Genomic DNA, 57,671 nt, shown 5'->3' with positions numbered 1-57,671 from the left:
TGGCCACCGGCAGGTAGAACACCGAGGATTGCGCGCCGATAACGTTGCACGAGGGCAGTTGGTTCGCGCCCTGGCTGTATTCCTCGACGAAGCTGACGGTCTGGCTCTTGAAGCCGCTCCAGGTGGCCGGGATGTTGATCGTGGCGACGGTGATGCTTTCGCCGGTCATCAGGTCGGTGACGACGCCGGTCACCTTGGTCGAGGCGCGGATCACGTCGACCTTGTACTTGTGGCCGGGCTTCCAGTTCCACTTGATTTGGCACTGCACGCCGCTGCCTTCGTGGGAAAAGTGGCCGCAGCTGGCGCGGCTCGATGCGTCCCAGCCGCTGGCGAGCCAGATCGAGAAGTTGAGCCAGCGCTGACCGCTGCGGTTTTGCAGGCCGATGTAGCCGCCGTCGCCGCCGTGGAACCAGAACTGGTTGGCCCAGTAATAGTTCGAACGCGAGCCGCCGTCGTGGTTGACCTGATCGTAGAAGGTGAGCTGGTTATAGCCGGCGGTGGTTGCCGGCCAATGCGCATCAGTGCTGACGATCCCGCCCACGACCACGGCCTGCGCGGTCGGCCCGATCAACATGCATGCTGCTGCGATCAGCCCGGTCAGAGCTAGCTTTTTCATTGCGGTTCCTCTTGCGGATGGGGCCGCCCGCGAATGCGGGTCGGTGCACGGCCTGGGTGCAGCGCGAACCTAGCGGTCCGCACGGCACAGTGGAACGGCCGATATCGTTGTCATCCGGGAGTGCGGCGGTAGCCGATCACGGTATCGATCATTGCCTCGCGATCCGCGCTTGGCCGGGTCATGAAGCTGCCGCGAGATATCCGCGGTGACCACGGAGATCGACGCCGTCGTCCTGTTTGCGCGGCGATGCATCAACCAAAGGCGCCTTCGTTGAAAGACAACGGTGTCTTCCGCGCCGATGCCCCATCGAGGCGATCGCAGCGCGTTGCGACTGGGCGGCTGTCGCCGTGATGCATCGGGCGCGAGCTCGCGCGGTGGGTTTCGGCCCGCGATGCTTTAAGACTTCTTAGTCCGTTTCGCAGCGCCGTCTCGCCTGGACAGTCGCAGCGGGATCGTGCGAGGCCGGCGCGAACGCGGCCGGCACGCGCGCCCGGAGGCAAGCACTGCCTTCGCATCGGCCGATTCGGTACAGCGCCTTGCTCCCCAAGCACGCCGCGAGCGGGTATCTTCACCGCCCTCCCGCGTCCCCAATGCTCCAATCGAGCCCCTATGGCCAAGAAACAGCTCCGTCGCGACCCCGGTTTCGACGCCTTCGTCCGTGTCCGCGGCGCGCGCGAGCACAACCTCAAGGACATCGACGTCGACATCCCGCGCGATGCGCTGGTGGTGTTTTCCGGCGTGTCGGGTTCGGGCAAGTCCTCGCTCGCTTTCGGCACCCTCTATGCCGAGGCGCAGCGGCGTTACCTGGAATCGCTGTCGCCGTACGCGCGGCGCCTGATCGATCAGGTCGGCGTGCCCGACGTCGATGCGATCGAAGGCCTGCCGCCGGCGGTGGCCTTGCAGCAGCAACGCGGCAGCCCGAACGTGCGTTCGACGGTGGGCAGCGTGACCACCTTGTCGAGTCTGCTGCGCATGCTGTATTCGCGCGCCGGCAGCTATCCGGCCCAGCAGCCGATGCTGTACGCCGAGGACTTCTCGCCGAACACGCCGCAGGGCGCGTGCCCGAATTGCCACGGCCTGGGCTATGTCTATGAAGTGACCGAGCAGTCGATGGTGCCGGACCCGTCGCTGAGCATCCGCGAGCGCGCGATCGCATCGTGGCCACCGGCCTGGCACGGACAGAACCTGCGCGACATCCTGGTCACCCTGGGCTACGACATCGACAAGCCCTGGCGCGATCTGCCGAAGAAGGATCGCGAGTGGATCCTGTTCACCGAGGAACAGCCCTCGGTGCCGGTGTATGCCGGCTTCAGCGTCGCCGAGACCCGCGCCGCGCTGCGCCGCAAGGCCGAGGCCAGCTACATGGGCACCTACATGGGCGCGCGCAAGTACGTGCTGCATACCTTTGCCAGCACGCAGAGCGCGCTGATGAAGAAGCGCGTGTCGCGCTACATGATCGGCGCGCAGTGTCCGCTCTGCGACGGCCGGCGCCTGAAGCGAGAGGCTTTGTCGGTGAGCTTCGCCGGGCTCGACATCGGCAGCCTGTCGCAGCTGTCGCTGGACCGGATCGCCGAGGTGCTGACGCCCGCGGCGGAAGGTCGCTTCGATGCCCCGGCCAGCGCCGCCACGCGCAGCCGCGCGGCCGGCCGCAGCGCCGAAGCCAAGCGCATCGCCGCCGGCGGGCTGGCCCATGCCGGCAGTTCCGACGTGCGCCGTACGCCCAACCTGTCCGAGGAAAAACGCATCGCCGCGCAGCGCATCGCCGACGACCTGGTCGAACGCATTGGCACTTTGCAGGCCCTGGGGCTCGGTTATCTGGCGATGGACCGGGCCACACCGAGCCTGTCGCCGGGCGAATTACAGCGCCTGCGCCTGGCCACCCAGATCCGTTCCAATCTGTTCGGCGTGGTCTACGTGCTCGACGAGCCTTCGGCCGGCCTGCATCCGGCCGACAGCGAGGCCTTGCACCGAGCGCTCGACCAGCTCAAGGCCGCCGGCAACACCGTGTTCGTGGTCGAGCACGACCTGGAGACCTTGCGCCGCGCCGATTGGCTGGTCGACGTGGGTCCCGACGCCGGGCAACACGGCGGACGCATCCTCTACAGCGGCCCGCCCGAAGGGCTGCGCGAGATCGAAGCTTCGCGCACCCGGCCGTATCTGTTCGATCTCGTTGCCGCCGAGCCGCGGCCGCCGCGCAAACCGTCGGCCTGGCTGGAACTGCGCGGCCTGCATCGAAACAACCTGCACGGCCTCGACGCGCGCTTTCCCTTGGGCGCGTTCACCGCGGTCACCGGCGTGTCGGGTTCGGGCAAATCGAGCCTGGTCAGCCAGGCCTTGGTCGAACTGGTCGGCGAGCACCTGGGGCACGAGCCGGTGCCCGAAGAGAGCGACAACGACATGCCGCAGCCCGGCCCGCTCGCGCGCGTATCCGGACGGTTGCACGCCGGCGCCGACGCGATCAAACGCCTGGTCAACGTCGACCAGAAACCGATCGGCCGCACGCCCCGCTCGAACCTGGCCACCTACACCGGCTTGTTCGATCACGTACGCAAGCTGTTCGCCGCCACTGCGATGGCGAAGACGCGCCGCTACAACGCCGGGCGTTTTTCCTTCAACGTCGCCCAGGGCCGTTGCGACACCTGCGAGGGCGAGGGCTTCGTGCAGGTCGAACTGTTGTTCATGCCGACCGTATACGCGCCGTGCCCGACCTGCCACGGCAGCCGCTACAACGCCAAGACCCTCGAAGTCGTCTGGAACGGACGCAACATCGCCGAGGTGCTGGCGATGACGGTCGACGAAGCGCTTGCGTTCTTCGACGGCGAAGCGGCGATCCGCCGCTCGCTGAGCCTGCTGCGCGACATCGGCCTGGGCTATCTGCGTCTTGGGCAGCCGGCCACCGAACTGTCCGGCGGCGAAGCGCAGCGCATCAAGTTGGCGACCGAGCTGCAGCGCAGCCAACACGGCGACACCTTGTACGTACTCGACGAGCCGACCACGGGCCTGCATGCGGCCGACGTCGACAAGCTGATGGCGCAGTTGCACGGCCTGGTCGAGGCAGGCAACACCGTGGTCGTGGTCGAACACGAGATGCGCGTGGTTGCCGACGCCGATTGGGTCATCGACATCGGTCCGGGCGCGGGCGAGCAGGGTGGACAGATCGTCGCCAGCGGCACGCCGCAACAGGTCGCGCGCTCGAAGACCAGCCGCACTGCGCCGTATCTGCGCGAGGTGTTGGCTTGATTATCGGCAAGTAAGCTTGATCGGCACGCGTTCGGTACGTGTAGGAGCGACGTGAGTCGCGACCACGTACCTGGCCGGCGCGCGGTCACTTGCACGGAGCTCCAGGGTAGGAGCGGCGCGAGCCGCGACCGCGTCGTCTCCCGCTGCAGCGTTTCTTACCGCAAAGCCGTAAAGCAACATCTACAGCTTCCGTCCGTTGACGCGGCAGGGGTACTTCCTTTTGCTAAGCCCAACAGTCCGTCTGGATTCCCTTCGGTCAAAGCTAACCAAAGAAAGGGGCTCTCCTTGCAAGGGCGCAGGTCACGAATGCGATGGTGTCGCTGGGATTTTTCGATAGGACATCCTTGTCCTATCGAGTCATTCCTTTTTAAGGGCTGGGCGCACGTCCCGTGCGGCGCCCTCCGGGTCTACGCTTGCATCGCAAGTTCGTCACTGCGCCAAGCTCATCACGGCAACGGCAACGGCAACGGCAACGTCGTTGCTGCTCTTGGGTAGGAGCGGCGCGAGCCGCGACCGCGGATCTACGGCTGCCGACGCGGGTAATCGTTGCGGCGTGGTCGCGGCTTGTGACCGAAGGGAATCCAGACGGACTCTTGTTGCTTATGACAAAAGAAAGTAACCCGCCGTTTTAGCGGCGGAAGCTTCTAGCGTTTGATCTGACCTTGCTTCTCAAGAAGCCATAAGCAAGTGCAAAGCTTCCGTCCGCTCACGCGGCCGGGTTACTTTCTTTTGCTAAGCCCAAAAGAAAGATAACCAAAGAAAAGGGCTCTCCTTGCAAGGGCACAGGCTACGAGTGCGATGCCCGCGCCGGGATTTTCCGATAAGACGTCCCTGTCTTATCGGAAAACGCCGCACGTCCTGTGCGGCGCCCTTCGGGTCTCCACTTGACCGGTAAAGCGGCAAAGCAGTTCAACATCTCGGCAACGGCAACGGCAACGGCAACGGCAACGGCAACGGCAAAGCAGGAGTTACCGTTGCCTTAAAGGTTTTGCTGTTGTCGTTGTTCTGCGTCGCCTCGCATTCGCGAAGGTAATCGAAGACCCGAGGGGCGGCGCGCAGGGATGCGCGCCGTTTTTCATCGGGACAGGGATGTCCCGTATGAAAAGTCCCCGCGGAGGCAACGATCGTGCGGGCCTGTGATTCAAAGGAAAGCATTTTTCTTTGGTTAGCTTTCTTTTGTTGCTTATGACAAAAGAAAGTAACCCGCCGCTTTAGTGGCGGAAGCTCTTGGCGTTTGATCTGGATCTTGATCTTGCTCGAGCGATACGCCGCGAGACCGAAACGACGCGGTCGCGGCTTGCGCCGCTCCTACCCCAGCGACGGCATGCCGCTTCGGTGGACGACTTCGGCATTGTTGCCCTGAGCGTTCCTTGGTCGCGGCTCGCGCCGCTCCTACCCAGAAGCCGCCGCGGCCCGGTGCCCCCCTTCTTGGACACTAGACGACCGGTCTAATTGAGGCTATCGTGCCGCCCATGAACGCTAGCTCCGCCGCCACCGACGTCCGCCGACACATCCTCGAGGTGGCCCACCCGCTGTTCCTGCGCAAGGGCTTCACCGCGGTCGGGCTGTCGGAGGTGTTGGCCGCGGCGCAGGTGCCGAAAGGCTCGTTCTATCACTACTTCGGTTCCAAGGAAGCCTTCGGCGAAGCGGTGCTCGAGGTGTATTTCGCCGAATACCTGGGGCGGATGGACGCGCTGTTGTCGCAGCCCGGTACCGGGGCGCAGCGGACGATGGCCTTCTTCGAGGACTGGCTCGATTCGCAGACCGGCGAGGAAAACCAAAGCCGCTGCCCGGTGGTCAAGCTCGGCGCCGAGGTCTGCGATTTGTCGGAAAGCATGCGCGCGGCGCTGGCGCGCGGCACGCGCGGGGTCGTCGATCGTCTGGCCCAGTGCATCGAAGCAGGGCGCGTGGACGGCTCGCTCGCCGGTCTCGCCGATGCATCGGATTCGCAGGCGACCGCGGTCGCGCTCTACCAGAGCTGGCTCGGCGCCAGTCTGCTGGCCAAGATCGCCCGCGACCGCAGCGGCCTGGACATGGTCATGGCCGGTACGCGCGAGCGGCTGGGCCTGGCCCAAGACGCCTGAGCCGAGGCGGGAGCGTGCCTGCGTTCCCGCCTTTGTTTTGCCTGTTCTATAGACGACCGGTCTATTTGTTGAGTGACCTGTCGTCAGCACCTCGCTTACGAACCATCCAACCCCCACCCCAGCGCTAAAGGAATGCACTCATGTCGCAACGCGATACCGTCAACCGCCGCATCGTCCTGGCCAACCGCCCGCGCGGCTTGCCGACGGCCCAGGATGTCCGCTTCGAAGAAACCGCCGTACCGACGCCCGACGAAGGCCAGGTGCTGCTGCGCACCCTGTACCTGTCGCTCGATCCCTACATGCGCAATCTGATGGACGAAGCCGGGACCAGTTACGCGCCGCCGGTGGCGCTGGGCGCGCCGATGGTCGGCGGCACGGTCAGCCGCGTCGCCGCCTCGCGGCACCCGCAGTTCCGCGTCGGCGAGGTGGTGCTCGGCAATGCCGGCTGGCAGGACTACGCCCTGTCCGATGGCAAGGATCTGCAGGCGCTCGGCGACATGCCGCAGCCCTCGTTGGCGCTTGGCGGCCTCGGCATGCCGGCGTTCACCGCCTACGTCGGCCTGCTTGATATCGGCCAGCCGCAAGCCGGCGAAACCGTGGTCGTGGCCGCGGCGACCGGTGCGGTCGGCTCGGTGGTCGGGCAGATCGCCAAGCTCAAGGGCGCGCGCGTGGTCGGCATCGCCGGCGGCGCCGACAAATGCCGCCATGCGGTCGAGGAACTCGGCTTCGACGTGTGCCTGGACCGCCACGACCCCCGACTGGCCGAACAACTTGCCGCGGCCTGCCCGGACGGCATCGACGTCTATTTTGAGAACGTCGGCGGCGCCGTGTTCGACGCGGTGTTGCCGCTGCTCAACATCGGCGCACGCGTGCCGGTCTGCGGCGTGATTGCGCACTACAACGGCGCTGAGCATGCGTCGGGCCCGGACCGTTTGGCGCAGACGATGACTGCGCTGCTGCAGAAGCGCATCCGCATGCAGGGCTTCATCATCCTCGACCATTACGGCGATCGCTTCGAAACGTTCAGCCGCGACATGAGCCAGTGGGTCGCCGAAGGCCGGGTCAAGTTGCTCGAGGATGTCGTCGACGGCCTGGAGAATGCGCCGACGGCTTTCATCGGCCTGCTCGAAGGGCAGAACCTCGGCAAGCGCGTGGTGCGAGTCGCCGCGGCCTGAGGCAAGGTTCGGCCCGAACGCCCGGCGCGCATGCGAGCGGCCTCCTCGCGGCTTGCATGCGTGCGACGGATTCAATCCGCGTCGGTGCCGGGCCGTTGCGCGATCGCGTACACCGCTTGCACCACCTTGGCCATGCGTGCGTAGTCGAGCTTGTCGTAGGTGTCGCTGGCTTGATGGTAGGTCGTGCTGCGAAGGAAGGCGGTGTCGCTGACCATGAAGGCCGGATAGCCTTCATGCCAGTAGCTCAGGTGGTCGGAGAAATCGATGCCCTGCAATAGCGGCGGGGCATTGATCGAGTGCACCGGCAGGTCGGTCGCCCCGGCCATGATCGCCTTGAGCCGGCGCAGGCGGCCGAAGTCGCCCAGCCTGCCGACCAGGATCACGAAGTCGCCGCGGTCCGGGTACAAACGGTCCATGCCGCGCAGCGGATAACGCTGGCTACCGGGGCGGTCGCTGAAGCGGCCGATCATCTCCAGCGACAGCATGAACTCCACTTCGCGTCCGCCCGCCTTGAGCGAACGCGCATGCCAGGCGCTGCCCATGTGCTCGCTGCGGAAATGCGGCGGCTCTTCCAAGGTGTAGGCGACCAGTTCGACCGCATGCGCGGGCGGGTTGCGGCCGAGCAGACGCGCCAGCTCCAGCAAGCCGGCGACGCCGCTGGCGTTGTCGTCGGCGCCCGGCGTATGCGTGCGCGGCGAATAGCCGCGCGGATCGTCGGTGTCGATGCCGACATCGGCGAAGGAATCGTAGTGCGCGCCGATCACCCGCACCGGCCCGCTGTCGGGGCCGAAGCGCACGATGAGGTTGCGGTAGGTGCGTTCTTCGACCTTCACGTCCTGGTGGTGCACGCGGCCGCCGCTCTTGGCGAATTCCTCGCGGATGAAGTCGGCGGAGCGCTCCAGGCTGTCGGGCTGGTCGTAGCTGCGCGGGTACAGGTCGACCGACAGGTGCTTGACGTCTGCCTTCAAGCGCGCGCTATCGACGGCCACAGGTTGCGAAGGCAAGGGGCTGACGAACGGTTGCACCACGGCGACCACGACGGCGGCGGCGATCGCTGCGAGGGCCGCAAGCAGCAGGAGAAAACGGCGAAACAGCATGGGAGAGACGGCCTTGTCTGCGGATCGGCCAGGACGAGGCCGGATGGGCAGATATACCAGCGAACGCGGTCGCCTTGCGACTGCGTCCGATGTGCCGCGGACTCCGTGGGCCGGTTCCCGGTGCCGGTCGACGTTTCCAACGGCAGGCATGGTCGCGATTCTCGGCCTTGCAGGTGGCGGCAACCGCGAATGCAGCGGTCGCGAGCCTTACAGTTTCTTCAGGCCTTGGTTGTCGAACCCGTCCGGGCTCTCTTTCATCGTCGACTCGGTGATGCTGGAAGCGCCGCGTCCGGCCAGCGTGTTCGCCACACCCAGGGCCAGATCGATCGCGACGGCGGTCTGGCCCAGCAACTTACGCGCGCCCGTGGTGGGTTCGAGGAAGTCGTAGCCGGCCATGACCGCTCTGATCGCCACTTCCTGGTTGGCCATGAAGGCCGCGATCGGAACCGCATTCGTCGCCGGCGCTGCGCCCGTGGTATTGGCGAGGGAGCGGTTGTACGCGCGGGCAAGCTCTTCTGCGGCCGCTGCCCTCTCGCTCTCGGGCAGTGTCCAATAGTTGATCACGACACGTGGAGTCGGGGCCGAGGTCGAGCCGGCACTGGAACCGGTACTGGAGGTGGAGGCGGTAGTCGGCACGAAGTTGGTGAGGCTGACCGGCGCCGGAGGCGTGTAGTTGGTGGACTGAACGATGAAGTCCCGGTCGGCTTTCACCGCGGCCATCAACGATCCCGTGTCGAAGCGGATCAGCCGCTCCCTGGTCCAGCCGGCGAGCACAAGATAACTGTGGGTGTTGCCGAGCGATTCGTCGAGCTGCCGCAGCAAGAGCGCCGGATGGGCCGGAACATCGCTGCCGCCGATACTGCCGCTGGTGCTGTCGCTGTCGCTGTCGCTGTCGCTATCGCTGCTGTCGTCATTTCTCAGCGATGCCCGGTCTGTGCTCATGTCTTCGTTGTAGTTCAAGACTCTGCGAAACTGCTCCAGGATCTGCGATTGGCGCTCCGTACCCATGCCGATCTGCTTCACCAAATCCCGCACCATCTCGTACCAATGCACGCGATGCAGCATGTCCATCGCCGCCCAATCGTCGGATCGCATCGGGGCTTTGAGGAGATGGCGGATGATGCCGTCCAGGGTCACCGCATCGATGCCGTCCTGGGGATCGACTTTCGAAAGCGCGAACAGATCGCTGATGGTTTTGGCTTTGGCGTCGGCCTGTTCGGCCTCTTTGGGCGGCTTGTTTCCCATGAGGGGCTCCCGTGGGCGCAATGGCGGAATGCACAAAGAAACGCCGTCGGCAGGCAGTCGTGAAACCCGAACGGCGAAGGGCGCTCGCGCCGCCGTGCGCGTTGACATGAGCCCCTGCGGGTGGAGGGCGGCGGCCCCGGCCTGGCATTCGGGGCCGCCGCGCCGGCTCAGCCCGGGAACTCCGCGAGCGGCTGCCACACATCCGGCTTCACCCCGATGCGCAGATCGATCAGGTTCACGCCGACCGGCGACATCACCAGCAACTCCTTGGGCCGCGCGAACCAGATCACCGCGATCTTGGTCGCCATGTCGAGGTCGTTGCTGTTGAGGTATAGCTTCATCTTCGGCACGTTGTCCTTGCCGAGCACCGTCCACGGCTGCTGGACCAGGCCATCGGTATTGATGCGATAGAAGAACTGGTAGGTGTCGTAGGCGGTTTCTTCGTCCAGCCCCGTGCTGAAGAACCAACCGTTCTCGCGGTTCTTGTCGATGCACCAGCGCTCGGCTTCGATGGCCAGGGTGCCGGTGTTCACCAACTGCCTGAGGTTGGCGCGGCTGGTCTGGATGTTGTCCGATCTCCATGGCCTGAAGCCGCCGGATCGTTTGACATCGCCCGGGGTGCGCCCGGGTTTGCCCCCGATGGGGCCGTCTTCGCCGCGATAGGCATAAGTCATTGCATGTCTCCGTTTCGATGGGTGAGGGCGAACGCGCGCTGTGTACGCAGCCGCTGTCGGCCACGGGCGCGGCGCCGGCCGTACCCGCATCGGAAACGAACGTTGTCGGAGGAGCCAGTGTGAAAGGCCGCTAGGCAGGCGCATACGCCGCGGCCGCGGGCGCGTGTCCGCTCATGCGCCGTGACAGAAGCCGCCGTACGCACTCGCATACGCCCGCCTGTCGCACCTCGATGGCCCCGGCCTTGCGCCGGGGCCATCGCGCCGACTCAATTTCCGTTGTAGTCCTCGAGGGGCAGCCACGCGTCCGGATTCCTGCCGATGCGCAGATCGATCCGGTTCACGCCGACCGGCGACATGACCAGCAACTGCATGGGGCTGGCCATCCAGATCACTGCGATCTTGGTCGCCGTGTCGAGGTCGTCGCTGTCGAGGTACAGGTGCATCTCCGGTGCGCCGATATCGCCCAGCACCGTCCATGCCTTCTGGGTCAGGCCGCTGATGTCGAAGCGGTAGAAATAGGGAGAGGCACGGTAGTCGGTCGGTTCATCCAGCTGCGAGCTGAAGAACCAGCCGTCCTTGCGGTCTTTTTCGCCGCACCAGCGCGCTGCTTCCAGAGCCAGGGTGCCGTTGTTCACCAACCTGCGCAGGTTGGCGCGGCTGATGGCGAGGCTATCCGAGTTCCACGGCTTGAAACCGCTGGCCAGCTTTATCTCGGATGGGATCACGCCGGTGGCGCTCTCACTGGGGTTTTCCGGGCAGAAATAGGCGTGGGTCATTGCGGTCTCCGTTTCGGTGGGGGGCGATCGAGCGGTTCCTTGCGCAGCGGCGACCGTGCCCGCATCGGAACCAAGGTTCTGCACAGGAGCTCGCGCTAAGTCGTCGCCGGCAGCGCTACCCGCGTGTTCGACTTGGCGCCGAGCCGGCTTGCGATGCGCTTGCCGAGGCGAATGCCGGGCTCTTCGACGTAGCGATAGGTGAGCAGGGCGCTCGCACACAGCAGCAGGGCACAGCCGAGGTAGACGATGCAGAACGCCGGACCGCCGCTGGCGGCATAAGTGCCGACGCCCCGGATCGCGAACACCGCGACCAGGATCAGCCCCTGCGAGAGGTAGATGCCGTAGCTGAGGTTGCTCAGCCGGCGCGAGGCCGGCCACGCCAACAGGCCGAACAAACGGTTGCCCGAGCAGACGATGAAGAAGAACGTGCCGGCGAGCGGGCACAGCAGGAACAACTGCGCCAACCCGATGCGCGGCGCGCCCGCGATCATGATGGCGAACAGCGCCGCCAGGCAAAGCAACGCGACCACGCCCCACAGCGGCCGCCGCCATTGCACGCGCGTGCCGATGCCGGCATGCAGCAGCGAGGCGACGAACATGCCGGCGCCGAGCATCAACACCAGCTCGGCCAACACCGCCAGAAAAAGTATCGGCCGCGGCTTGATGCCGGGCGCGAAGCCGCCGTGCCAGCTCGACGCGGCGATGGTCAGCAGGCACAAGGCGACCAGGCCGGCGCTGAAGGCCAGATGCCGGCCGCGGCGCACGAACCAGGCCGAGACCGGCAGGGAGAAATAGAACAGCCACTCGAAGAACAAGGTCCAGGTGACGCCGGCCAGGATGGTGCCGGTGTCGGCATACCCGTTGAGGGTCGGCGGTGGCGGCACGATGCCGAGCGCCAACCAGCCCAGGGCCGAGGCGATCGCCTGCGACGGCGGCACCCGTAGCTCAAAGCCGGTGCGGTAGGCGACGATGGCGATCATCGTCAGCACCGCGACGAGATACATCGGCCCCAGACGGAACACACGGCCGACATACAGGGCTTTCCAGCCGGGGCGGCCGCCGGCCGTGAGCAGTTTGTTCCAGAACAGGAAGCCGGTGATCATGAAGAACAGGCAGATCCCGAGCAGGCCGGCGCTGTTGTAGAACGTCGACGGCGACGGTTTCCACACGCCGGTGCGCAGGTATTCGTGATGGACGATGACGTGGCTGGCGAACACGCTGAGGGCGAGAAACCCGCGCAGGCCGTCGAGGGTGTCGCTGCGTTGCTGCGTTTGCGGCGGGGCGCGGTCGGCGGCGCGGAACCAGGGCAGGGCGGCGAAGGCCAAGGCCAGCGCCAGCATCGCGAAGTACGGCCATACCTGATGGATATCGACCATGCGGCTTCCGATGCGGGGCGGGGTGGATTGGCCGAGACTAGCGGCGCCGCCGGCGCGCTTCCGTTGGTTGGATCACGCTTCCTCATGCGCTGCGCGGCGGATGTCGAGACTCGGAACGGGGTTGCCGTTCGAGCGGACCTAGGTCGCATGCGCCGTGCTCGTGCGCAGGCATCGGCCCAGCGCGTACTCTCTCGTCGGCACCCTGGCATTCAAGCCGGGCCGCGATGCGCCGGCGCTGCCGTCGCCGGCGGCCCGCTGCAGACCCTTTTCGCATGACGGACGATTCGATGACCGCTTTGGACACACGTGGGGCGCCTTGGCTGCGCTGGCTGTTGCTGGCGCCTGCGATCGCCTTGTCCGCCGCGTGGGGCGGGCTGGCCTTGTGGTATCGATTGCCGCTGGCGGTGGCGTTCAAGAGCGCGATGGTGGCGGCCTTCGTGGTCAGCGCGCTCGCGGCGTTGTTCGCCTTGCGCCGCCTGCGCAAACCGGCGTTATGGGTCTATCTGTTGGCCTTCGCCGGCGTGCTGCTGTGGTGGAGCACGCTGCGCCCGTCGCAGAACCGGGCGTGGGCCGACGACGTGGCCCGCCACCTGCACGCGCAGGTCGACGGCGACCGGGTCCGGTTCGACAACGTGCGCAATTTCGATTGGCGCAGCGACGACGACTACACGCCGCGCTGGGAACGCCGCGAATACGACCTCGGTCGTCTGCAGTCGGCGGATCTGGTGTTGTCGTACTGGATGGGGCCGGCGATCGCCCACACCCTGGTGTCGTTCGGGTTCGACGACGGCCGCAAGTTGGTGTTCTCGGTCGAGATCCGCAAGGAGCGCGGCGAGCAGTTCTCGACCCTCGGCGGTTTCTTCCGCGAGTTCGAGACCACCCTGGTCGCGGCCGACGAGCGCGACATCCTGCGGGTGCGCAGCAACGTGCGCAACGAAGACGTCTATCTGTACCGGCTGCGCCTGCCGAAGGAGGCGCTGCGTTCGTTGTTTCTCGGCTATGTCGCCGAAGCCGGCGAGCTCGAACGGCAGCCGAGTTTCTACAACACCCTGACCAGCAACTGCACCACCATCGTGTTCGACCTGATGCGCCAGATTGCGCCGGGCCTGCCGCTCGATTACCGATTGCTGCTGTCGGGCTATCTGGCCGAGTACGCTTACGACCAAGACGGGTTGGTACCGGGTTACGACTACCGCACCCTGCACGATCGCGGGCGCGTGACCGACCGCGCGCGCGCAGCGGGCGACTCGTCGGCGTTCTCGGAACTCATTCGCGAAGGCGTGCCGGGCGTGGCGGCCGATCAGGTCCGCGCTCGCTGAGGCCTCCGCGCGCGGATCGAGGCGTTGCGGCCAAGGCTTACTCGACGCGCGACAAGCCGAAACCCTGCAGGTACTCGTCGGTGACCTTGGGCATGCCGGGGCCGCTCCACACGAACGAGAAGATCGCATCCTCGTGGATGGTGTCGGTGATCTTCGGTGCGGTGACGCCGGGCACGCCGTCCAAGGCGGCCACGCCCAGGTCGGACATGGGCACAGGCGACAGCTTCGGATTGCCGTTACGCCTCAATCGGATCGACAGGCGCATGGCCTTCCCCTTGGTGGTGGACGTTGGGTGCGATACAGCTTAGGCGGTGGGCCGTGACTGCCCCGTCAGGTCCCGGGGGCTGCGGGCATAGCTCGCATGCAGCGGGATGCGGCAATGCAGGTCGACCCATGAGCGCATGAGTCCGAAGTCGGCCAGATAACGGTCGTTGAGATCCGGCTCGGCGCGCAGGCGCCATGCGAAAGACACGCACACGCAGGTCGAGGTTTGCCAACCGATTTCGGGTGCCGCCGAGCCGGGCAATGCATTGACGGCTTGCAGGGCGAGTTCGTGCAGCGGCGTGGCGAGGAATCGCGGATCCAGCGTCCGCCTCAGTGCCGCGACCCAGCGCGATCCCATAGGCCGATCGGTCGCTGCGCGATAGGCGCCGAAGCCATGCGCGTGCTTGTCGTCGGGCTGGATGCGGCCGTCGGGCTCGTTCGTGCTGCTCATGGCGCGCATGACCGGCGGATACTGCGTGAGATTGCCGTTGCCTGGCCGTCCGATCGGTAGCTGCATGGTCGTCCCCTGGGCGGAAGTGTGCTTTCCAAGGCCAGCATGGGCGCGCCGGGTGACTGCCACCTAACCCCTGCGACGGCGGTTCAGTTTGAGCGCTCGCACCTGCGCCGCATCGCGGTCGGTTCGGGCCGATCACCGCCGTTCGAGCCATGCCGCGCGCCGCTCATTCGGCGGTGGACTCCAGCATCGTCAACAGTTCCGACAAGGCATCGTCGAGTGAGCGCAGGCTGGCCGGCGCCAGGCTCGCCATGATGCGGCGCTCGTTCTCGATGTGCGCCTCGACGGCCCGGTCGATCAGCGCCAGGCCAGCCGGCGTCAGTTGCACCAACAGGCTGCGCGCATCGCTCGGGTTGGCCCGGCGTTCGATCCAACCGGCCGCTTCCAGCCTTTGCAGGCGGTGGGTCATGGTGCCGGAGGTGATCATCAGCGCCGAGAACAGCGCGGTGGGCGCCAGGCAGTGGGGCGCGCCGGAACGCCGCAGCGTGGCCAGCACGTCGAACTCCCAACTGGTCATGTCGAAGGTCGAGAAGGTCTTGTCCAGCCGGCGCTGCAACAGGGCCGCGCAGCGCTTGACCCGGCCGATGGCGCCCATCGGGCTGGCGTCGAGATCGGGACGCTCGCGGCGCCATTGGTCGAGGATCGCGTCGACCGAGTCGGGCTGTCGTTTGCTCGTGGCCACGAGGGCTCCCTGATTTGTCTTGACTTCAAGATAAACTGCCTTCAGGCTAGGATCTTATCTTGAATTGAAGATAGTTTCATGAGCGCAGCCTCGCACCGCCCGGTCTGGATCGACATGCTCCTGACCGCCCTGGCCCCCGCCATCTGGGGTTCGACCTACATCGTCGCGTCCGAGCTGTTGCCGCCGGACCGGCCTTTCACCGCCGCCCTGATCCGCACCTTGCCGGCCGGCCTGTTGCTGGTCGCCTTCATGCGGCATTGGCCGGCGCGCGGCGAATGGCTCCGTCTGCTGGTCTTGTCGGGCTTGAACATCGCCGTCTTCCAGGCGCTGCTGTTCGTTGCCGCCTACCGCTTGCCCGGCGGTCTCGCCGCGGTGGTCGGCGCGATCCAGCCCTTGTTGGTGATTGCCCTGACCTGGGCGGTCGACCAGCGCCGGCCGCTGCAGTTCACCGTCTGGGCCTGCGTGCTCGGCGTGGTCGGTATGGGCGTGCTGCTGCTGTCGCCGGACACGGTCTGGGAGCCGGTCGGCATCGCCGCGGCCCTGGCCGGTGCCGCCTGCATGGCGACCGGCAACTACCTGACCCGGCGCTGGCGCAGCGACCTGCCGGTGTTCGCCCTGACCGGTTGGCAGTTGCTGCTCGGCGGCCTGATGTTGGCGCCGGTCGCCCTCGCCATCGATGCGCCGCTGCCGCGCCTGAGTCTGTTGCAGGTATCGGCCTATGCCTATTTGTCGATCGCCGGTGCGTTGCTGTCGTACGCCCTGTGGTTCCGCGGCCTGGCGCGTTTGCCGCAGGTAGCGGTGTCCTCGCTCGGCCTGTTGAGCCCACTGACCGCGGTGATCCTCGGCTGGGCCCTGCTGGGGCAAGCCCTTACCGGCGTCTCTCTGCTCGGCCTGCTGGTCGTGCTCGGCAGCGTCCTGGCCGTGCAATGGCGCAGCAGCCGGCCGGCCTGAACCAGCGGCCTGCGTTCTCGCTGCGCCCCTCCAGTCCTCTCATCAGAAGTGCCATGAACCATCCGATCAGACAACTCATCGAATCGCGCGTGTCGGCCAACCGTTACGACCCCGACCGACGGATTTCCGACGAAGACATCGCCGCCCTGGTCGATCAGGCCACGCGCGCGCCGTCGGCGTACAACTTCCAGAACTGGAAATTCATCGCCGTGCGCACGCCCGAGGCGAAAGCGCGCCTGAAAGCGCTGTCCTACGGCCAGCAGAAGATCGCCGACGCCTCGGTCGCCTTCATCGTCTGCGGCACGCTCGCGGCGCACGAACACCTGCAGCGGGCGCTACAGCCCTCGGTCGAGGCCGGGATCATGGCGCAGTCGATGGCCGATGGTTGGGTGGCCCAGGCGGCGCGTGCGCACGCCGACGATCCGTCCTTGCAACGCGACGAAGCGATTCGTTCGGCGTCGCTGGCGGCGATGACCTTGATCCTCGCCGCCGAAGGCATGGGCTGGGCCACCGGCGCGATGGGCGGGATCGATTTCGCGGGCGTCGCGCGCGAGTTCGCGCTCGAGGCCGACGAAGTGCCGGTGCTGGTCGTCACCGTCGGCCATCCGCTGCCGGGCAACTGGCCGCAAAAACCGCGCAAGCCGGTGCACGAAGTCATCGCCTACGTTTGAACGTGCCGGTGCCGGCTCGGGCCGGCGCCGGCATCAGCCCGGGCGGACCCGGGTCGAGAGGAATTCGGCGAGCGCGCGGCCGATCGCGTGCGGTGCGTCTTCCTGCAGGTAGTGAATGCCCGGCACGGTCACTTCGGTCTGGTTCTTCCAACTGCGGCAGAACTCGCGCGCGCGTCCGGTCAACAAGGCCCCGGGCTCGGCGTTGACGAACAACTTCGGCAGCGTGCTCGACGCCAGCCAATCGGCGTACGCGTCCACCGCCTGGGCGACGTCGGCCGGCTCGCCGTCGATCGGCAGCTCGCGTGCGAACGCCAAAGTCGGCAGGCGCGATTCGCGGGTCGCGAACGGCGCGCGATAGGCCTGCAATTCCTCTTCGCTGAGTTGGCGCAGGATGCTCTTGGGCAGTACGGTCTCGACGAAGAAGTTCTCGTCGAGCACGAGTTGTTCGCCCTGTTGCGAACGCATCGCCCGGAACAAGGTGTCGCGGCCGGGCGGGAAATCCGCCCAGGTCCGCGACTGCACCAGCGATTCCATATAGGCGATCGCGGCGACGCGCTGCGGGAACCGGCGCGCGTAATGGAAGCCGAGCGCCGAGCCCCAGTCGTGCAGGACCAGGGTGATGCCGTCGGGCAGGTCCTTGGCTTCGAACCAGGCGTCGAGATAGCGCACGTGGTCGGCGAAACGATAACCGCCGCCGGGTATCGGGCCGGACTGGCCCATGCCGGCCAAGTCCGGTGCGAGACAGCGGCCGAGGTGGCGTACCTGCGGAATGATGTTGCGCCACAGATAGGACGAGGTCGGATTGCCGTGCAGGAACACGATCGGCGCGCCCTCGCCGACATCGACATAGCTGATCTCGGTATCGAGCACGTGGATGCGCCGGCGCGGCAGGGTGTCGATGGGCAGGACGGGGTATTCGCTGGCGTTCATCGCAGACCTTTCGATTGGACTGGGCAGATTTTTTCCGCGCCGCCCGCGTGCCGGTAGGGCCAGATCCAGGCAAAACCGAGGGGCCAGCGGGGCGGCGGCGAGGGCTTGCGCACGCAGGCTGCCCTGACCCGCGCGCAGAAGCGTGGACTGTCGCCGATCGGGCACCGCCGACGCATTCCCGGTACGCGCCGGGCGGGTACTATCCGAGGCGCAGGGGGCGATATCTGAGGATGACCGCGATGACATCATCGGGGCAGAGCTTGCCGCGCGTGGCCTTGGTGGAAGACGACGCGCTGCTGCGCGAGCGGGTGTTGGTGCCGGGCCTGGCGAACTTCGGTTTCGCGGTGACCGGCATGGACACGGCAGCCGCGCTGCACCTGCATCTGGCCGCGGCGACGTTCGACATCGTCGTGCTGGATGTGGGCCTGCCCGATGCCGACGGCTTCGCAGTCGCGCGCGAGGTGCGCGAGGCGTTTCCCGGAATCGGCATCGTCATGCTGACCGGACGCGGCGACACCTTGGATCGCGTGCGCGGATTGAGCCAGGGCGCCGACGCTTATCTGACCAAGCCGGCCGAGGTCGAAGTGCTGGCGGCGACTTTGCACAGTCTGGCACGTCGCTTGCGCGGTGCAGCACCGGTGCGCCGCCGCTGGCAGCTCGACGCCGATGGCTGGTGCCTGCTGTCGCCGTCCGGTAGCGCGGTGGCACTGACCCGTACCGAGCGCCGCGTCGTCGAGCGGCTCACCGCTGCATCCGGACAGTTGGTGACGCGCGAGCAACTGGTCGCGGCGCTGACCGACAATGTCTACGACTTCGACATGCACCGCCTCGATTCGCTGGTCTATCGCTTGCGCCGCAAGGTCGCCGACGCCTGCGGCGAACCTTTGCCGCTCAACGCCGTGCACGGCGAAGGCTACGTACTCGGCGGCGCGCACTGAACGATCGGTCCGACCTAGTCGTCAGGCCATGCCCTCGGCGTTATCGACCGCCTCGTGGGCCAACGGCAGGCGAATGGTGAATGCGGTGCCTGCGCCGGGCGCGCTGTCGACGCGGATATCGCCCCCCAGGGCCTTGACCAGGTCGTGCACCACCGACAGGCCCAGGCCGGTGCCATGGGCAGCCAGCTTGGTGCTGAAGAACGGTTCGAACACGCGTTCGCGCACGTGCTCGTCCATGCCCAGGCCGTTGTCGGCCAGGAGGATTTCGATCTCGCCGCCTTGCGCCGTCGCGGCGATCGCGAAGCGGCCGCCGTCGGGCATCGCATCGCGCGCGTTCGCGGCGATATTGAGCACCATCAGCTCGAACTCGCTGCGATCCAGACGCACCGGCAATGCGGCGGCGACGGCCGGCAGTTCCAGACGGACCGCGGCAGGCAGCAGCTGCCGCAGCATCGGCTGCAGGTCGCGCAGCGCGCGCGCCGCATCGAAGGTCTCGATCCGCAGCACGTCGTTGCGGCTGAAGATGAGCAGCTTGCGGGTCACCGCGCAGCCGCGCTCGGCCGCTTCCTCGACGCCCTCGAGGGCGGCGGCCAAGGCCGCGCTGCGTTCGCGCGGGTCCGACAGGTCGAGCGCGGCATCGCGCTGCGCGGCGAAGCCCTGGATCAGCCCGAGGATGTTGTTGAAATCATGGGCGATGCCGCTGGCCAGGCGTCCGCTGGCCTCCATCTTCTGGGCATGGATGAGCTGGGTCTGGGCGCGTTCGCGCCGGGCCATCTCCAATTGCAGTTCGCGGCCGCGCGCGTTCGATTCGTCCAGGCTTTCGCGCAATGCAGTGACGGCGCGGTCGAGGATCGCGGTGATGATCAGGTAGCTCGCCACCAGCGAGGGCGCGTTGCGCAGGGCATTGCCGATCCATTGCGGGCCCTTGGCGGTGTTGTGGGCATCGGTGGCGAAACCGATGGCGAAGATCGCCAGCAACAACGCGAACACCGTCCACAGCGCGCGCCGGCCCAGCACTACGCCGGCGATGACCAGGGTCAGGATCATCGCGGTCTGGTCGATCAATTGCGCCTGCGTGCCGAGCTTGTGGAAGGCCAGCGCCAGCGAGGTCAACAGCGCGCCGAGGAACAGCATCATCGCCGTGCGGTAACGATCGCGGCGGATCAGCCGCACGCACAACAACGCCAGCGCGGCGGTGGTCAGGTCGAGCAGCAGGACGATGGCCCAGCCCGCGGGAATCGGCCGCGACGACAGATGCCAGGCCCAGTTGGCCGGCAGGGCGATGCCGTAGAACAACAGCAGCAACTGCATCGCCGGCGCGTTGCGGCGATCGACGGCATCGGCGATGGGGGCGCTGCGCAACCAGTGCGCGAAGGGTTTCCACATGGGCAGGCGGCTCGTCGTGTCGGACGCAGAGGGATGACGCAGCGGCACGGTCGCACGTCGTCCATGGCGCTGGCGATCCGAACGGCCGCTGCCGTCGGTGAGAACTCAGTGATTATTCGGTGAGATCGCGAGCGTGACAACGCGGAAGCCGGCGTCTTAGGTTCGCACTCAGCCGATGTCGTCATCCACGTACGCGGCGAATCATCCAGGCGACCGGCCAGGGCGGGGCCGGCCATTCATCCAACGGCATTCGATGCGACGGCATCGACCGGTCTTCCGGTCGTTCTGGGCCGACGGGCGTCGCATGCCTCCGAAACGACACAGTGGGCGGGAGAGCGATCGATGAACAAGATTTTCAGCCGCGTATGGAGTCACGCCAAGCAGGCGATGGTGGTGACCTCGGAATTGGCCTCGAGCGGCGGCAAGCGCGATGGCCGTCGCCGCCTGGCCGATGCCAGCGCCGGCGTTGCGGCGATGAGCCTGTTGCTGGCACTGGGCGCTCCACCTGCGTGGGCCGACGACGTCGTCGGTACGACGACGAGCGCCGCGCCGACGGCCGAATCGATCGCCGCCGACGAGACTTGCGCACGCGCGCAGGCCGACGATGCGGCGGATATCGATTGCGCCGCGGCCGTACAGGCCGTCGCCGCGGCGACGCCGATCGTCGATACGCCCTACTTCAAGATCAACGGCCCCGAAGACCTGCCGTGGACGCCGGAAGTGGAAGGTCCGGTCGATGCCATCGCCGACGGCTACAGCGCGATCGCGATGGGCTCCGGCGCCAAGGCCGAAGGCGACTACGCCAGCGCCATCGGCGACAGCAGTTGGGCGGCGAACAATGCCGCCACCGCGGTCGGCGCGCAGAGCGCCGGTGTCGGTATCGGCGCCAGCGCCTTCGGCCAGGGCGCGATGGCCTACGGCGATGCCAGCACCGCCGTGGGCCAGAGTGCGTTCGCCGGCGGTTTCGGCAACACCGCGCTCGGCGCCGGCGCCGAGGCCACCGCCGAACAAGCCGCCACCGCGCTGGGCGCCTTGAGCACCGCGGCCGGCATGGGTTCGGTTGCGATCGGCGGTTATGCCCAGGCCTATGGCAGCGGCAGCCTGGTCGGCGGTTTCAATGCCGGCGCCAACGGCGAAGCCGGTGTGGCCCTGGGCGCGAATTCGCGCGCGGTGGCCGGCGATTTCGGCGTGGCCATCGGCGGCTATGCCAACGCGGTCGGCGGCGGCAGCGTCGGCATCGGCGGCAACAGCCTGGCTTATGGCGCGCGCGCGGTCGCGCTCGGACATAACGCCGCGGCGAGCGGCGAAGGCACCATCGCCATCGGCGGCAGCGAATGGGTCGATCTCGATGGCGACGGTGCACCCGACGTCGGCGAGGCGACCTATGCCGAAGGCCAGAACGCGATCGCGATCGGCAACGTCGCCGGCGCCAGCGGCATCGGCGCGCAAGCGATCGGCGATCACGCCAGCGCCTTGAACCACAACGCCACCGCCAGCGGCGCGCAGAGCCTGGCTGCGGGCGAGGCGAGCACCGCGACCGGCGCTTACAGCGTCGCCAGCGGCGTCGAGAGCAGTGCCTACGGCTATCAGAGCCAGGCCGCGGGCGATCATGCCACCGCGGCCGGCGGTTCCAGCCTGGCCTTGGGTCAGGGCGCTTCCGCGTTCGGTACCGCCGCCAACGCGATCGGCGACTACAGCATCGCCAGCGGGTATGGCAGCGTCGCCGACGGCGCGAATTCGGTCGCCCACGGCAACGGCGCGCAAGCCCAGGGCGGCGGTGCCATTGCTCTGGGCAGCGCCAGCGTCGCGATGCACGGCAACGGCATCGCCATCGGCAACCAGAGCCTCGCCCAGGGCTTGGGCGCGACCGCGATCGGCGGTCTGGCCGAGGCCAGCGGTTTGTTCGCCACCGCTCACGGCATGTTCGCCTGGGCCAACGGACGCGAGAGTTCGGCCTTCGGCGCGGCGGCGACCGCCAACGGTTGGAAGGCGAGCGCGCTGGGCGTGGGGGCGTGGGCCGAGGGGCTGTTCGCCACCGCGCTCGGCGCCGATGCGCAGGCCAAGGACGTATCGGTCGCGGTCGGCCAGGGCACGCTCGCCGACATCGCCTCCACCGCCGTCGGCGTGCAGGCGCGCGCCGGCGAAGGCGGCGTTTCGGTCGGCAACAACACCTTGACCTCGCTCAACAGCGTCGCCCTCGGCCGCGAAAGCTGGGCCACCGGCACCGAAGCGACTTCGGTCGGCTACAACAGCTACGGCAATGGCGACGGCGCCGCGGCCCTGGGCTCGAACGCGTGGGCGATGGCGGGCAACAGCACCGCGGTCGGCTCCTACACGTCGGCAACGGCCGACAACAGCGTCGCTCTCGGCCATGGCTCCAGTACCGGCGACCGTGCCAACACGGTGTCGGTCGGCGCCGCGCAAGCCTGGACCGATCAATACGGCAACACCTTCGCCGCGATCGACCGGCAGATCGCCAACGTCGCCGCCGGTACCGAGGCGACCGACGCGGTCAACAAGGCCCAGCTCGATGCCGTCGCCGACAGCGTCGGCGATGCCAACGATTACCTCGCTGCCGATGGCGCCGGCGACGGCAGCGATGCCGCCATCGCCGATGCCGAACATGCCAGCGCGGTCGGCGCCAACGCCGTCGCCGGTGGCGTCGAGAGCACCGCGGTGGGCTATCAAAGCAATGCCGTCGGCGATCATTCGACCGCGGTCGGCGGTTCCAGCCTGGCCCTGGGGCAGGGCGCATCGGCGTTCGGCACCGGCGCTAACGCAATCGGCGAACAGAGCACCGCCAACGGCTACGGCGCGGTCGCCAACGGCGCGAACAGCGCCGCGGTCGGCAGCGATGCCCTGGCCGACGGCGACGACAGCTTCGCCGGCGGCAACGGCGCGCAAGCCAACGGCGGCGGCGCGGTCGCGCTCGGCGCCGGTTCGGTGTCGAACGGCGCCTTGGGTGTGTCGATCGGTTCGGGCGCGCACAACAACGGCTTCCTCGCGACCGCGGTCGGCGGCCTGGCGCTCGCCGATGCGCCGTTCTCGACCGCGCTCGGCAGCTTCGCCACGGCGTCGGCCTGGCAATCGACCGCGGTCGGTTCCGGCGCGTATGCGCAGGGTTGGAACTCGACTTCGGTCGGCGCCAACTCCAGCGCAGGCGGCGGTGGCGTCGCCGTCGGTGTCGGTGCCAAATCCGGCTACTGGCAGTTCGACGAGAGCACCGGCGAGAACGTCTACATCGCCACCAGCGGCACTGCGATCGGTGAGAACGCCGCCGCGACCGGGCAGTACAGCACCGCCCTGGGCGGTTTCTCGGCGGGCTCCTTCAGCTCCGCCGGCGCGAGCGGTCTGTACAGCACCGCGCTCGGCGCCGGTGCGTATGCCGGTTCGTACTGGGACAGCAGTCTGGTTGGCGACTACACCACGGCGGTGGGCGCCGAGAGCTGGGCGATCGGCGGTTCCTCGACCTCGCTGGGCTTCAATAGTTTCGCCCAGGCCGAGCACGCGACCGTGCTCGGCGCCAATGCCTGGACCACGCCGGATGCCGCCAATGCGGTGGCCTTGGGCGAGGGGTCGCTGGCCGACCGCGCCGACAGCGTATCGGTGGGCGCGGCCCGCGCCTGGACCGATGCCGGCGGCACCGTGCACGCCGCCATCGATCGCCAGATCGCCAACGTCGCGGCCGGCACCGAAGCCACCGATGCGGTCAACAAGGCGCAGCTCGATGCGGTGGCCGGCGGCGTCAGTCAGGCCAATCACTACTTCAAGTCCAGCGGCAAGCAGGACGGCAGCGACGATGCCAGCATCAACGGCCAAGGCGCATTGGCCGCGGGCGCGAGTGCGGTCGCCAACGCTAACGGCAGCACCGCGGTCGGCGCCAACGCTCGCGCCGACAAGGTCAGTGGGTCGGCGTTCGGCAGCAACGCCCGGGCCGCCGAAACCAACGCCACCGCCCTGGGTGCGAACAGCCAGGCGATCGCCGCGACGGCGACGGCGGCCGGTTCCAATGCACAGGCGCGAGCCCAAGCGTCCACCGCGATCGGTTACGACGCGCGTGTCGCCGACGCCGCGCAGGACGGCACCGCGCTCGGTGCGCGTGCCCGGGTCACGGCGGCCAATGCGGTGGCGGTGGGTGCGGGCTCGGTCGCCGACCGCGCCGGCACGGTCGCGGTGGGCGCTGCCGGCAAGGAGCGCCAGATCGCTCATCTCAAGGCCGGCAGCGCGAACACCGATGCGGTCAACGTCGGCCAGTTGAACGCGGCGGTCGGCGAGATCGACGAAGCACTCGCCACCACGGTCAAGTACGACGACGACGGCAAGAGCGCGCTGACTCTGGAAGGCGCGAACGGCACGGTGATCGGCAACGTCGCCGACGGCCGGCTCGCCGGCGGCAGCCGCGAAGCGGTCAACGGCGGCCAGTTGTTCCAGCTCGGCGACAGCACCGCGCAGATGCTCGGCGGCGGCGCATCGATGGGGCCGAACGGCATGATGGGGCCGACCTACGCCATCCAGGGCGGCAGCTACTACAACGTCGGCGATGCGCTCGGCGCGCTCGACGGCGCCATCGACGGACTCGATGCGCGCGTCGATCAGCTCGAGCACAAGCCGGGCAACGGCAACGGCAATGGTCACGGCAAGGGCAAGGCGGCGAGCGCTGGAGAAGGCGCGGTTGCCTCGAGCGGGCTGACCGACAGTGCTCCAGTCACGGCCGAAGCCAATGCGGTCTCGGTCGCCAGCGCCGGCAGCGAACGCAAGCTGAGCAACGTCGCCGCCGGCGTCGGCGCCACCGATGCGGCCAACGTGCAACAGGTACAGGCCGCCAATGCGCAAGCGGTCGGCAGCGCCAATGCCTATACCGACAGCGCCGCGACGCGCACCTTGTCGTCGGCCAACGCCTACACCGACAGCCGCTATCAGGCGTTGAGCGATGAGTTCACCGGTCTGCGCGACGAACTGGGCCTGCGTCTCAACAAGCAGGACCAGCGTATCGACCGCCAGGGTGCGATGAGCGCGGCGATGATGAACATGTCCATCAACGCCGCCAACAGCCGCAGCCCGCGCGGACGCATCGCCGTGGGCGCCGGCTGGCAGAACGGCGAAAGCGCCTTGTCGGTCGGTTATTCCAAGGCGATCGGCGAACGCGCCTCGATGAGCATCGGCGGCGCTTTCAGCAGCGACGACTCGTCGGCCGGTATCGGCTTCGGCTTCGATCTGTGAGCCGGTTGCCGTTGTCGTAACGCCTCGCTCTTTCCTGCGCCGGCTCGCCTGCGCAGGAAAGACACAGGTCAGCGCAGCGTCAGTCCGCTTCGCGCCTATCCACCCACAAAACAGCGAGCGCCGCGACCGGATCCCCCGCAACGGTCGCCTTGCCCGCATCCGAATCGCACTTCCCTGGGAGAGAGATATGAAGAAGAGCACGCGCATCCTCTGCAACGGCGCGCTGGCCACCGCCGTCATCGCCGGCCTGTCGGCCTTCGCTTCGGGCTACCTGACCGGTGCCGCGCCGTGGCCGGCGTCGGGCCTGACCGCACTGGCGACGGCGAACGGCCCGGTCGCCGGCGCGCCATCCGTGCGCAAGACCTTGCTCGGCAGCGCGCCGGCGCAAGCGCGCTTCGATCGCATCATCGTCCGCTACCAGGACGCCGCACAGACGCGCAGCCGTCCTGCCTCCGTGCTCGGCGCGGTGAATGCCGCGGCGACGCGTGCCGGCCTGACCGGATCGCGTGCCCTCGCCGGCCACGGCGCGTCCGTACTCGACGTGCAGCACGTGCGCCGATTGGCGACGGGCGCCGACGTGCTGCGTTTGTCGCGCGGCCTCGACCGCGGCGAAACCGACCGGCTGCTGGCGGAACTGCGCGCCGATCCGGCAGTGAAGTACGCCCAGCCCGATTACCTCAAGCAACGCCTGGACTTCGTGCCCGACGACCCGCGTTTCGACCTGCAGTGGCACTACACCCACCCGAGCGCAGGCATCGACGCACCGGCCGCCTGGGACACCAGCCACGGCGACGGTGTCGTGGTGGCGGTGCTCGACACCGGCTACCTCGATCATGCCGATCTCAACGCCAACATCGTGGCCGGTTACGACTTCATCCACGACCCGGACGTCGGCGGCGACGGCGACGGACGCGATGCCGACGCGCACGATCCGGGCGACTGGGTCGGCGGCAATCCGAGCTCGTTCCACGGCACCCATGTCGCCGGCACGGTCGCCGCGCTGACCAACAACGGCGTCGGCGTGGCCGGCGTGGCGTTCGCTGCGAAAGTGCAACCGGTGCGCGTGCTCGGTCACGGCGGCGGCTACACCTCGGATATCGCCGATGCCATCGTCTGGGCTTCCGGCGGCCACGTCGACGGTGTGCCGGACAATGCCGATCCCGCTGAAGTGATCAACCTGAGTCTCGGCGGCAGCGGTTCCTGCAGCCAGGACCCGGTAACGCAGGAGGCCATCGACGGCGCGGTCGCGCGCGGCGTCACCGTGGTCGTCGCCGCCGGCAACGACAATGCCGACGCCGGCTTCTTCTCGCCGGCCAGTTGCAAGGGCGTGATCACCGTCGGCGCGAGCGGCATCGACGGCGCTCGCTCGTGGTTCTCCAACTACGGCGCCACCGTCGCCGTCACCGCGCCGGGCGGCAACGCCACCAGCGGTTCCGATCCCGACGATCGCTGGATCTGGTCGCTCGGCAACGCCGGCACCCAGGCGCCGCTGCCGAGCCCGGAGGGCGATCGCCTGATGGGCATGATCGGCACCTCGATGGCGAGCCCGCACGTTGCCGGCGTGGTTGCGTTGATGCAAGCCGCGGCCACCGAGGCAGGGCGTCCGCCGCTGACGCCGGCGCAGGTGAAGGCATTGCTGCGCGGCACGGTCAAGCCGTTCACCGTCGTGCCGCCGGCGAGCAAGCCGCAAGGCCCCGGCATCGTCGACGCGGCCGCTGCGGTGCATGCGGCCACCCAGGAAATCCCGGTCGACCAGGGCGAACTGCTGAGCAACCGTGTCGCCATCGCCGGCCAGACCGGTGCGGCCGGCGATGCGCGGTTGTTCAAGATCGTGGTCCCGGCCGGAATGCGCAGCCTCAATCTGCGCAGCTACGGCGGCAGCGGCGACGTGTCGATCTACATCGCCTACGAGCGCGTGGCGACACCGACGCTGTTCGATCGCAAGTCGGCCAAGCCCGGCACCGGCGAAGCGGTAGTGATTACCCAGCCGGCGGCGGGTACGTATTACCTGAGCGTGGTCGGCGAGAGCGCCTTCAGCGGCGTCTCGGTGCTGGGGGTGTATCAGTAAGCAGCCTGCCGCGGAAACGCAGGGAGGAGGGTATGTTCCGCCTCCCTGATCCTGCGGCTGCAGATTCGATCCTGACCGGGTTGGATCGAACTCAACGTCGCTCGATATCGAAACGCACCACCTGATCGAGGTCGTTGTACTCGATCGCATAGCGCTCCAAATGCACGCCGTAAGGCGAAGCGCCGAGTTCGTAGTAATCGTTACGCAAGGTACTTCGATCGGGCGGGCCGAGCAGCTCGGTCACCTCGGTGCGGCGCATGCCTTCGCGGATATGGCCGCCCTCTTCGAGGGGGACGACCTGTTCGACCCGCGGATTGTCCAAAACGGTGGAACCGCGCTGTTCGCGCCACAGCTCGGCATCGAAGTCGCTGGACATTTTGCAACCTGCCATCGTTAGGCCCAGGAGGGCAAGTAAGAGGCGTTTCGGGCAGTGCGACAAGGAGTGCGCTCCTGACGTCGGTCCGGCCGTGGCTCAGGTGATTCAGGAAGGATAGGTCTCGCCGTCGGGCCTGGGTTTGCCTTCTTCCATGAACTGGCCATCGGCCTTTCCATGATCTCCCACCAGCACCTGATCGCTCCACGCCAGATTGCCCTGCCGATCGATCACGATCATCTCGCCGTTGCCGACCGCCGCCTGGACCAGGTCGGCGAGCTCCTTATTGCTGGCATGAGGGTTCTCGGTGGCGATGCGGCGACCGACCTCGTTGTTGTAGAGGTCCATCGCCTCGCGATCGCTCTTATTGCTCGTTCCCTCATGCGCGGTGGCGAAGTCCTTGGCGAATTTCTCGCCGTACTCCTTGGTCATGCGTGCGTTCCAATAGGCATGGCGGAACGCATCCTGGTGACCGTCCTCGGCGCTTTCGGTGTCGAATCGCTTCTCGGACGTGCTGAAGGCCTCCTTCCCGATCTTCTTGAACTCGTCGACGCCGATCAAACCCTCCTTGGACTGGAGGTTGTCGAGCATCTCGCCTTCGGTCTTGGTCATCTTCGTCGACTTGACGAACCAGCCGACGTAGTTCGGCTCCCATTTGATCATCTTGTCGGTTTCGACTTGATAATCGCGCTCGATCTGGCCCAGGTCCGGGCGCGAGTTCAAGGGTTGATTGGGTTGAATCGCACTGCCACCGCCGATGGGATCCAACAACATGACACGCTCCTGTGCAGTTGTGACTGGAGGACAGTAGACGATGACCGAGCGTGGCCGGCAACCTAGGTCGATCCCTAGTGCAAGTATCTGAAATTAAAGAAATTATTCGGTAAATTTATTGGCGCGGAAGAAATCTTGTGCGGGTTGGATAAGGCTATCGTCGGAGATCACGTTCCCGATCACGACACGCGTCGCAGTTCCGTCGTCGCCCGCTTCCTGGCGTTGGAAGCGTGCGTAGATTTCCGCTGATGTCGCACGGGCGGTCGTTCCGCCAAGTGAACGACAAGTCGCGGAGTGCAGGAGTCCAGGCAATCGCATGCCACGAAATCCGCAGCGCGCCGGGCGCAGTCCAGTCGCCGAGACTCAGGGCTTGGGATGGGCGAGAAAGAAATCCCAGCTGAGGTTGCTGGCATCGGGGCCGGAGGGATCGCCGTAGAGGCTGCAAGGGCAGCCGCCCGGGTAGGCATGGCCGGCGCCGTCGATCAGATAGGACTCGATCAAGGACGGGCCGGTCGCGGCCGCGCGATACGCCTTGTGGGTGTAGGTGCGGCCGCCCGGCACCTGGCCATGCACCACCTCGTCGGCGACGCTGTCGATGCCCGCGACGGTCGCCCACTGACCGACGAGGCGTTCGGCCGTCGACGGCGCCACGACCAGATCGGCGCTGCCCTGGAAGATCAATGCCGGCACGGCGCGGCGGCGGCTGCCCATCTCGGCGATGGCCTTGTTCCCAGAGGTTTCGGGCGACTGCAGCTGCAGGATGTCGCAGTCGTATTCGCAGCCGGCGAGGATGCTGGCGGCGGCGTAGAGGTCCGGATAGGTTACGGCCATGATGTTGGCCATGACCCCGCCGGCGGAAACGCCGGTGACGTAGATCCGCCGCGGATCGACGCTGTAGCGCGAGCGCAGCTTGTTGGTGATGCCGGCGATGATCGACGGCTCGCCGAGGCCGCGATGCTGGTTGCTCTCCAGGTACCAGTTCCAGCAGCCGAGCGGATTGGCGAGGTTGTTCTGGTCGGGAAAGACGACGATGAAGCCGCGTTGCTCGGCGAGCTGGGTCCAGCCGGAAAGCAATTCGAAACCGACGTCGTTTTCGGTGCAGCCGTGCAGGGCCACCAGCATCGGCATCGGCACACCGGGGCGGTAACTGGTCGGTACGTAGCCGTGGTAATCGCGGGCGCCGGCCAGGCTGACGTAGAGGTCGCGGAAATAGCCGGCTGCGTAAGCGGGCGCCGGGATCGACGACACCAACAACAGGGCGGCGAGCGCGCACAGGAAGCGGCGGCGCAGGGCGATGGACGGTAGCGACATGACGGTCTCTCCTGGCGGTCGGACGACCGCGCGGTCTTCGCGTTGTAGCCGCTCGCGTCGGGCCAAGTTTCACCGCGGGAGCACCAAGTCTTGACCACAGCCGATCGCTTGCGCGAAGTGCGGGCCGCGGTCGCGAATCCGGTCGGACCTCGCCGCCGGGCGCGATCGTCGCGCTAAGCTGGCGTGCACTTCACCGCATCGGCCAGGGAGTCTCGATGAGCCAGCGTTATACCTTCGACAATCTCGGCGAGCACGTGGCGAAGGAGCTCGGCGTGTCCGCCTGGCAGACGGTCGACCAGACGATGATCGACCGATTCGCCGAGACCACCGGCGACCGCCAGTGGATCCATGTCGATGTCGAACGCTGCCGCAAGGAGAGTCCGTTCGGCGGCACCATCGCCCACGGTTTCCTGTTGTTGTCGCTGCTCGCGCCGCTGCAGATGCAGCTCGGCATCTTGCCCGAAGACATTTCGCAGGCCCTCAACGCCGGTCTCGGCGAGGTCAGGTTCCAGGCGCCGGTGCTGGCCGGCGAGCGTGTGCGGATGCGGGTCGCGTTGGCCGCGGTCGAAGCGAAGGGCGAGGGCCGCCTGCTGATGATCACCCGCAACGTCATGGAAATAGAAGGCAAGGACAAGCCAGCGCTGGTCGCCGACATGGCGGCGATGCTGTATCGCTGATCCAGCAGGGACGTGCTGGCCGGCGTGGCGCGCTCAGTGGCGGCGCAGTTCGCTCGGCGAAACCCCGAACTGCTGGCGGAACACTCGGCAGAAGTTCGACTGCGAACGAAAGCCGTTGCGGTAGGCGATCTCGGAGATCGGCAGCTTGGCCAGGGCCGCGTTGGTCAGCATGTCGTGGGCCTTGCCCAGGCGCAGGGCGCGCAGCCGCTCCATCACCGACTGCCCGCTGTCGCGGAACAAGCGGTGCAGATAGCCTTCGGAGATGCTGCAACGCTGGGCGATCATTTCCGCCGACAGGTCCTCGTTCGAGTAATGCGCCTCGATGAAATCCAACGCGCGCTGCTTGTGCGCGGCGGCCAGCGAGCGGTCGTCGCAGAAGGTGCGCGAATCGCCGCGCAGCATCAGGGCGACCAGGTCGCACAACTGCGTGGTCAGGACCTGCGCTTCGCCTTCGCCGAGCTGCTTGGCCAGGCGGTCGATCTGCCGCGCATAGGCGCCGAGCAATTCGGCGCGCGGGTCGGTGCCATCCAGCGGCGCCGAGAACACGGTCGGCAGATGCGACACGCGTTGCTGCAGCAGATGCGCCGGTATCAGGGTGTTGAAGCTTTTGTAGCAGCCTTCCGGTTGTACCTCGCCGACCACCGCGGCCGAGATCAGGTAGATGCGGTCGGGCACCAGGATCACGTCGTGGCCGCCGACGAGGTTGCGCGAGCTGCCGGCGGCGGGCAGGGCGAGCACGTAGTTCTGCGCCAGTCCCGACAGATGCTGCGGGGTGCGGCGCATGTGCAGCCCGCTCAGGGCGATGTGGTTGAGTTGCAGCGCGCCGACCGATTGGCTCGCCAGCCAGCCCATGCGTCCTTCCGGGCGGGTCAGTTGAACGTCGGCGCTGCCGAAGCCGGGCGAATGCACGGTCGACCAGCCGCCCATCGCGATCCGTGGAGTCGCCGCGGCCTTGGCGGGGAATGCAGTCGGCGCTGCAACCTCGGTTGCGAACATGGCGATCCCTCGGTGAACTGTCGATCGGCATCTTAGGAGCCTTGCGGCTCGCGCTGCATGTTGCGACGCAGCACGTCTGTGCACTCAGGGTCAATGCGGTGTGCTCCCGCGGTGGAACCGCGGCGAGGCGACGCCGCTATGTTGCAGCCATGCCGTCATTGCGACGACGGCGATGCGCGCAGGGGAACGGACCAGGATGAGACACAGGCTTTTGAGCGTGGCGATCGGTGTGGCGATGTCGACGCAGTGGTCGGCGGTGCGGGCGCAGGAGGTGCAGGGGGCATCGACCGAGACCCGAACCGAGGCCGAAGCAGTGCAGGGCGAATCGGAAAAGAAACCGACCCAGTTGGAATCGATCACGGTGACCGCGCGCAAACGCGAGGAAACCCTGCAGGACGTGCCGGTCGCGGTCAGCGCCTTCACCGCCTCTGCGCTGTTCAAGCAGAACGTGCAGACCCTGGCCGACCTGCAGGGCAAGGTGCCGTCGCTGCAGGTGTATGCGGCGCGCGGTTCCAACACCACCCTGACCGCCTACATCCGCGGCATCGGCCAGTCCGACCCGACCTGGGGCTTCGACCCGGCCGTGGGCGTGTACCTCGACGACGTCTATCTGGCGCGGCCGCAAGGGGCCTTGCTCGACGTGTTCGACGTCAGCCGCATCGAAGTGCTGCGCGGCCCGCAAGGCAGCCTGTACGGCAAGAACACCATCGGCGGCGCGATCAAGTACGTATCGAGCCCCTTGCCCAAGAGCACTCAAGGTTCCGTCGAAGCCACGGTCGGCACCCATGGCGAACGCGGTGCCAAGGCCAGCCTGGGCGGCGCCAGCGACGATGGCGTCTGGCGCGCCCGCGTCGCCGTCGCCAGCATGCACAACGACGGCTACGGCAAGAACCTGGTTCAGGACAGCCGCAACGGCAACAAGAACACCAACGCCGCGCGCGCCACCTTCGGTTACTTCCCGTCGGATACGTTCAACGTCGAACTCGCGCTCGACGGCATGCACGACAACTCCAATCCGCGCGGCGCCAAGATGTTGAAGGCGAACAAGTACTATCCGGCGTACAAGCCGCTCGCCAGCGACTTCGACACCCGCAGCGCGATGCCCCAGGTCAACCACAGCGAGCTGGAAGGGGCGGCGCTGACCGTCAAGTGGATCGCCAGCGCCGACTGGGCGTTCAAGTCGATCACCGCCTACCGCAGCTCGTCGACCCAGAGCAATATCGATTTCGACACCTTGCCGGAACGGATCGGCGAAGCTTCCGGCGGCTACAGCGACCATCAGTTCAGCCAGGAACTGCAGGCCAATTACGATGCCGGCGGCAAGCTCCACGGCGTGTTCGGCCTGTTCTACTTCAAGGGTGCGGCCGGCGGCATCAACCGCAGCACCTTCCTGGGCTCGCCGCCATACACCGCGCTGCGGCTGTCGCAGTACGCGGTCAGCAGCGGCCGCATCGGCACCCGCAGCATCGCCGCCTATGGCGATTTCACCTGGGACCTCGACCCGCAGTGGAGCCTCGATCTGGGGCTGCGCCTGACCGAGGAGACCAAGGACGCGCTGATCCAGAACTACGCCTTCGCCGACGGCGCCTTCCAGGTGCCGATCGCCGAGCTGGCCGACTTCACCGGCTCGAACACCTCGCGCAACGTCTCGCCGAAATTGACCCTGTCCTGGCGCGCCAACGATCACGTCAATCTGTATGCCAGCTATAACGCCGGCTTCCATTCCGGCGGCTACAACATCCGCGCCAATTGCGCGGTGATCCCGGCTTCGTGCCGGCCGATCGACGACGAGAAGGTCCAGTCCTTTGAGCTGGGCAGCAAGATGACCTTCTTCGACGACCGCCTGATGATGAACACCTCGTTGTTCCACAACGACTACAGCAACATCCAGTTGTCGGTGTTCACCTCCTACACCTTGCCGAACGGCAGTCCCGGCTTCTTCGGCGACTTCACCAACGCCGGCAAGGGCACCATCCAGGGGCTGGAACACGAGTTCGCCTGGAAGCCCTCCGAGCATTGGACGCTCAGCGGCAACGTCGCTTACCTGCGCAGCAAGTACGACGAGTACCGCAGCGGCGGCGTCGACATCGCCGACAGCCAGCGCTTCACCAACGCGCCGAAATGGTCGGGTGGGCTGAGCCTGGACGCGCTGTATCCGCTCGCCAACGGCGGCAGCCTCGGCGGGCGCATCAATTACAGCTATCAGAGCAAGACCTATCCCGAGACGACCTTGTCGCCGCTGATCGCGCAGCCGGCTTACGGATTGTGGAACGCCGGGCTGATCTGGCAGATCAACCAGCCGTGGACCTTGAGCCTGCAGGGCAGCAACCTGGGCAATAAGTCCTATCGCAGCACCGGCTACCACATCGCCGCGCTCGACATCGTCACCGGTTTCTACGGCGCGCCGCGCACTGTGAGCCTGTCGGCGCGATACGAGTTCTGAGCGCAGGTCCTCCGGCGCACGCCGCGAACGCCGCGGTGGGCGTTTCGATCGGCCCTCGATCGGCACATGCTCGGGGGCCGACCACACTTTCGTTGGCACAGGAATCCCCGCGCACCATGTCGGCCGAACCCTACGACGCATTGCATTGGCACAGCCGCGATGGACTGCGGCTGTACGCCCGCGATTACCCCGCGGCGGTCTACGCCGGCGCGAAGCCGCGCTGCCCGGTGATCTGCATTCCGGGGTTGACCCGCAACTCGGCCGATTTCGACGAGATCGCCACGGTGCTCGCCGCGGCCGGGCGGCGCGTACTGGCGGTGGACCTGCGCGGCCGCGGCCGTTCGCAGTACGCCGACGACCCGTCCAGCTACAGCGCCGACCGCTATGCGCTGGATATTCTCGATTTGATGGCCGCGCAATCGATCCCGCGCGCGGTCTTCATCGGCACCTCGCTCGGCGTGTGGGTGACCATGACCGTGGCGGTGAAGCAGCCGTCGGCGGTGGCGGCGGCGGTACTCAACGACGCCGGCCCGCAGGCGCCGAAGTCGGCGCTGGACCGGATCGCGCGCTACGCCGGTGTGCCGGTGCCGCCGATGACGCGCGAAGACGCGGCGGCTTATATCGAACGCATCGGCAGCGCCGCCTATCCGAAGTACACGCGCGCGGACTGGGCGCGGATGATCGAGCGCATGTTCCGGGTCCGCGACGACGGCCTGCTGGTGCTCGACTACGACCCGAAGATCATCCGCACGGTCAGCCCTACCAAGCTGTGGCTGCTGCGGCCGTTGATGTGGCATCTCTACCGCAAGCTCGCCGCCGGCCGGCCGATCCTGCTGCTGCGCGGCGCCTTGTCCGACATCCTCGAGGCCAAGACCGCCCGGCGCATGGCCGCGGTGTCGCCGCTGGTGCGCCTGGTCGAGGTGCCCGATGTCGGCCATGCGCCGTCCTTGTCCGAACTGGATGCCAGAATCGGCATAGAAACCCTGCTCGACGTTGCGGATTGAGACCGCGGCCCTGTCTGCGCGCGTCGATGCCCTCAATCTGGGCGGGCAGCGGCGCGTTCCGATCCCTTCGCCCTGACCGAGCCTTCACGCGACACGGAGACCCTTCCATGTTGGATGCACCGCAACCGTTGCTGCCCGAAATCTTCGCCCTGCACGGCCGCTGGCGCGCGCGCTCGCCCGCGCTAGTCGCGCCGCAGCGGACCCTGGACTGGCAAAGCCTGGACCGCAGCACCAACCGCATCGCCAATGCCCTGATCGGCGCCGGCTCGCGCCACGGCGACCGCGTCGCGCTGCTGATGTCCAACTGCATCGAGATGGCCGAATTGATCGTCGGCATCATGAAGGCCGGTTGCGTCGCCGTGCCGCTCAACACCGCGATCAGCGCCGAGAGCGCGGCGAGCATGTTGGCCGATTCGGGGGCCGTGTTCGTATTCGCGACCGCCGATCACGCCGCTCGCATCGGTGCGATTCCCGGCATCGCCCGCATCGAGGTGGTCGGCGAGGGCGCCTCGGCCACGGCCGGTTGGCGCGCGTATGCGGACTGGCTCGGCGGCGCCGACTCGCATCCGCCGGCGGTGCCGGTGTCCGCGACCGACCTGTGCAACATCATCTATTCCTCGGGCACCACCGGCGAGCCGAAAGGCATCGTCCACAGCCACGGCACGCGCGTGGCCTGGGCCTACGACGCGGCCCTGGCGCTGCGCTATCACGCCGGCGCGCGCACTCTGCTGGTCACCGGGTTGTACTCGAACATCAGCTGGGCCGCCTTGCTCGGCACTTGGCTCAGCGGCGGCACGGTGGTGCTGCGGCATGTCTTCGATGTCGCCGACACCCTGGCCACCATCGCCCGCGAGCGCATCACCCACACCGCGATGGTGCCGGTGCAATACCAGCGCCTGCTCGATCATCCGCAGTTCTGGACCACCGACCGTTCTTCGCTGCAGGCGATCATGAGCGTGGGTTCGTCCTTGCCGCTGGCGACCAAGGCCGGCCTGATCGAGACCTGCCGTTGCGACGTGATCGAGGTCTACGGCACCACCGAAGGCATCATCACCGCGCTCGACCCGGAGGACGCCGAGAGCCATCTCTCCTCGGTCGGTAAGCCCTTGCCGGGCGTCGACCTGCTGATCCTCGACGAGCACGACCGCCCGCTCGAAGCCGGCCAGGCCGGCGAAATCGTCGGCCGCAGCCGTTTCGCCATGGCGGGTTATTGGCGACGGCCCGAAGCCACCGCGCAGGCCACCTGGATCGACGAGGCCGGACGCACCTGGTTGCGCACCGGCGACATCGGCCGTCTCGACGAGGAGGGTTATCTCTACATCCTCGACCGCAAGAAGGACCTGATCATCTCCGGCGGCCAGAACATCTATCCGGCCGACATCGAGGCCGTGTTGATGCAGCACGCCGCGATCGCCGAATGCGCGGTCATCGGCGTGCCGAGCCCGGTCTGGGGCGAATCGCCGTTGGCCCTGGTGATCGTAAAGGACGCTGAGGCCGGCGACGGCGAAGCGATCAAGCACTGGCTCAACGAGCGCGTCGGCAAACAGCAGCGGGTGGCCGCTGTCGAGATCCGCGATCACCTGCCACGCAACCCGACCGGCAAGCTGCTCAAGCGCGAGTTGCGCGCGCCGTATTGGCCGAGTGCCTGAGACGCGGCGACCGACCCGCCGGCTTACGCCGGTTGCGCGACCGGCGTTGGCCGAGGCTTGAACAGAAACCCGCCGATCGACTGCACGGGACGTTCGAGCCAGCGATACGAAGCGATGCCGACCGCCAGGCATAGCAGGATCGCCACGACCACCGAGGCTGCGTGCAGGCCCTGCACCTGGCCGATGGCGGTGTTGCGCCACAGCCGGCCCGTCAACGAGATCACGAACGGGTGCGCGAGGTAGATCGAGTACGAGGCGTTGCCGAGGATCAGCAGCCAGCGCGGAATGCGCACCGGGCCGGCGCTCTCCCACGCCACCGCGCCGAGGACGATGACGGCGCTGGCCGAGCCGAACATCGCAGTCCGCAGCATCGGCGAGGGCTCGTGGGCACCGGCCTGGGCCAGGACGAACATGCTCGCAACGAAAGCGAACGCACCTAGCGACAGGCAGGGCAGGCCGTAGCGCGCCGGCAGCCGTCGCCAGTGCAGCCCGACCAGGGCGCCGGCGATGAATTCGAGCACCATAGGGCTGGACGCGACCGTCAGCCACGGCGGCGCATTGGCGCCGGCCGTGGCGTGGACCGCCATTGCCGTGATGCCCCAACCGGCCAGGAAGGTCCCGGCGTAACGCTCCGGCAGCAGTGCGATGGCGACCGCCATGGCCAGATAGAAATACGCTTCGTAGATCAGGGTCCAACCGACCATCAGGATCGGGAGCGAGGCCTGCGGCCACAACAGGTACGAGGTCGCGATTTTGCCGTAGTCGTGCGAGGCGTCGAGGACGCCGGGCATCAGCAGCATCGGCGCGACCAGCAGGCTGGTGTAGAACCAATAGGGCGGTACGATGCGCCAGGCTCGGCGCAACAGGAAGCGCCCGGCGCCGGCCGGCGAGCGGTAGCTGCCCGCGGCCACCGAGACCATGACGAAGCCCGAAATCACGAAGAACAGGTCGACGCCGCCGTAGGCGAATTCGAGCAGACTCGGCAAGATCTGCCGGCCTTGCCCGTGCAGGTCTTCCATCAGGCGCAGATGGAACAGGACGACCAATACCGCGGCGATGCCGCGCAAAGCCTGGATCGAAGAAAAGAATGCGGCGCGCGGCCGCATCGTAGTGCTGGGTTCTGTCACTGCGCCTTCTCTGAGCTGCCGATTCGCTTGCGTTCCGACGGGCCGGTCGCGCAACGCGCCGGGCCTCAGGGGACGCAAGAGCTTTCGCGTCACGCGCGAGTGGCCAGTAGAGAGGGAGCCGTCGAAGATTTCTCCGCCGCTTGAATCGGTTGAGAACTTTGAAACATTTCTTGTCGGGCGGGTTCAGTGCGGGTTTACGCACCAGCCTGGTATCGGTCTGCGACGATTCGCTGCCTTGGCACGAGGGTGGCGCCGCTGTCCAGGTCGCGGTTTCCGGGCGAGGCGGCCCACGTCGAAGAGGGGGCGCGCAGGGATTACGGAATGTCCGCAATCAGGCGCTCACCGAAAGGCCTCGACGATCAAGGCATGAGGCTGCTCGAGATAGTTGTGCCAGAACTCGTCGTCCCTGACGCTGCGCCCGCTTTCCGACAGGGTCGGCAGGTGCCATTGCACGTGGCCGAAGCCGGCCTCGCGGAAGGCGCGGTCGTGGGCGTCGCGCGACCAATAAAACGCATCCAGGTCGAGTGTGTGCTCGCCGAACCAGGCGTGCAGGTGCACCGGCGCGCCTTCCTTGCGGCCCTGTGCGGCGGTCAAGGTCATGCCGTAATGCCGGTACCACTGCTCGTCGCTGGAGAACTCGGGGTTCAGCACCGCTGCGACGAAACGATCGCCCGGGCCGGACAAGGCTTCGAAGGCCGTGCGGCAGATCGCGGTGAGGCCTTCGCGGGATTCGGCGTACGGCAACACGTACACCGCCGTGACCAGGTCGAAACGTTCGCCGAGGTCGTCGGCGACGGTGCCCGGATCGCGCGCGGCGTCGCGCCAATGGTAGTGGATGCCGAGCGGGGCCAGGCGCTCGTGGGCGCGGGCGTGGCTGATCATCCCGGCCGACACGTCCAAGCCGACCACGCGGCGTGCGCCGCGCTCGGCGATGGCGCGGGTGTAGAGCCCGCTGCCGCAGCCCAGGTCGAGCACGCGCAAGTGGCGGGTGTCGCCGATCACCCGCAGCACGCTGTGCATTTCGATATGGCGACGAAACGGCATCTCGTCGATGCTGCTCTCGTAGGCATCGGCGAGCGTATCGAACTGGCTGTCCATCGTTTGCATGGGAACCTCGATAAGGTCGGTGGGCGGGTCACCAGGCGATCGGCAGGCTGACCGGCCGAATGAAGAGAATGTTCTTTTCCCAGGGAATCTCGCTGGCGGGAACGGCGAGGGTGAGGCTCGGGAACCGGGCGAACAGCATGCGATAAGCGACTTCCAGGAACATCCGCACCAGCGCCGAGCCGAGGCAGAAGTGCGGGCCGGCGCCGAAGGTCGCGGTGCCGTCGGTCGAGCGGTGGATGTCGAATTTGGCCGGGTGCTTGTAGTACTTCGGGTCCCAGGTCACGCCGAGCATGGTGGCGCATACCGCTTCGCCGCGGCGGATCAGGGTGTCCTTGAGCGCCACGTCCTCGGTGGCCACGCGCGGCAGGCCCAGCACGCCGTTGTGGTGATAGCGCAACACTTCCTCGATCGCCTTGGGCCACAGGGTGGGATCGTCGATGCACTGCTGCAACTGGGGGCGATGCTCCAGCAAGGTCAGCACGCCGGTCGACAGCGGCGGGATCAGCGGCTCCGAGCCGGTGACGAACAGATAGCAGACCGTGCCGACGAGTTCGTCTTCGTCGATCAAGCCTTGCGTGCGGGCTTCGATCAAGGCGCCGATCGGATCGGCGTGGCCGGGGTGCTTGCGCTTGAGGGCGATGATGTCGCGCGAGAAATCCAGGATCTTGGCCGTCGCCTGCGCGACTTCCTCCGCCGTCGCCTGATAATTGGTCTGGGTGTGGAAATACGCCAGGTACTGCTCGCGAAAATCCACCGGCACCTGCAGCATGTCGCAGCTGCTGTGCAGCGGCAGTTGGGTGGAATAGGCCTGCATCAGATCGGCCGGGTTGTCGCCGCCGGCCATGGCGTCGAGCAACTGCGTGGCATGCCGTTCGACCAGCGGACGGAACCGCTCGACGCCGGTGCGCGTGTAGAAATGGCCGATGACCCGTCGCACCCGGGTGTGATCGGGCGGGTCGAGGTTGAACAGGCCGCCGGGCACCGCGGTGAAATCCTCGCCGACGAAACGCGGCGCGCCCGAGTAGGTCAGGTCGCGCGAGAAACGCTTGTCGGTGAGGACCAGGCCGATGTCGTCCTTGTTCGTCACCATCCAGGCGCGGGTACCGCTGGGCAGGCTGATCGGGCACACCGGCCGGTGTTTGCGCGCCCAGGCGATGGTCTCGGGCGGCGTGCCGAGCGGGCCGATGGCGAACGGATAGCTGAGAACGTCCTGGGCTTGATCGAGCGGGCTGGGCATGGCGGCTCTCCTGTCGCTATTCGAACGAGACGAATCCTTGACCATCGGCCCGGGCGAGCGCGGCGTCGCTGGGGATCGACAATGCGCGGACCAGGGAGATCGGCCGCGGGTAGGCGAAGACCGAGCTGCGCACGCCGTAGATCGCCGGACTGTCGACGAAGAAGGGCAGCTCGGCGAGCGGGTAATGCACGGCCTGTGCGAGGCGCCTCTCGTCCGGCCGCTGGCCCATGGCGCCTTCGACCGCTGTGACTGCAGCGTTGCGACAGGCCTGGCGCACCGAGAAATCGTCGCGGTAGGTGCGCCGCACCTGCTGCCGCAAAGTCAGGTAAGCGCGGTTTTCGAGCAGCCGCGTCCAACTGTGGATGCGTTGCTGCGGATGCTCGACATCGTGGTCCTGCAAGCTGCGCAGACTGGTGTTGCGCAGGCGCAGCAATTCGCGCCTGAGCTTGCGCGTCGCCTCGATCGGAGCGAGGCCGGCGGCGGTGAGCGTATAAATCGCCTCATAGCCCGGCAGCAGCACATCGACCTTGCGGAAGTGCCGGCAACCCCAGGCGATCATGCGCTGGATCGCGATGGCGCTGAAATAGCCGTTGAACGGGCTCAATCCGATCACGACATGTTCGGCGCGTTCGAGGATATCGGCGCAGGCCTCCGTGTACGGCCGCGCGCGCAGACGGCCGGAGACGTCCTCCACGATAGGCAGGCGAGGGCGATCCGGCGTTTCGGCGACGATCGACAGCGACATGATCCTCACTCCTCCTTGAGCCGATCAGAACGATGCCATCGAAGCCGCAACCGGCGAAGGCGGCGCATCCGACATCGCGACCCATCCGCGATATCGGATGCGAACCTTGGCGGTACACCGCCGAGCCGGCATGCATCCGATACTCTGCGCGTCTACGGTGGCGAGCGGCGCTGCGGCAATGCAGGCCAACCCGGAAGCTCGGCCGGCACTCTACGCCGATAGGCGCTCGACGACGTTACCGCGGTCGCGTTTATGGGGATCGTCGGCACTGAAACAAAGGACTGCAAACGCCCGTCACTGTTCAGTGTGCTTTGTGTCGTCAGAGGACGCGGACGACTCGCAGTGAGCGTTCGTGAGTGTCGTACCGGACGCAGTGAAAGTCCGTGCGGCGTACTGTGGAAAACCGGTTCTCCGATGGGATCAGACAATCCATGAAACTCAGGCATCTGTATCTGTCGCTGTGCGTGCCCGGTCTGCTGCTGCCGTATGCGCAGTTGCTGCCGTGGTTGAACGAGCACGGCCCGGACCTGCCGCGCTTGGTTGCCGAACTGTTTTCCACGCGCATCGGCGCTTTCTTCGGCATCGACGTGCTGGTGTCGGCGCTGGTGCTGTTGGTGTTTATCGCAAGCGAAGGGCGTCGCTTGGCGGTGCGCCGTCCATGGGTGTCGGTCGTCGCGACCCTGCTCGTCGGCGTGTCGCTGGGGCTGCCGTTGTTTCTCTACCAGCGTCAGGCGAAACTCGATGCCGGCAGGCCCTGATCGTTCGACCCGGCCCGGCGCAGGAGGCGCAATGAGCCCGTATCCATTCGATGAGCTTTGCCCGCGGTGTGGTTTGGCCACCGCGTTGGCGCCGAAGCTGCTGTTGATCGACCAGGCCTGGGTGGCCGCGCCGGGCAAGGACCCGCGGATGGCGTACGCGGCCGATCTTCGCGTCGACGACGTCCTGCCCTCGCAGGTGCGCGAGGCGCCGTTACAACAATTCGTCGAGGGGTACTACTGCCGGAGCTGCGGCACGGGCTTCGTATCCGAGCAGGCGCTCAAGGCCGAGCGCCGCCGTTATAAGTGACGCGGCCTGTGGGCCGGTGCGGGCTCCGCTCCTGTCGCAGGAGCGGAGGGGCGCCGGGAGCGGCGCCGGTGCAGCGTGATGCAACCTGCCGAGACTCAGAGCTCGATGCAGTCGAACTTCACGTCGGGGTCGACCTCGGCGTCGTAGTCGACGTCGCTGCGCTCGAAGCCGAACAGCTTGAGGAACTCGTGCTTGTAAGCGGCGTAGTCGGTGAGCTCGAACAGATTCTCGGTGGTCACCTGCGGCCACAGCGCCTTGCAGGTGTCCTGGACGTCGTCGCGCAGTTCCCAATCGTCCAGGCGCAGGCGATGCTCGTCGTCGGTCTGCGGTGCCTGGCCGTCTTCACGGTAGAGGCGCTCGCGGAACAAGCGGCTGAGCTGGTCGACGGTGCCTTCGTGCAGGCCCTTTTCCTTCATCACCTTGAACACCAGCGAGATGTACAGCGGCATCACCGGGATGGCCGCGCTGGCCTGGGTCACCACCGACTTCAGCACCGCCACGTTGGCGCCGCCGCCGATCTTGCGCAGGCGCGCATCCAGGCGCTGCGCGGTCAGGTCGAGGTCGACCTTGGCCTTGCCGAGCGCGCCGTGCCAGTAGATCGGCCAGGTGATCTCGGTGCCGATGTAGCTGAAGGCGACGGTGCGCGCGCCCGGCGCGAGCACGCCGGCGCGTTCGAGCGCGTCGATCCACAGCTCCCAGTCCTGTCCGCCCATCACCGTGACGGTGTCTTCGATCTCCTGCTCGGTGGCGGGCTCGACCGTGGCCTGGATGATGGTGTCCTTGTTGGTGTCGATCGCGGTCGAGACGTAAGGCTCGCCGATGGTCTTCAGCGCCGAGCGCTTGAGCTCGCCGGTGTCGGGCAGCTTGCGTACCGGCGAGGCCAGCGAATACACGATCAGGTCGATCTGCCCGCCCATCTCGTTCTTGATCAGCTCGATGGCGGTGTCGCGCGCTTCATTGGAGAAGGCGTCGCCGTTGATCGACTTGCTGTACAGGCCCTCGGCCTTGGCGAACTTGTCGAACGCGGCCGAGTTGTACCAGCCGGCGGTGCCGGCCTTCTTGTCGCTGCCGGGCTTCTCGAAAAACACGCCGAGGGTGTCGGCGCCGAAGCCGAACGCGGCGGTGATGCGCGCGGCCAGGCCGTAGCCGCTGGACGCGCCGATCACCAGCACCTTCTTCGGTCCGTCCTTGCGGACGCCGCGCGCGCGCGTGGCTTCGATCTGCTCGCGTACGTTGAGCTCGCAGCCGAGCGGGTGCGTGGTGGTGCAGATGAAACCGCGAACCTTGGGGTGGATGATCAACTGGTCTACCTCGTCATCGATGGGGCGTCCGCGGCAGCGCGATGCGCGCCGCGGGCTTGAGAGTCCTGCTGTCGCGGTCGAAGGCGAGCCGTGGCGCATCCGTCGCGAGCGGCCGTCCGGCCGCGGCCGGGCCTCGCAGCGGGGCACGGACGGGAACCGGGATGGCGCGATGCCGTCGACCGGCCATGGCGAAAAGTATGCCTCGAACGGGTGCGCTCGCCCAGCCGAGGCCGGCCCGGGAGTGTGGCCGCTGTTTCCGAACGGTGGCGTATTGCGCATCATGGGCGCCGCTGCGCACGACGTGCATGCGGCGGTCCGGGCTCCGACATCTATCGGACATCGGGAATGTCAGCATTCGCCGATTGCGTCCCTTGCCGATGCAGGCGGGCCCATGCGAGCCGAGGTCTGCGCGCGGTCGTGTGCGAGCCGTCATGCCGAGGCTGCGATCGGCCTCGATACAATGCCGGCGCTTCGCCCTGCGGGCGTTCGCAGCACGCCGATCCGGCACCACCGTTCCTGCTGCCCTGCTTCAAGACCACGCCACTACCGATCACGCGATGACCACGATCCTGCACAGCGCCGCGCTACATCGAGTCGCCAGACGCAACCAGACCGTCCTGTTCTGGGTGCTGGCGGTGCTGGTGCTCGGGGTCGGCTTGGGCCTGCGCGATCCCTGGCCGGCCGACGAGCCGCGTTTCGCCCTGGTCGCCAAGCAGATGATCGAGAGCGGCGATTGGCTGTTCCCGCATCGCGGCCACGAGCTGTATTCCGACAAGCCGCCGTTGTTCATGTGGCTGCAGGCCGCCGCTTATCAGGTGTTCGGTGAGTGGCGCATCGCCTTCCTGTTGCCGTCGCTGCTGGCCTCGCTGGGCACGCTGTGGTGCGTGGTCGATCTCGGCCGCCGCCTGTGGACGCGTCGTGTCGGCCTGTACGCCGGCTATGCGTTGCTGTTCGCCCTGCAGTTCACCTGGCAGGCGAAGAAGGCCCAGATCGACCCGTTGGTGGTGTTCTGGATCACCCTGGCCAATTACGGTCTGCTGCGCCACGTCTTGCTGAGCGCGCGCAAGCGCGGCCCGGACTGGCCGATGTGGATGCTCGGCTGGGCCGCGGCGGGGCTGGGCACGATCAGCAAGGGCGTCGGTGCGATCGCCTTGCTGATGCTGATCCCGGCCGCCATCGCCTCGTTGCGCGGCTGGAACGTGAAGCTGCATGCCAAGAGCGCGAAGTTCTGGCTCGGGCCGCTCGCCTTCGTCGCTGCCACCGGCATCTGGCTGGTGCCGCTGGCGATCGCCGCGCTCGGGCCGGACGGCGGCCAGTACTCGGCCTATCTCAACGACATTCTGGTGCGCCAGACCGCCAAGCGTTACGGCGCGTCCTGGGATCACGGCCAACCGACCTGGTACTTCCTGGAAGTGATGGCGACCATGTGGTTGCCGACCATGCTCGCCTTGCCGTGGGCGCTGCCGGCCTGGCGCCGGCGTCTGCGCCGTCGCGATGCGCGCTATCTGTTGCCGCTGGCGTGGTGGTTGCTGGTCCTGCTGTTCTTCAGCATTCCCGGCGGAAAGCGCGATATGTACATCTTGCCGGCGCTGCCGATGGTCGCGTTGGCGCTGGCGCCGTTGCTGCCGGGCTTGCTGCGCAAGGCGTCGGCGCAGCGCGTCGCGCTCGGTTTCACCGCGGTATTGTCCATCGCACTGCTGCTCGGCGGCCTGGCGATGTGGTTCGGCGATCCCGGGTTCGAACGGCGCTTCGTCGCCGAGCGCTCGCTCGAGGACGTGTCCTCGGCGCTGGCCGCCAGCGTCGCCGCGGTCGGCGGTTGGGGCCTGGCCTGTCTGTTGTGGACCGGGCGACGCCGCGCCTTCGCCGGCATGGCGGCGATGCTGGCCGGCTTGTGGGTCGCGTTCGGCCTGGTCATGGCGCCGTTGCTCAACGATTCGTCGTCCGCGCGCGGCCTGATGGCCGAAGTGGGCAAGCGCATCGGCCCGAAGGCCGAACTGGGCCTGGTGGCCTGGCGCGAGCAGAACCTGTTGATGGCCGACCGGCCGGTCGCCGAGTTCGGCTTCAAGGCGATCTTCCCGGTGCAGATGCGGCGCGGACTGGAGTGGCAGCGGCAGTCGCCGCAGACGCGCTGGTTGTTGGTGCAGGACATCGCCCTGGCGGCCTGCATCGATACCACCCGCAGCCAACACTTGGGCCACGCGAACCGGCGCGGCTGGACTTTGGTGCCGGGCAGCGCGACGCTCGGCTGCACCTGGTCGAGCGCCGAGCATGCGCTGAGCATGGATTGGGACGTCTGTCTGGCGCCTGTGGTCGCCGACGCCTGCAGCCTGCGTGGGCTGGCGGCAACCTCGAACAGCTCCGGCTTAGGACGTGACCTCGGGCGTTGCGCGCGCGCTGCGCTTTCGGAAACGCTGTAGTGGCCCAGCCTGGAGTTCGAGGGGTATAAGGGATAACGCACTCGGGCGATGCCGATCCTCAAGCATGCCCGTCCCTGCCGCTTGCTGCCTTGCATGAGGTGTTCATGGGAACGAGACGATCCGACCCGGTTCGGCAGCCTTGCCGCAAATCCAGTCTCGTTGCGATCGGCTCGGGTTCCCTGGCGATCATGCTCGCCGCCGCCTTCGCCTCGATGGTGCCGGACGCCGCTCAGGCCCAGGTCGGCGCCACCCCGGCCCCGAACCTGACGGCGCTGTACGGGCCCAGCATCGCCGTACAACGCGTGCAACACGACTACACCGGAGCGCAGGTCACCGTCACCGCGCCGGCGAATGCTCTGGGCGTCTACTTCAAGGTCTGGGGCGCTGGCGGCGGCAAGGAGTTCCTGGCCGACGCTTCCAAGGCCGGTGCCGGCGGCTATACCGGCGCACTCTTCAATACCGTTGCCGGCACGCAGTATTCGCTGGTCGTGGCCGGCGGCGGCAGCCGCGCGGTCCGGCCTGGCGGCGCCAACGACCCGGGTGCATTCGGCTTCGGCGGCAGCGGCCAGCACGATCAGGGCGGTGGCTTGTCCGGCGTTTTCACCGGCACTGCGGCAGTGACCAACACCAGCACGGCGCGCGCCCTGGCCGTCGCCGGCGGCGGTGGCGGCTCCGACAGCAACGGCAACAGCCTCGACAGCGCGCTCGCGCTGCGCAGCGGCGGCACCAACGGCAACGGCGCACTGTCCGGCTATGGCGCCACGCCCGGTACGCTGAGCTGGAACTACACCAGTCCGCGTTCGGCCGGTCCGACCATCAGCGGCACCATGCAGGGCAGCGCGGATTCCTGGACGGTGCCCGCAGACGGCAGCAACTGCGCCAACATCGACATGCCGACCAACTGGGCGACCGCCGGCGGCGGCGGCTTCCAAGGCGGCGGCCGGACCGCCTACACCTTCAACTCCGGCGGCGTGGTCGGCCGTTGCAGCACCGATACCGCGAACTCCGGCCGCGGCGGTTCCGGTTTCGTCGCCGCGGGCAACCGCTTCCAATCGATCGAGTTCACCGCCGAGATCGCCGCGGCCAACAACAACGTCGTCAATCAGCCGCCGCGCACCACCGGCGATACCGATTATTCGGCGGCGGGCGCGCCGCGCACCGTGCCGATCGGCCGCGCCGGCGGCGCCACCGGCGCCGCCTACAACGAGGCGGTCAACGGTGGCGGCGACGGACGCATCATCGTCTACTGGATCGTCGCCGCACCGACCGTCAAGGTGCAGAAGACCACGCTCGGCGGTGTCGGTGGGCCGTTCGCTTTCGCCGCGACCAACCTCACCGGCGCCGTGCCGGCCGTCACCACGACGGCGCCGAACACGCCGACGCCCGCCGCGCCGACCGCGCTGCCGGTGACCGCACCCGGCACCGCGGTGACCGTGACCGAAACGCCTGCGGCCGGTTTCCTGCAGACCGGCGTGACCTGCACCGATGCCAACAGCGCCATCACCGGCAACGTCAATCCGGTTGCGACCGCGACCACCGGTGCGGTGACGATCCCGGCGGCGGTCACCGCGACGGCCGCCGACATCACCTGTGTCTTCACCAATGCCAAGCAGCCGATCTTGCGGGTGCAGAAATCTTTGCCGCTGGGACGCTTCGTGGCGACCGATCAGTTCACCCTCGCCATCGCCGGTACCGGCGGGCCGGCGTCGGTGACGACCACCGGTTCCGGCAGCACCGCGACCGGCGTCGCCACCTTGAGCCCGGGCACCGCCGGCGCGAGTTACGCGTTCTCGGAAATCGCCGCAGCCGGTGCCGACCTGGCCAATTACGCCAGCGCCTACAGTTGCACCAACGCACTCGCCGGCGGGCAGACGCCCAGCGGTAGCGGCACGACGTTCAATGTCACCGCTGCGGTCGGCGACGATCTCAGCTGCACCTTCGCCAACACGCGCAGCCCGATCGCCGACCTGTCGATCACCAAGACCAACACGCCGGGCCTGGGCAGCAGCGACCAACCCAACGACACGCTGGCACGGGGCACGGTCACGACCTACACCATCGTGGTGACGAACAATGGCCCGGATGCGGTGACCGATGCGCTGCTGCGCGACGCCATCGCCGGCCGCAGCGGATTGACCTGCACCGCACCGCCGACCTGCAGCGGTGCGGGCTGTCCGGTCGCGCCGATCACTCTGGCCACGCTCGACAGCGGCGTGGCGCTAGGCACCATCGCCAATGGCGCAACGGTCACCGTTACCCTGACTTGCCTGGTCGACTAGCTATCGAGATCAGCACTCGGGCTCGTTGAACCGCGGTGGTCGTGGGCTCGCGTCGGGGTATCGATTGCAGATGCTCGAGAACGCGCGTGCGGTCCGCGCAGAACGCGGTCTGCGGACCGGCATCCGTCATTCGCGAACGGCCCGGCCAGGGTATTGCGTGCGCTGTGTGGCGGAATGAAATCCTGCTTGCATCCGCAGCGCCGCGGATATCCCAAAGTGTGAGGCGCTTGGAAGCGCGCAGCCGGCTTCGACGTCACCTTCTGCATCATCGGTTCGCGCAGGTCGCGCAACCGGACATCTGCAGGAGGCTCCATGCATCGATATGCCATGGCCGGTGCGGCAGCGGTTCGTCCGCAGCGGCAGCGCCGTTTCATCGCGGGCGTCATCGCCCTGTGTTTCGCCGCATCGGCGCCGACCGCGGCGCCGGCGGCCAATCAGAGCAGCGGCTTCTATGTCGACCCGTACTCGAATCCGGCGATATGGGTGCGCGACCATGCCGGCGATGCGCGCGCGACTCGGATCGGCAGCGCGATCGCGACGCGGCCGATGGCGCGCTGGTTCGGCAACTGGAGCGGCAACATCAATACCGCGGTGGCGAGCTTCGTCGGTGCGGCGCAGACCGCAGACAAGTTACCGATCCTGGTCGCCTACAACATTCCCGGCCGCGATTGCGGCAGTCACTCCGGCGGCGGCGCCGGCAGTCCCGAGGCTTATCGCGCCTGGATCTCCGGCTTCGCCGCGGGCATCGGCAGCCGCCGCGCGGTGGTGGTGATCGAGCCCGACGCACTGGCCCAACTGGATTGCCTGCCCGCCGATCAGCGCAGCGTCCGCACCGGTCTGCTGCAGTACGCCGCGAACGAATTCAAGCTGCGCGCGCCGAATGCCTTGGTCTATCACGACGGCGGCAACGCCCGTTGGATCGGCGCCGACGAAATGGCGCGGCGTCTGAACTCGGCCGGCGTCAAAGGCATTCGCGGCTTCGCCCTGAACGTGTCGAACTACTACACCACCGCCGATTCCAATGCTTACGGCGTCGCCGTCGCCGGCGCCTTGCAGCGGCAGTTCGGCTACCCCAAGCCGTTCATAGTCGACACCAGCCGCAACGGCAACGGCTCCAACGGCGAGTGGTGCAACCCGCCCGGCCGCAAGCTCGGCACGGTCTCGCAGAACAGCGGCAGCGGCGCGGAAATGCTGTTATGGATCAAAGTGCCGGGCGATTCCGACGGCAACTGCGGCATTGGGCCGGGGATCCCGGCCGGGCAGTTCTCGCCCGACATCGCGATACGCTTGATCGAGGGGCGCTGAGGGCGCTGCGCTTCAAGGGGTAGGAGCGGCGTCCTTCTGGATTTTCTTCGGTCACAAGCCGCGACCGCGAAGCACCGGTCTGCATCGCGACGATCCGGAGATTCGTCGCTCGCGAGGGCTGGTCGGCTTCGCGCAGGTTGCGCCGGGCTCCGGTACTTCGTAGTCGCGGCTCACGCCGCCCTTACAGTGGGAGCGGAGCGAGTCGAGCGACATCGGCAGCCGTTTTTGTAGGAGCGGCGTGAGCCGCGACTGGCGCCGCATGCAGAAGCTTCGCAGCCGCGGCTTGTGAGCGAAGGAAATCCAGGGCGCCGCTGCTACCCCAAGGGGTGGTGGCTCGGGCGGAACCGGCTCGGCGTGGCGCCGGTGGCCTTGCGCATCAGCCGCCGCAACGCCGTCGCATCCTCGTAGCCGACCTGCGCCGCGACCTGTTCGATGCTCATGCGGCTGGTCTCGATCAAGCGCCTCGCGCGGTTCAAGCGCACGCTTTGGATCAGGGCCAGCGCGGTCCGGCCGGTGGCGGCGCGCACGTGCCGGGCCAGGGTTCTCGGCGACATCGCGAACTCCGAGGCGAGTTCGCTCAGGCTTGGCGGATGCGGCAGCGAGGACTCGATGCGCCGGGTCAGCCGCGCCACCAGTTCGTTGCCGCCGGCGAGCATCGACGGGATCACGAACGGCGCCTGCGCCTGGCGGCCGTCGAGCAGCAGGATCTTGGCGACGACGTCGGCCAGCGCGCTGCCGAAACGCAGGCGCAGCAACTGCAGCATCAGGTCCGACTGGGCGAACGCCGCGCCGGCGGTGCTGACCGGGCCGTCGCTGCAGACCATGCGGTCGGCGTCGACCTTGCAGTCCGGGGCGATGCGTTGCAGGTCCGCGGCCAACCACCACGACGTCGTAGCCCGGCGCCCCTGCAGCAGGCCGGCGGCCTGCAGCAGGAACACCGCCGAGCACGAGGCGGCGACACTGCCGCCGCGCGCGGCATGGCGGCGCAGCCCTGCGATTGCATATTGCGCATCGGCCTGGGCCAGGCGGGCGATGAGTTGCGCAGGCTGGTCCACGCCCAGGCCCGGTACCACCCAGGTCGAGGCGTCGTTGCGCGAGCGCCTGGGCAAGGCTCGAGTGTCGATGCGCAGGCCGTTGCCGAGCGTCACGCTGCCGCCGTCGGGCGATAGCACCCGCCAATTCGGTCGCGGCGTTTGCAGTCGCGGTGCGAGCGCGGCCGCGGCGCCGAGCAGATCGAGGGTGACGGCGACGCTGCTGGCGTAGGCGCCGGGCAGGATCAGGACGGTGAAATCGTGCATGGCCGGAAACGCCCGAAACATGTCCAAGCGGACACTCGAAGTCTAGCGCGTGGCGGGTTGCAATGCGGTCGAGCCGATGCCGCGCCGCGTAGGCAGCGCCCGACCAGAGGACACCCACGAATGCCGACCGCCCCGATCAACCGCCCCGATCTCGGCCAATCCGATCCGCTCGACGACTTCGAGCCGCGCACGATTACCCTCGACAGCGTCGGCAAGCGCGTGCACGTCGCCGGCATCGGGCCGGCGGTCATCGTGATGACCGAGATGCCGGGCATCAGCCCGCAGGTGGCGCGCTTCGCCCGCTGGGTCCGGGACGCGGGGTTCACCGTCTACATGCCCTCGCTGTTCGGCCACGATGGCGCCGTGCCCGGTGTCGAGGAGAGCAAGGCGATCTTCCAGCGCGCTTGCGTCAGCGCCGAGTTTCGCGCCTTCGCCGGCCAGGGTTCGAGCCCGGTCACGCAATGGCTGCGCGCGCTGGCGCGCTTCGCGCACGGCGAATGCGGCGGCCCCGGCGTCGGCGCGATCGGTATGTGCTTCAGCGGCAACTTCGCCCTGACCATGATGCTCGAACCTTCGATGTTGGCGCCGGTGTTGGCGCAGCCTTCGCTGCCGCTGGACGACCCGGCCGGGCTGGAGATCGCGCCCGAGCAACTCGCCGCGGTGCGGCAACGCCTGGAGCGCGAGAACCTGACGGTCATGGCCTATCGCTTCGACGGCGACCGCTTCTGCAAGGCGCAGCGCTTCGCTGCTTACGCCGAGGCGCTCGGCGAGCGTTTCGTCGCGCGGGTGCTGCCCGACAGTGCGGCCAATCGCGAGGGCCTGGCGCCGTTCTTCGAGCACGTGGTCGCCAGCCCGCACAGCGTGGTGACGGCGCATCTGATCGACGAAGCCGGTCAGCCGACCATCGCCGCGCGCGACGAGATCCTGGCGTTCTTCGCCCGGCGTCTTGCCAGGACAGAGTCGCGCGATTGAATCGATGCCGGCAACCGCCGCCTGCCGGAACCCCGATGCAGGCGGCCGCCGAATCGCGCGGCGTGCGCGATGGCTCAGCGAACGAGCGGCCTCAGCGCCAGCACACCAGCGGATAGCGCTGGCCGTTCCAGGTCGTCCAACCCTTGGACCGGTTGTCCGTCGGCGTGGGCAGGTACCAGCGGTTGCCATCGGCATGGTTGAAGTACAGGCCGCCGTTTTTGCCGCGGCGCGCATTGTTCAGCGCCACCCAGGCCGAGCCGTTGTCGGAGAACCTACCCTTCCAGCGGGCGCCGAAGGTGTGAGTGCAGACCTCGTCGTCGTCGCAGGTCGTTTGACTGTCATTGACGGCGCTCCATTTCATCTTGGCAGGGCGGCCATCGATGGTGCAGTTCCAGTTGCCGTCCCACCAGCCGGAGACTTGGCTGGCGGCGACCGGGCTGCAGCCCTCGGCCGCAGCGGCGATGGCGAGGGCGATCCAAAGGGCGGTGTTCAACGCGGTGTTCATGGTCGGCTACTCCTGTGGCCTTGAGTCCAGTTACGACCAAGCCAACGACAGGTGTCGGCCGGACAGGCCAACAGGGAGCGCGTCAGAAATGCAACGCAGACATGAATCGGCGGGCGCTGCAGTGGCTTGGCGCAGGCGTATGGACGTATCGACGCGCGGCTTGCGTTATACGGCCGCGGCGGCAGCGGGTCGCGTCATCCGCGCTTGTTCGGTGAGCTGGCAGGCTTCGCCTTTGTCCTCGCCGTGGGCATGGCCGCTTGGATGGAGTCGCGGAATCGCGGTGCCTGTTCGCCGAGATAGCTCCACAATCGGTTCGCGACCGGGCCGTGCGCGCGGTCGCTGCGCCGCGCCGCCACCAGGTCCTCGACGCTGCCGGGCAGGTAGCGGCCAGCGATCGAATGCAGCCGCCCCTCGCGCAATTCCTGTTCGATCAGGAACCGCGGCATGTGGCCCCAGCCCATGCCCTGCAGGATGATGTCCTTCTTCATGAGCTGATCGGCGACGGTGCATTGATGCGCGCCTTCGATCATGAAGTAGTCGCGTGGCGGCGAGTGACGCGCGCTGTCGCGCATGACGCATTGGGTGAAGTCGCGCATCCGTTCGGGCTTGATCGCGCGCGAGATCGGGAACGGCAGGAAACCCGCGGCGACCACCGGCACGAACGGCACCGGGCACAGATCCATCCACTCGATGCGCGGATCGCGCTTGTCGACGCGATGCAGGATCAGGTCGGCGTCGCCGTCGAACAAACGCTCGGTAGGCCCGCTGACCGCCTCGAAATGCAGATGCAGGCGGGTGCCCGGGCGGGCGGCGAAGAAGCGGCTCAACAGGGCCAGCATCTGCGGCCGCGGGCAGAGGTCGCCGATCACCACGCGCAGTTCGCTTTCCTCGCCCATGGCCAGTTGCGCGGCATGAGTGCGCAATTCCTCCATCTCGCGCAGCAAGGTCTGGGCGCGGCGATGGAAGGACCGGCCGGCGTCGGTCGGGCGCACCCGGTAGCCGCTGCGGTCGAGCAGGTCGAAACCGAGCTGGCGCTCGAGCTTGGCGACCGCGGCGAACACCGCCGGATGCGAGCGATGCAAGGTCGCGGCCGCGGCCTGGAAGCCGCCGGCGCGGACTACGGCGTCGAAGCATTGCAGGTCGTGCAGGGTGAAGGCGCTCATGTCGGATATGACTACAAAGAATGTACGAGCTTTGTAATATCCGCCGGGATCGGCCGCAACTAGGATTTGCTCCGCGGCGTCTGCCGTTGCAGGAGCGACACCGGGCTGAACGACTGCCCGCGAAGCTCACAAGCGGCCTATCCGAACGGAGCATCGCCATGAACGACCTGTCTTACCTCAACGCCAGCGACGGCGTGCGCATCGCCTACCGCCTCGACGGCGCGGCCGAGCGCCCGGTGCTCGTGCTGTCCAACTCGATCGGCACCGATCTGCATATGTGGGATGCGCAAGTGCCGGAACTCGCGCGGCATTTCCGCGTGCTGCGTTACGACACGCGCGGCCACGGCGCGTCCGGCGTGCCCGCGGGCGAGTACTCGCTCGAACGCCTGGGCCGCGACGTGATCGACCTGCTCGACGCCCTGCGCATAGAACGCGCGCATTTTCTCGGCCTGTCGCTCGGCGGCATGATCGGGCAGTGGCTCGGCGTGCATGCCGGCGAGCGCATCGACCGTTTGATTCTGAGCAATACCTCGGCCTATCTGGGGCCGGCCGGGCAATGGGCGGAGCGGATCGCCGCAGTGCTGGGCGTCGAGGACATGGCCGACACCGCCGAGATGTTTCTCGGCAACTGGTTCCCGGCGGCGCTGCGCGAGGCGAACGGGCCGGCGATCCAGGCCTTCCGAGGCATGTTGCTGGCGACCGATCCGCGCGGCCTGGCCGGCAATTACGCGGCGGTGCGCGATCTGGATATGCGCCCGACGCTCGAGCGGGTGTCGCGCCCGACCCTGGTGATCGCCGGCCGCTACGACACGGTGACCCTGGCCAGCCACGGCGAGGCCATCGCCGCGAGCGTGCCCGGCGCGAGCCTGCTGGTGCTGCCGGCGGTGCATCTGTCGAACGTCGAATGCCCGGCCGAGTTCATGAGCGCGGTGCTCGGTTTCCTGCTCCAGCGCTGACTAGTCGGTGCGCTCCAGCGCCGGCACCTGCAGCTTGCCGGCCAGCAGATCCATGCCGCGTTTGCCGGGGGCCATGGCGATGCCCGAGGCAACCAGCAGGAAGCGTTCGAGCTCGAAGGACACCCAACTGACCACGCAGAAGTCATCGCCCTGGCGATGGTTGATCGCGTGGTAGAGGTGGATGCCCTTGTGCTGCAACAGGGTCACCATCTCGCGCAGCAGCGCCTTGGGCGTCTGGACCTCGCGCGTCGGATGCGACCATTCAACCGTTTCGAGCCGCTCGGCCGATACCTGGAAGTAAGCGCAGTCCCTGAGCTTCGGGTACTCGGCCAGCGCCTCCAGGGCGAGGCGGCTGTACTCGTGCATGCTCGGCAACTGCTCGCGGATGCCGACGCATTGCACCAGTTCGGTCAATGCGCGGATGGCGGCATGGGCGGCGTACAAGGACGCACCGAAGCCGCTCGGGTACACCACTTCGTCGTCGAGAATCCGGTCGGTGGTGGCGATGAAGGCGGGGAAACCGAGGTCGCTGGTCACCTCGATCAGGACGATGCCGCGCCCGAGCTGAGCACTGGCGGCCTGGTGGATCGCGGCGACCTGCGGCGGCAGCGACCGCGGGTCGATCACGCTGCCGAGGCTGGCCGGCTCGCCGAGGTAGTGCGCGACCAGGAACAAGGACCAGGAATCGCGCTCGACCAATTCGCCGATCGCGTGCACCGCGGCTTCTTCGACGCTGGCGCCGATCGCGATGCCGCTGTTGGAGCCATAGCGGATGACGCTGGAGTAGTCGAAGTCGTCCTCGGCCGGAAGTTGGTCCAGGTAGTTCGGAAACGTCAGAAACAAGGGAACCGGCACCTCGGCGGCGTCGCCGAAGAAGGGGCGATAGGTTCGGCACGCCAGACGCTGTTGCGGGTTCTGCGCGAACGCCGACAGGAACGGCAGCCCGGCATAGCGCGGGTCGCGGAACAGATCGATCGAGCGTACGAAATCGATGCGTTCTCCAGCAGGCGGTGCGTTGGTGTACAGATGCTCGACCGCTTCGTAGATGGCGCCGACCCGGGCCGCCTCGCCGTCGCCCTTGCCGAAGCCGCTGGCGATGACCTCGTCGTCGCCGTCGTGCAGGGTGCAGACGGTGGACTGCAAGCGCTCGCCGTGCGTCTGGGTGCGTATGCGCCAGCCCTGCTCGCTTACGAATCTGCGGATGACGCGTTCGGCGTCGGCCAGCGATCGCTCTCGCTCCAGCGGAATCATGCAGTCGCTCCTTGCGGGGGTGCCGGAACGAAGCGGCACGAACCTGGGTTCGTGCCGCCCGTTCGCTCAGGATGGAAGCCGGGCTTACTTCGCCAGCTTGTCCAGGATGGCTTTCTCTTCCGGCGTCGGCGCCGGTTTGACGTCCTGGTTCTGCTCGATCTTGTTGGCGAGGAGCAGGTGCGGGACGGACTTGACGATGGTCGTGCCGATGAGCTTCTTCATACGGTCCCTTTGAGGTGGTGTCGTTGCAGGTTGGTGCGACGCGCCGAGTCGTTCGACGATGGCGGTCCCCGCGAATCCGCCCGCTTGCGGGCCGGCGATACGCAAGGTCCTAGGCAAGGTCCAGGGTCGGCGCCGAATGGCTTATGGCGGTTGATGGCTCGTCGCGGCTCGCGGCAGGCCGCCGGCGCACCGGAGTCGGCCGCACGATGCGGCCCGGTTACTTCGCCAGCTTCTCCAGGAGTTCTTTCTCCTGCGGCGTCAGCATCGGCGTGATGCCCTGGGCCGTGATCGCCTTGGTGGCATCGATCAAGACCGGACGCGACTTGATGATGAATATCTCGATCGTCTTCTTCATAACAATCCCTCGTTGTGATGTGACTTGCGGAAGTTCCATGCAGCAAGCCGGGGCGCTCGACGCTAGCGACCGAGCCCGGCGGCCCGCGCGCCAGCTATACGGGGCGGCTGGGAGCACGGTCAATCTCGGTTCGGGCGCCGATCTCATCGGTTGTGAAACTTCGGACCCAGTTTCGGAAACGCCTGGGCCAAGGCCGGCGCTGTACCGGCCGAGGGCCGGATGTCGGGATGGCTGAATGGGCGGGCCGGAGACGAAGGCGGCCGGCCCGGATCGGCGACTCCGGGCATTGCTTGCCCGTTCGCGATCGGGCGCGAATTCGCCGCGCATCTTGCGCTTGCGTCGATGAGTCTTCTATCCGCACGCATCGCGGGGCCGATGCCATGGCTTAGCAGGTCGATGCGTGACGCTGTCGCTCCGGCTGCATTGCGCAGCCGTTGGCGGACCCGAGTGGGTTGGAGTCGCCTCGCGTGCCGGCGACACGCGAGGCGAGTCGGGCGTGCTCAGAACGCCGGCAACACCGCGCCACGGTACTTCTTCTCGATGAAGCTCTTGACCTCGGGGCCGGTCAGCGCCGCAGCGAGCTTCTTGACCCGCGGGTCGTCGCGATTGTCCGGACGGCCGACCAGGAAGTTGACGTAGGGCGAGTCGCGGCCTTCGATGGCCAGCGCGTCCTTGGTCGGGTCGAGGCCGGCGTCGAGCGCGTAGTTGGTGTTGATCAACGCCAGGTCGACCTGGTCGAGGATGCGCGGCAGCATCGCCGCATCGAGTTCGCGGAACTTGAGCTGCTTGGGGTTGGCGGTGATGTCGCGCAGGGTCGCCAGCGCATCGTTCGGGTCGCGCAGTTGGATTACCCCGGACTTGTGCAGCAGGATCAGGGCGCGGCTGTTGTTGCTCGGGTCGTTGGGGATGACCACGTCGGCGCCCTGCGGCAGCGCGTCGAGCGACTTGAACTTGCGCGAGTAGGCGCCGAAGGGCTCGATGTGCACGCCGACGATGGTGGTCAGCTTCGTGCCGCGGCTGCGGTTGTAGGAATCGAGATAGGGCTCGGTCTCGAAATAGCTGACGTCGAGCAGCTTCTGCGCCACCTGGTCGTTGGGCTGCACGTAGTCGTTGAACACGCGCACCTCGAGTTCGACGCCCTGCTTGGCCAACAGTGGCTTCACCACTTCGAGGATTTCCGCGTGCGGCACCGCGGTGGCGGCGACGGTGAGCTTTTGCGACGCCGGGTCGTTGCCGCCGCCGCAACCGCTCAGGCCTGCGGCGGTCAGGGCCAGGATGGCCATCAGCTTTTTCATCTTGCGTCCTCGATCGATTCGATAGCTTGGAGCGGCCGCTCAGCGTCGGCTGAAGCGCGCCACGAGTTTGTCGCCGAGCGTCTGCAGCGCCTGCACCAGCAGCAGCAACAGCAGCACCGTCACCACCGCCACGTCGGTATGCGAGCGCAGATAGCCGTCGCGGTAGGCGAGGTCGCCGAGGCCGCCGGAACCGATCGCGCCGCCCATGGCGGTATAGCCGATCAGGGCGACGGTGGTCACCGTGGCGCCGGCGATCAGCCCGGGCAGCGCTTCGGGCAGCAGCGCGCGCAACACGATCTGCCGCGTCGTTGCGCCCATCGCCTGGCAGGCCTCGATGATGCCGCGGTCGACTTCGCGCAGCGAGGTTTCCACCAATCGCGCGTAGAACGGCGCCGCGCCGACCACCAGCGGCAGGATCGCGCCGCGCACGCCGAGCGAGGTGCCCATCGCCGCGAGGGTCAGCGGAATCATCACGATCATCAGGATGATGAAAGGCACCGAGCGCAGGATGTTGATGACCAGCGACAGCACGCCGTACAGGCGCGGCTGCGCGCGCAGCTGGCGCGGGCCGGTCAGGAACAGGGCGATGCCGAGCGGCAGGCCGATCAGCAGGGTCAG

Annotated in this window: 47 protein-coding genes and 1 pseudogene (2 of these 48 running past the window's edge); 20 read left to right on the top strand and 28 right to left on the bottom strand. The window is 67.4% G+C overall.

Annotated features, from left to right (window positions below; genetic code table 11):
* A protein-coding gene (locus LC490_RS15920) for a DUF3472 domain-containing protein (RefSeq protein ID WP_081930673.1) crosses the window boundary here: on the bottom strand, positions 1-616 show its 5' portion. The gene continues 146 nt to the left of window position 1, outside the view; only the first 616 of its 762 coding nucleotides appear in the window; the start codon lies at positions 614-616; the stop codon falls past the left edge of the window.
* A gap of 609 nt (positions 617-1,225) precedes the next feature.
* Here LC490_RS15920 and LC490_RS15915 point away from each other — a divergent pair.
* From LC490_RS15915 to LC490_RS15905, 3 genes are all read left to right on the top strand, one after another.
* A complete protein-coding gene (locus LC490_RS15915; protein WP_223620809.1) occupies positions 1,226-3,856 on the top strand; it encodes an excinuclease ABC subunit UvrA in 2,631 nt (876 codons plus the stop codon).
* A gap of 1,472 nt (positions 3,857-5,328) precedes the next feature.
* Entirely contained in the window at positions 5,329-5,940 is a 612-nt protein-coding gene (locus tag LC490_RS15910) for a TetR/AcrR family transcriptional regulator (protein WP_223620808.1), read from the top strand.
* Between the two features lie 140 nt (positions 5,941-6,080).
* Positions 6,081-7,115 carry an NADP-dependent oxidoreductase gene (locus LC490_RS15905; RefSeq protein WP_223620807.1) on the top strand — a complete coding sequence of 345 codons (1,035 nt, stop codon included), beginning with the start codon at positions 6,081-6,083 and terminating at the stop codon, positions 7,113-7,115.
* A 71-nt stretch (positions 7,116-7,186) separates the two neighbouring features.
* On the opposite strand, the gene LC490_RS15900 is transcribed toward LC490_RS15905, so the two are convergent.
* The 5 genes from LC490_RS15900 to LC490_RS15880 form a co-directional block, all read right to left on the bottom strand.
* On the bottom strand, positions 7,187-8,212 hold the full coding sequence (locus LC490_RS15900; RefSeq protein ID WP_223620806.1) for a M28 family peptidase: 1,026 nt from the start codon (positions 8,210-8,212) through the stop codon (positions 7,187-7,189).
* A 207-nt stretch (positions 8,213-8,419) separates the two neighbouring features.
* Positions 8,420-9,457, bottom strand: coding sequence for a hypothetical protein (locus LC490_RS15895; RefSeq protein WP_223620805.1), 1,038 nt, complete (start codon positions 9,455-9,457; stop codon positions 8,420-8,422).
* A 167-nt stretch (positions 9,458-9,624) separates the two neighbouring features.
* Positions 9,625-10,131, bottom strand: coding sequence for a hypothetical protein (locus LC490_RS15890; protein WP_031370121.1), 507 nt, complete (start codon positions 10,129-10,131; stop codon positions 9,625-9,627).
* A 266-nt stretch (positions 10,132-10,397) separates the two neighbouring features.
* A complete protein-coding gene (locus LC490_RS15885; RefSeq protein ID WP_031370120.1) occupies positions 10,398-10,907 on the bottom strand; it encodes a hypothetical protein in 510 nt (169 codons plus the stop codon).
* A 95-nt stretch (positions 10,908-11,002) separates the two neighbouring features.
* Entirely contained in the window at positions 11,003-12,283 is a 1,281-nt protein-coding gene (locus LC490_RS15880; protein ID WP_223620804.1) for an acyltransferase, read from the bottom strand.
* A gap of 287 nt (positions 12,284-12,570) precedes the next feature.
* Here LC490_RS15880 and LC490_RS15875 point away from each other — a divergent pair, with 287 nt between their 5' ends.
* Positions 12,571-13,602, top strand: a complete 1,032-nt coding sequence (locus tag LC490_RS15875) for a DUF4105 domain-containing protein (RefSeq protein WP_223620803.1) — start codon at positions 12,571-12,573, stop codon at positions 13,600-13,602.
* A gap of 37 nt (positions 13,603-13,639) precedes the next feature.
* Here the strand turns inward: LC490_RS15875 and LC490_RS15870 are convergent, their stop codons facing one another.
* The 3 genes from LC490_RS15870 to LC490_RS15860 all read right to left on the bottom strand — a co-directional run bounded on the left by LC490_RS15870 (position 13,640) and on the right by LC490_RS15860 (position 15,062).
* A complete protein-coding gene (locus LC490_RS15870; protein ID WP_031370117.1) occupies positions 13,640-13,867 on the bottom strand; it encodes a hypothetical protein in 228 nt (75 codons plus the stop codon).
* A gap of 39 nt (positions 13,868-13,906) precedes the next feature.
* A complete protein-coding gene (locus tag LC490_RS15865) occupies positions 13,907-14,383 on the bottom strand; it encodes a hypothetical protein (RefSeq protein ID WP_031370116.1) in 477 nt (158 codons plus the stop codon).
* Between the two features lie 163 nt (positions 14,384-14,546).
* Positions 14,547-15,062, bottom strand: coding sequence for a MarR family transcriptional regulator (locus LC490_RS15860; RefSeq protein ID WP_223620802.1), 516 nt, complete (start codon positions 15,060-15,062; stop codon positions 14,547-14,549).
* A 78-nt stretch (positions 15,063-15,140) separates the two neighbouring features.
* On the opposite strand from LC490_RS15860, the gene LC490_RS15855 reads away from it, so the two are divergent.
* Both LC490_RS15855 and LC490_RS15850 read left to right on the top strand, forming a co-directional pair.
* A complete protein-coding gene (locus LC490_RS15855) occupies positions 15,141-16,013 on the top strand; it encodes an EamA family transporter (protein WP_223620801.1) in 873 nt (290 codons plus the stop codon).
* A 53-nt stretch (positions 16,014-16,066) separates the two neighbouring features.
* Positions 16,067-16,684, top strand: a complete 618-nt coding sequence (locus LC490_RS15850; protein WP_223620800.1) for a nitroreductase family protein — start codon at positions 16,067-16,069, stop codon at positions 16,682-16,684.
* Between the two features lie 33 nt (positions 16,685-16,717).
* Here LC490_RS15850 and LC490_RS15845 read toward each other — a convergent pair whose 3' ends face one another.
* Positions 16,718-17,614: a haloalkane dehalogenase gene (locus LC490_RS15845; protein WP_223620799.1), complete on the bottom strand. Its 897-nt coding sequence runs from the start codon at positions 17,612-17,614 to the stop codon at positions 16,718-16,720.
* A 239-nt stretch (positions 17,615-17,853) separates the two neighbouring features.
* Between LC490_RS15845 and LC490_RS15840 the strand changes: the two genes are divergently transcribed.
* The gene (locus tag LC490_RS15840; protein ID WP_343223020.1) at positions 17,854-18,552 is read left to right on the top strand and encodes a response regulator transcription factor; all 699 of its coding nucleotides are present in this window, start codon (positions 17,854-17,856) and stop codon (positions 18,550-18,552) included.
* A gap of 21 nt (positions 18,553-18,573) precedes the next feature.
* On the opposite strand, the gene LC490_RS15835 is transcribed toward LC490_RS15840, so the two are convergent.
* Positions 18,574-19,938, bottom strand: coding sequence for an ATP-binding protein (locus LC490_RS15835; RefSeq protein ID WP_223620797.1), 1,365 nt, complete (start codon positions 19,936-19,938; stop codon positions 18,574-18,576).
* 342 nt (positions 19,939-20,280) lie between these two features.
* Here LC490_RS15835 and LC490_RS15830 point away from each other — a divergent pair, with 342 nt between their 5' ends.
* Complete coding sequence (locus LC490_RS15830; RefSeq protein WP_223620796.1) at positions 20,281-25,158, top strand: ESPR-type extended signal peptide-containing protein; 4,878 nt, start codon at positions 20,281-20,283, stop codon at positions 25,156-25,158.
* Between the two features lie 187 nt (positions 25,159-25,345).
* Positions 25,346-27,226 carry a S8 family peptidase gene (locus LC490_RS15825; RefSeq protein WP_223620795.1) on the top strand — a complete coding sequence of 627 codons (1,881 nt, stop codon included), beginning with the start codon at positions 25,346-25,348 and terminating at the stop codon, positions 27,224-27,226.
* 91 nt (positions 27,227-27,317) lie between these two features.
* On the opposite strand, the gene LC490_RS15820 is transcribed toward LC490_RS15825, so the two are convergent.
* From LC490_RS15820 to LC490_RS15810, 3 genes are all read right to left on the bottom strand, one after another.
* The gene (locus LC490_RS15820) at positions 27,318-27,602 is read right to left on the bottom strand and encodes a hypothetical protein (protein WP_031370108.1); all 285 of its coding nucleotides are present in this window, start codon (positions 27,600-27,602) and stop codon (positions 27,318-27,320) included.
* 105 nt (positions 27,603-27,707) lie between these two features.
* Positions 27,708-28,373 (bottom strand): hypothetical protein, encoded by a 666-nt coding sequence (locus tag LC490_RS15815; RefSeq protein ID WP_223620794.1) that lies wholly within the window; start codon positions 28,371-28,373, stop codon positions 27,708-27,710.
* A gap of 363 nt (positions 28,374-28,736) precedes the next feature.
* Positions 28,737-29,684 carry a PHB depolymerase family esterase gene (locus LC490_RS15810; RefSeq protein ID WP_223620793.1) on the bottom strand — a complete coding sequence of 316 codons (948 nt, stop codon included), beginning with the start codon at positions 29,682-29,684 and terminating at the stop codon, positions 28,737-28,739.
* Between the two features lie 215 nt (positions 29,685-29,899).
* Between LC490_RS15810 and LC490_RS15805 the strand changes: the two genes are divergently transcribed.
* A complete protein-coding gene (locus LC490_RS15805) occupies positions 29,900-30,361 on the top strand; it encodes a MaoC family dehydratase (protein ID WP_223620792.1) in 462 nt (153 codons plus the stop codon).
* Between the two features lie 33 nt (positions 30,362-30,394).
* Here LC490_RS15805 and LC490_RS15800 read toward each other — a convergent pair whose 3' ends face one another.
* Positions 30,395-31,357 (bottom strand): helix-turn-helix domain-containing protein, encoded by a 963-nt coding sequence (locus tag LC490_RS15800; protein ID WP_223620791.1) that lies wholly within the window; start codon positions 31,355-31,357, stop codon positions 30,395-30,397.
* 196 nt (positions 31,358-31,553) lie between these two features.
* On the opposite strand from LC490_RS15800, the gene LC490_RS15795 reads away from it, so the two are divergent.
* The 3 genes from LC490_RS15795 (at position 31,554) to LC490_RS15785 (ending at position 36,453) form a co-directional block, all read left to right on the top strand.
* On the top strand, positions 31,554-33,800 hold the full coding sequence (locus LC490_RS15795) for a TonB-dependent receptor (RefSeq protein WP_223620790.1): 2,247 nt from the start codon (positions 31,554-31,556) through the stop codon (positions 33,798-33,800).
* Positions 33,801-33,916: 116 nt separating this feature from the next.
* A complete protein-coding gene (locus tag LC490_RS15790; RefSeq protein ID WP_223620789.1) occupies positions 33,917-34,804 on the top strand; it encodes an alpha/beta hydrolase in 888 nt (295 codons plus the stop codon).
* Between the two features lie 107 nt (positions 34,805-34,911).
* Positions 34,912-36,453, top strand: a complete 1,542-nt coding sequence (locus tag LC490_RS15785; protein ID WP_031370101.1) for an AMP-binding protein — start codon at positions 34,912-34,914, stop codon at positions 36,451-36,453.
* 23 nt (positions 36,454-36,476) lie between these two features.
* Here the strand turns inward: LC490_RS15785 and LC490_RS15780 are convergent, their stop codons facing one another.
* The 4 genes from LC490_RS15780 to LC490_RS15765 form a co-directional block, all read right to left on the bottom strand.
* A complete protein-coding gene (locus LC490_RS15780) occupies positions 36,477-37,580 on the bottom strand; it encodes an acyltransferase (protein ID WP_223620788.1) in 1,104 nt (367 codons plus the stop codon).
* Positions 37,581-37,919: 339 nt separating this feature from the next.
* On the bottom strand, positions 37,920-38,687 hold the full coding sequence (locus LC490_RS15775; protein ID WP_223620787.1) for a class I SAM-dependent methyltransferase: 768 nt from the start codon (positions 38,685-38,687) through the stop codon (positions 37,920-37,922).
* A gap of 28 nt (positions 38,688-38,715) precedes the next feature.
* Positions 38,716-39,924, bottom strand: coding sequence for a cytochrome P450 (locus LC490_RS15770; RefSeq protein WP_223620786.1), 1,209 nt, complete (start codon positions 39,922-39,924; stop codon positions 38,716-38,718).
* Between the two features lie 16 nt (positions 39,925-39,940).
* A complete protein-coding gene (locus LC490_RS15765; RefSeq protein WP_223620785.1) occupies positions 39,941-40,669 on the bottom strand; it encodes a tRNA-dependent cyclodipeptide synthase in 729 nt (242 codons plus the stop codon).
* Between the two features lie 431 nt (positions 40,670-41,100).
* Here LC490_RS15765 and LC490_RS15760 point away from each other — a divergent pair, with 431 nt between their 5' ends.
* Positions 41,101-41,427 carry a DUF2834 domain-containing protein gene (locus LC490_RS15760; RefSeq protein WP_223620784.1) on the top strand — a complete coding sequence of 109 codons (327 nt, stop codon included), beginning with the start codon at positions 41,101-41,103 and terminating at the stop codon, positions 41,425-41,427.
* 31 nt (positions 41,428-41,458) lie between these two features.
* Positions 41,459-41,734, top strand: a complete 276-nt coding sequence (locus LC490_RS15755; protein ID WP_223620783.1) for a hypothetical protein — start codon at positions 41,459-41,461, stop codon at positions 41,732-41,734.
* A gap of 95 nt (positions 41,735-41,829) precedes the next feature.
* Here LC490_RS15755 and fabV read toward each other — a convergent pair whose 3' ends face one another.
* The gene (gene fabV / locus LC490_RS15750; RefSeq protein WP_223620782.1) at positions 41,830-43,035 is read right to left on the bottom strand and encodes an enoyl-ACP reductase FabV; all 1,206 of its coding nucleotides are present in this window, start codon (positions 43,033-43,035) and stop codon (positions 41,830-41,832) included.
* Positions 43,036-43,592: 557 nt separating this feature from the next.
* Here fabV and LC490_RS15745 point away from each other — a divergent pair.
* From LC490_RS15745 to LC490_RS15735, 3 genes and pseudogenes are all read left to right on the top strand, one after another.
* Positions 43,593-45,311: pseudogene (locus tag LC490_RS15745) on the top strand (glycosyltransferase family 39 protein); the annotation flags it as partial.
* A 329-nt stretch (positions 45,312-45,640) separates the two neighbouring features.
* On the top strand, positions 45,641-47,731 hold the full coding sequence (locus LC490_RS15740; RefSeq protein WP_223620781.1) for a DUF11 domain-containing protein: 2,091 nt from the start codon (positions 45,641-45,643) through the stop codon (positions 47,729-47,731).
* A gap of 312 nt (positions 47,732-48,043) precedes the next feature.
* A complete protein-coding gene (locus tag LC490_RS15735; RefSeq protein WP_223620780.1) occupies positions 48,044-49,036 on the top strand; it encodes a glycoside hydrolase family 6 protein in 993 nt (330 codons plus the stop codon).
* Positions 49,037-49,350: 314 nt separating this feature from the next.
* Here LC490_RS15735 and LC490_RS15730 read toward each other — a convergent pair whose 3' ends face one another.
* A complete protein-coding gene (locus LC490_RS15730) occupies positions 49,351-50,334 on the bottom strand; it encodes a helix-turn-helix domain-containing protein (RefSeq protein ID WP_223620779.1) in 984 nt (327 codons plus the stop codon).
* Between the two features lie 120 nt (positions 50,335-50,454).
* On the opposite strand from LC490_RS15730, the gene LC490_RS15725 reads away from it, so the two are divergent.
* Entirely contained in the window at positions 50,455-51,306 is an 852-nt protein-coding gene (locus tag LC490_RS15725; RefSeq protein ID WP_223620778.1) for a dienelactone hydrolase family protein, read from the top strand.
* Positions 51,307-51,397: 91 nt separating this feature from the next.
* On the opposite strand, the gene LC490_RS15720 is transcribed toward LC490_RS15725, so the two are convergent.
* Both LC490_RS15720 and LC490_RS15715 read right to left on the bottom strand, forming a co-directional pair.
* Positions 51,398-51,811, bottom strand: coding sequence for a DUF6006 family protein (locus LC490_RS15720; protein WP_031370089.1), 414 nt, complete (start codon positions 51,809-51,811; stop codon positions 51,398-51,400).
* A 194-nt stretch (positions 51,812-52,005) separates the two neighbouring features.
* Entirely contained in the window at positions 52,006-52,974 is a 969-nt protein-coding gene (locus LC490_RS15715) for a LysR family transcriptional regulator (RefSeq protein ID WP_223620777.1), read from the bottom strand.
* 158 nt (positions 52,975-53,132) lie between these two features.
* Between LC490_RS15715 and pcaD the strand changes: the two genes are divergently transcribed.
* Positions 53,133-53,930, top strand: coding sequence for a 3-oxoadipate enol-lactonase (pcaD, locus tag LC490_RS15710; protein WP_223620776.1), 798 nt, complete (start codon positions 53,133-53,135; stop codon positions 53,928-53,930).
* Here the strand turns inward: pcaD and LC490_RS15705 are convergent, their stop codons facing one another.
* The 5 genes from LC490_RS15705 to LC490_RS15685 all read right to left on the bottom strand — a co-directional run.
* On the bottom strand, positions 53,931-55,181 hold the full coding sequence (locus LC490_RS15705; RefSeq protein WP_223620775.1) for a YcaO-like family protein: 1,251 nt from the start codon (positions 55,179-55,181) through the stop codon (positions 53,931-53,933). It lies immediately after the preceding gene.
* 84 nt (positions 55,182-55,265) lie between these two features.
* Positions 55,266-55,403: a hypothetical protein gene (locus LC490_RS15700; RefSeq protein WP_161786053.1), complete on the bottom strand. Its 138-nt coding sequence runs from the start codon at positions 55,401-55,403 to the stop codon at positions 55,266-55,268.
* 217 nt (positions 55,404-55,620) lie between these two features.
* Positions 55,621-55,758 carry a hypothetical protein gene (locus LC490_RS15695; protein ID WP_223620774.1) on the bottom strand — a complete coding sequence of 46 codons (138 nt, stop codon included), beginning with the start codon at positions 55,756-55,758 and terminating at the stop codon, positions 55,621-55,623.
* Positions 55,759-56,258: 500 nt separating this feature from the next.
* Positions 56,259-57,053, bottom strand: coding sequence for a MetQ/NlpA family ABC transporter substrate-binding protein (locus tag LC490_RS15690; protein ID WP_031370085.1), 795 nt, complete (start codon positions 57,051-57,053; stop codon positions 56,259-56,261).
* 39 nt (positions 57,054-57,092) lie between these two features.
* Positions 57,093-57,671: the 3' portion of a methionine ABC transporter permease gene (locus LC490_RS15685; protein WP_031370084.1), read on the bottom strand. 105 nt of this gene lie beyond the right edge of the window; only the last 579 of its 684 coding nucleotides appear in the window; the start codon falls outside the window, past its right edge; its stop codon occupies positions 57,093-57,095.

Source organism: Lysobacter sp. ESA13C, from assembly GCF_019970005.1.
In the GTDB taxonomy this organism is placed as follows: Bacteria; Pseudomonadota; Gammaproteobacteria; order Xanthomonadales; family Xanthomonadaceae; genus Lysobacter; species Lysobacter antibioticus_B.
The sequence above is the reverse complement of the archived record's forward strand: the minus strand, read 5'-3'. Positions and strand labels throughout refer to the sequence as shown.

Coding starts and splice junctions, on each gene's coding strand:
- LC490_RS15910 (WP_223620808.1), top strand. CDS start 5,329: ATGAACGCTAGCTCCGCCGCCACCGACGTCCGCCGACACATCCTCGAG.
- LC490_RS15815 (WP_223620794.1), bottom strand. CDS start 28,373: ATGTTGTTGGATCCCATCGGCGGTGGCAGTGCGATTCAACCCAATCAA.
- LC490_RS15885 (WP_031370120.1), bottom strand. CDS start 10,907: ATGACCCACGCCTATTTCTGCCCGGAAAACCCCAGTGAGAGCGCCACC.
- LC490_RS15700 (WP_161786053.1), bottom strand. CDS start 55,403: ATGAAGAAGCTCATCGGCACGACCATCGTCAAGTCCGTCCCGCACCTG.
- LC490_RS15875 (WP_223620803.1), top strand. CDS start 12,571: ATGACCGCTTTGGACACACGTGGGGCGCCTTGGCTGCGCTGGCTGTTG.
- LC490_RS15805 (WP_223620792.1), top strand. CDS start 29,900: ATGAGCCAGCGTTATACCTTCGACAATCTCGGCGAGCACGTGGCGAAG.
- LC490_RS15905 (WP_223620807.1), top strand. CDS start 6,081: ATGTCGCAACGCGATACCGTCAACCGCCGCATCGTCCTGGCCAACCGC.
- LC490_RS15765 (WP_223620785.1), bottom strand. CDS start 40,669: ATGTCGCTGTCGATCGTCGCCGAAACGCCGGATCGCCCTCGCCTGCCT.
- LC490_RS15760 (WP_223620784.1), top strand. CDS start 41,101: ATGAAACTCAGGCATCTGTATCTGTCGCTGTGCGTGCCCGGTCTGCTG.
- LC490_RS15840 (WP_343223020.1), top strand. CDS start 17,854: ATGACATCATCGGGGCAGAGCTTGCCGCGCGTGGCCTTGGTGGAAGAC.
- LC490_RS15785 (WP_031370101.1), top strand. CDS start 34,912: ATGTTGGATGCACCGCAACCGTTGCTGCCCGAAATCTTCGCCCTGCAC.
- LC490_RS15830 (WP_223620796.1), top strand. CDS start 20,281: ATGAACAAGATTTTCAGCCGCGTATGGAGTCACGCCAAGCAGGCGATG.
- LC490_RS15880 (WP_223620804.1), bottom strand. CDS start 12,283: ATGGTCGATATCCATCAGGTATGGCCGTACTTCGCGATGCTGGCGCTG.
- LC490_RS15800 (WP_223620791.1), bottom strand. CDS start 31,357: ATGTTCGCAACCGAGGTTGCAGCGCCGACTGCATTCCCCGCCAAGGCC.
- LC490_RS15820 (WP_031370108.1), bottom strand. CDS start 27,602: ATGTCCAGCGACTTCGATGCCGAGCTGTGGCGCGAACAGCGCGGTTCC.
- LC490_RS15915 (WP_223620809.1), top strand. CDS start 1,226: ATGGCCAAGAAACAGCTCCGTCGCGACCCCGGTTTCGACGCCTTCGTC.
- LC490_RS15730 (WP_223620779.1), bottom strand. CDS start 50,334: ATGCACGATTTCACCGTCCTGATCCTGCCCGGCGCCTACGCCAGCAGC.
- LC490_RS15895 (WP_223620805.1), bottom strand. CDS start 9,457: ATGGGAAACAAGCCGCCCAAAGAGGCCGAACAGGCCGACGCCAAAGCC.
- LC490_RS15740 (WP_223620781.1), top strand. CDS start 45,641: ATGCTCGCCGCCGCCTTCGCCTCGATGGTGCCGGACGCCGCTCAGGCC.
- pcaD (WP_223620776.1), top strand. CDS start 53,133: ATGAACGACCTGTCTTACCTCAACGCCAGCGACGGCGTGCGCATCGCC.
- LC490_RS15790 (WP_223620789.1), top strand. CDS start 33,917: ATGTCGGCCGAACCCTACGACGCATTGCATTGGCACAGCCGCGATGGA.
- LC490_RS15775 (WP_223620787.1), bottom strand. CDS start 38,687: ATGCAAACGATGGACAGCCAGTTCGATACGCTCGCCGATGCCTACGAG.
- LC490_RS15850 (WP_223620800.1), top strand. CDS start 16,067: ATGAACCATCCGATCAGACAACTCATCGAATCGCGCGTGTCGGCCAAC.
- LC490_RS15825 (WP_223620795.1), top strand. CDS start 25,346: ATGAAGAAGAGCACGCGCATCCTCTGCAACGGCGCGCTGGCCACCGCC.
- LC490_RS15755 (WP_223620783.1), top strand. CDS start 41,459: ATGAGCCCGTATCCATTCGATGAGCTTTGCCCGCGGTGTGGTTTGGCC.
- LC490_RS15855 (WP_223620801.1), top strand. CDS start 15,141: ATGAGCGCAGCCTCGCACCGCCCGGTCTGGATCGACATGCTCCTGACC.
- LC490_RS15715 (WP_223620777.1), bottom strand. CDS start 52,974: ATGAGCGCCTTCACCCTGCACGACCTGCAATGCTTCGACGCCGTAGTC.
- LC490_RS15735 (WP_223620780.1), top strand. CDS start 48,044: ATGCATCGATATGCCATGGCCGGTGCGGCAGCGGTTCGTCCGCAGCGG.
- LC490_RS15835 (WP_223620797.1), bottom strand. CDS start 19,938: ATGTGGAAACCCTTCGCGCACTGGTTGCGCAGCGCCCCCATCGCCGAT.
- LC490_RS15870 (WP_031370117.1), bottom strand. CDS start 13,867: ATGCGCCTGTCGATCCGATTGAGGCGTAACGGCAATCCGAAGCTGTCG.
- LC490_RS15865 (WP_031370116.1), bottom strand. CDS start 14,383: ATGCAGCTACCGATCGGACGGCCAGGCAACGGCAATCTCACGCAGTAT.
- LC490_RS15810 (WP_223620793.1), bottom strand. CDS start 29,684: ATGTCGCTACCGTCCATCGCCCTGCGCCGCCGCTTCCTGTGCGCGCTC.
- LC490_RS15795 (WP_223620790.1), top strand. CDS start 31,554: ATGAGACACAGGCTTTTGAGCGTGGCGATCGGTGTGGCGATGTCGACG.
- LC490_RS15890 (WP_031370121.1), bottom strand. CDS start 10,131: ATGACTTATGCCTATCGCGGCGAAGACGGCCCCATCGGGGGCAAACCC.
- LC490_RS15845 (WP_223620799.1), bottom strand. CDS start 17,614: ATGAACGCCAGCGAATACCCCGTCCTGCCCATCGACACCCTGCCGCGC.
- LC490_RS15690 (WP_031370085.1), bottom strand. CDS start 57,053: ATGAAAAAGCTGATGGCCATCCTGGCCCTGACCGCCGCAGGCCTGAGC.
- LC490_RS15725 (WP_223620778.1), top strand. CDS start 50,455: ATGCCGACCGCCCCGATCAACCGCCCCGATCTCGGCCAATCCGATCCG.
- LC490_RS15705 (WP_223620775.1), bottom strand. CDS start 55,181: ATGATTCCGCTGGAGCGAGAGCGATCGCTGGCCGACGCCGAACGCGTC.
- LC490_RS15695 (WP_223620774.1), bottom strand. CDS start 55,758: ATGAAGAAGACGATCGAGATATTCATCATCAAGTCGCGTCCGGTCTTG.
- LC490_RS15770 (WP_223620786.1), bottom strand. CDS start 39,924: ATGCCCAGCCCGCTCGATCAAGCCCAGGACGTTCTCAGCTATCCGTTC.
- LC490_RS15720 (WP_031370089.1), bottom strand. CDS start 51,811: ATGAACACCGCGTTGAACACCGCCCTTTGGATCGCCCTCGCCATCGCC.
- LC490_RS15900 (WP_223620806.1), bottom strand. CDS start 8,212: ATGCTGTTTCGCCGTTTTCTCCTGCTGCTTGCGGCCCTCGCAGCGATC.